52 protein-coding genes (2 of these 52 running past the window's edge) are annotated in these 56945 nt (G+C 64.3%); 33 read left to right on the top strand and 19 right to left on the bottom strand.

Features of this window, described 5'->3' with window-relative positions:
- The 3 genes from fabA to PJ259_RS09210 all read left to right on the top strand — a co-directional run.
- Positions 1-278: the 3' portion of a 3-hydroxyacyl-[acyl-carrier-protein] dehydratase FabA gene (gene fabA, locus PJ259_RS09200; RefSeq protein ID WP_007160484.1), read on the top strand. 238 nt of this gene lie to the left of the window's left edge; 278 of the gene's 516 nt are visible here — the last part of the coding sequence; its start codon lies beyond the left edge, outside the window; its stop codon occupies positions 276-278.
- Positions 279-289: 11 nt separating this feature from the next.
- Positions 290-1507: a beta-ketoacyl-ACP synthase I gene (gene fabB, locus PJ259_RS09205; RefSeq protein ID WP_059315640.1), complete on the top strand. Its 1218-nt coding sequence runs from the start codon at positions 290-292 to the stop codon at positions 1505-1507.
- Between the two features lie 254 nt (positions 1508-1761).
- Complete coding sequence (locus PJ259_RS09210) at positions 1762-2976, top strand: sugar MFS transporter (RefSeq protein WP_271655539.1); 1215 nt, start codon at positions 1762-1764, stop codon at positions 2974-2976.
- Between the two features lie 403 nt (positions 2977-3379).
- Here PJ259_RS09210 and PJ259_RS09215 read toward each other — a convergent pair whose 3' ends face one another.
- Positions 3380-4726, bottom strand: a complete 1347-nt coding sequence (locus PJ259_RS09215) for a dicarboxylate/amino acid:cation symporter (RefSeq protein WP_271655540.1) — start codon at positions 4724-4726, stop codon at positions 3380-3382.
- A 387-nt stretch (positions 4727-5113) separates the two neighbouring features.
- On the opposite strand from PJ259_RS09215, the gene PJ259_RS09220 reads away from it, so the two are divergent.
- The 8 genes from PJ259_RS09220 to PJ259_RS09255 all read left to right on the top strand — a co-directional run bounded on the left by PJ259_RS09220 (position 5114) and on the right by PJ259_RS09255 (position 16892).
- Entirely contained in the window at positions 5114-5854 is a 741-nt protein-coding gene (locus tag PJ259_RS09220; RefSeq protein WP_271655541.1) for a 4'-phosphopantetheinyl transferase family protein, read from the top strand.
- 609 nt (positions 5855-6463) lie between these two features.
- Positions 6464-9379, top strand: a complete 2916-nt coding sequence (locus PJ259_RS09225) for a ribonucleoside-diphosphate reductase subunit alpha (protein WP_271655542.1) — start codon at positions 6464-6466, stop codon at positions 9377-9379.
- Between the two features lie 179 nt (positions 9380-9558).
- Positions 9559-10809: a ribonucleotide-diphosphate reductase subunit beta gene (locus tag PJ259_RS09230; protein ID WP_271655543.1), complete on the top strand. Its 1251-nt coding sequence runs from the start codon at positions 9559-9561 to the stop codon at positions 10807-10809.
- Positions 10810-10903: 94 nt separating this feature from the next.
- A complete protein-coding gene (locus PJ259_RS09235) occupies positions 10904-12850 on the top strand; it encodes an AAA family ATPase (RefSeq protein ID WP_271655544.1) in 1947 nt (648 codons plus the stop codon).
- A 223-nt stretch (positions 12851-13073) separates the two neighbouring features.
- Complete coding sequence (locus PJ259_RS09240; RefSeq protein ID WP_271655545.1) at positions 13074-14120, top strand: hypothetical protein; 1047 nt, start codon at positions 13074-13076, stop codon at positions 14118-14120.
- A 191-nt stretch (positions 14121-14311) separates the two neighbouring features.
- The gene (locus tag PJ259_RS09245) at positions 14312-15445 is read left to right on the top strand and encodes a GGDEF domain-containing protein (protein ID WP_271655546.1); all 1134 of its coding nucleotides are present in this window, start codon (positions 14312-14314) and stop codon (positions 15443-15445) included.
- A gap of 209 nt (positions 15446-15654) precedes the next feature.
- Positions 15655-16098, top strand: coding sequence for a DUF2846 domain-containing protein (locus tag PJ259_RS09250; protein ID WP_271655547.1), 444 nt, complete (start codon positions 15655-15657; stop codon positions 16096-16098).
- A gap of 263 nt (positions 16099-16361) precedes the next feature.
- Positions 16362-16892: an REP-associated tyrosine transposase gene (locus PJ259_RS09255; RefSeq protein ID WP_271655856.1), complete on the top strand. Its 531-nt coding sequence runs from the start codon at positions 16362-16364 to the stop codon at positions 16890-16892.
- A gap of 215 nt (positions 16893-17107) precedes the next feature.
- On the opposite strand, the gene PJ259_RS09260 is transcribed toward PJ259_RS09255, so the two are convergent.
- Entirely contained in the window at positions 17108-17983 is an 876-nt protein-coding gene (locus PJ259_RS09260; protein ID WP_271655548.1) for a LysR family transcriptional regulator, read from the bottom strand.
- 152 nt (positions 17984-18135) lie between these two features.
- On the opposite strand from PJ259_RS09260, the gene PJ259_RS09265 reads away from it, so the two are divergent.
- Positions 18136-18894 carry an SDR family NAD(P)-dependent oxidoreductase gene (locus tag PJ259_RS09265; protein ID WP_271655549.1) on the top strand — a complete coding sequence of 253 codons (759 nt, stop codon included), beginning with the start codon at positions 18136-18138 and terminating at the stop codon, positions 18892-18894.
- Positions 18895-19033: 139 nt separating this feature from the next.
- On the opposite strand, the gene PJ259_RS09270 is transcribed toward PJ259_RS09265, so the two are convergent.
- A complete protein-coding gene (locus PJ259_RS09270) occupies positions 19034-19777 on the bottom strand; it encodes a class I SAM-dependent DNA methyltransferase (protein WP_271655550.1) in 744 nt (247 codons plus the stop codon).
- 98 nt (positions 19778-19875) lie between these two features.
- Here PJ259_RS09270 and PJ259_RS09275 point away from each other — a divergent pair, with 98 nt between their 5' ends.
- A complete protein-coding gene (locus tag PJ259_RS09275; protein WP_059226744.1) occupies positions 19876-20343 on the top strand; it encodes an RNA methyltransferase in 468 nt (155 codons plus the stop codon).
- Here the strand turns inward: PJ259_RS09275 and PJ259_RS09280 are convergent.
- Positions 20340-21170, bottom strand: a complete 831-nt coding sequence (locus PJ259_RS09280; protein WP_271655551.1) for an IclR family transcriptional regulator — start codon at positions 21168-21170, stop codon at positions 20340-20342. The genes PJ259_RS09275 and PJ259_RS09280 overlap by 4 nt on opposite strands.
- A gap of 239 nt (positions 21171-21409) precedes the next feature.
- Between PJ259_RS09280 and PJ259_RS09285 the strand changes: the two genes are divergently transcribed.
- The 8 genes from PJ259_RS09285 (at position 21410) to PJ259_RS09320 (ending at position 28359) form a co-directional block, all read left to right on the top strand.
- A complete protein-coding gene (locus PJ259_RS09285; protein ID WP_271655552.1) occupies positions 21410-22429 on the top strand; it encodes an ABC transporter ATP-binding protein in 1020 nt (339 codons plus the stop codon).
- Positions 22426-23292 (top strand): ABC transporter permease, encoded by an 867-nt coding sequence (locus PJ259_RS09290; protein ID WP_271655553.1) that lies wholly within the window; start codon positions 22426-22428, stop codon positions 23290-23292. Before PJ259_RS09285 ends, PJ259_RS09290 begins: the two co-directional genes overlap by 4 nt.
- Before the next feature lie 4 nt (positions 23293-23296).
- Complete coding sequence (locus PJ259_RS09295) at positions 23297-24091, top strand: ABC transporter permease (protein WP_133863274.1); 795 nt, start codon at positions 23297-23299, stop codon at positions 24089-24091.
- Between the two features lie 17 nt (positions 24092-24108).
- On the top strand, positions 24109-24399 hold the full coding sequence (locus PJ259_RS09300) for a (2Fe-2S)-binding protein (RefSeq protein WP_271655857.1): 291 nt from the start codon (positions 24109-24111) through the stop codon (positions 24397-24399).
- Positions 24396-25757 carry an NAD(P)/FAD-dependent oxidoreductase gene (locus PJ259_RS09305; protein WP_271655554.1) on the top strand — a complete coding sequence of 454 codons (1362 nt, stop codon included), beginning with the start codon at positions 24396-24398 and terminating at the stop codon, positions 25755-25757. Before PJ259_RS09300 ends, PJ259_RS09305 begins: the two co-directional genes overlap by 4 nt.
- On the top strand, positions 25754-26890 hold the full coding sequence (locus PJ259_RS09310; protein WP_271655555.1) for an NAD(P)/FAD-dependent oxidoreductase: 1137 nt from the start codon (positions 25754-25756) through the stop codon (positions 26888-26890). The genes PJ259_RS09305 and PJ259_RS09310 overlap by 4 nt, the downstream gene beginning before the upstream one ends.
- On the top strand, positions 26881-27909 hold the full coding sequence (locus PJ259_RS09315; RefSeq protein ID WP_271655556.1) for an ABC transporter substrate-binding protein: 1029 nt from the start codon (positions 26881-26883) through the stop codon (positions 27907-27909). The genes PJ259_RS09310 and PJ259_RS09315 overlap by 10 nt, the downstream gene beginning before the upstream one ends.
- A gap of 102 nt (positions 27910-28011) precedes the next feature.
- A complete protein-coding gene (locus tag PJ259_RS09320) occupies positions 28012-28359 on the top strand; it encodes a cupin domain-containing protein (RefSeq protein ID WP_271655557.1) in 348 nt (115 codons plus the stop codon).
- Positions 28360-28397: 38 nt separating this feature from the next.
- Here the strand turns inward: PJ259_RS09320 and PJ259_RS09325 are convergent, their stop codons facing one another.
- Genes PJ259_RS09325 through PJ259_RS09335 form a run of 3 tightly spaced genes read right to left on the bottom strand, consistent with a single transcriptional unit; the run spans position 28398 to position 31960 of the window.
- Positions 28398-29417, bottom strand: coding sequence for a histone deacetylase family protein (locus PJ259_RS09325; protein ID WP_271655558.1), 1020 nt, complete (start codon positions 29415-29417; stop codon positions 28398-28400).
- A 1-nt stretch (position 29418) separates the two neighbouring features.
- Positions 29419-30648, bottom strand: a complete 1230-nt coding sequence (locus PJ259_RS09330; RefSeq protein WP_271655559.1) for a Zn-dependent hydrolase — start codon at positions 30646-30648, stop codon at positions 29419-29421.
- Positions 30649-30664: 16 nt separating this feature from the next.
- Positions 30665-31960, bottom strand: a complete 1296-nt coding sequence (locus PJ259_RS09335; protein WP_059315662.1) for an MFS transporter — start codon at positions 31958-31960, stop codon at positions 30665-30667.
- Between the two features lie 253 nt (positions 31961-32213).
- Between PJ259_RS09335 and PJ259_RS09340 the strand changes: the two genes are divergently transcribed.
- Both PJ259_RS09340 and PJ259_RS09345 read left to right on the top strand, forming a co-directional pair.
- Positions 32214-33200, top strand: a complete 987-nt coding sequence (locus PJ259_RS09340) for a LysR family transcriptional regulator (RefSeq protein WP_271655560.1) — start codon at positions 32214-32216, stop codon at positions 33198-33200.
- 72 nt (positions 33201-33272) lie between these two features.
- Entirely contained in the window at positions 33273-34133 is an 861-nt protein-coding gene (locus PJ259_RS09345; RefSeq protein ID WP_059315664.1) for an ion transporter, read from the top strand.
- A gap of 12 nt (positions 34134-34145) precedes the next feature.
- Here the strand turns inward: PJ259_RS09345 and PJ259_RS09350 are convergent, their stop codons facing one another.
- Together PJ259_RS09350 and PJ259_RS09355 are read right to left on the bottom strand one after the other, a co-directional pair.
- A complete protein-coding gene (locus PJ259_RS09350) occupies positions 34146-34769 on the bottom strand; it encodes a glutathione S-transferase family protein (protein WP_271655561.1) in 624 nt (207 codons plus the stop codon).
- Positions 34763-35395, bottom strand: a complete 633-nt coding sequence (locus PJ259_RS09355; RefSeq protein ID WP_271655562.1) for a DJ-1/PfpI family protein — start codon at positions 35393-35395, stop codon at positions 34763-34765. The genes PJ259_RS09350 and PJ259_RS09355 overlap by 7 nt, the downstream gene beginning before the upstream one ends.
- Positions 35396-35647: 252 nt before the next feature.
- On the opposite strand from PJ259_RS09355, the gene PJ259_RS09360 reads away from it, so the two are divergent.
- Positions 35648-36664 (top strand): GGDEF domain-containing protein, encoded by a 1017-nt coding sequence (locus tag PJ259_RS09360; protein WP_271655563.1) that lies wholly within the window; start codon positions 35648-35650, stop codon positions 36662-36664.
- A 6-nt stretch (positions 36665-36670) separates the two neighbouring features.
- On the opposite strand, the gene PJ259_RS09365 is transcribed toward PJ259_RS09360, so the two are convergent.
- The 3 genes from PJ259_RS09365 to PJ259_RS09375 all read right to left on the bottom strand — a co-directional run bounded on the left by PJ259_RS09365 (position 36671) and on the right by PJ259_RS09375 (position 39232).
- A complete protein-coding gene (locus PJ259_RS09365) occupies positions 36671-37069 on the bottom strand; it encodes a septal ring lytic transglycosylase RlpA family protein (protein WP_059315668.1) in 399 nt (132 codons plus the stop codon).
- A gap of 144 nt (positions 37070-37213) precedes the next feature.
- A complete protein-coding gene (gene trhA / locus PJ259_RS09370) occupies positions 37214-37840 on the bottom strand; it encodes a PAQR family membrane homeostasis protein TrhA (protein ID WP_271655564.1) in 627 nt (208 codons plus the stop codon).
- A gap of 36 nt (positions 37841-37876) precedes the next feature.
- Positions 37877-39232 (bottom strand): cation:proton antiporter, encoded by a 1356-nt coding sequence (locus PJ259_RS09375; RefSeq protein ID WP_271655565.1) that lies wholly within the window; start codon positions 39230-39232, stop codon positions 37877-37879.
- Between the two features lie 182 nt (positions 39233-39414).
- Here PJ259_RS09375 and PJ259_RS09380 point away from each other — a divergent pair, with 182 nt between their 5' ends.
- Complete coding sequence (locus tag PJ259_RS09380) at positions 39415-41808, top strand: DEAD/DEAH box helicase (RefSeq protein ID WP_271655566.1); 2394 nt, start codon at positions 39415-39417, stop codon at positions 41806-41808.
- Here the strand turns inward: PJ259_RS09380 and PJ259_RS09385 are convergent.
- A complete protein-coding gene (locus PJ259_RS09385) occupies positions 41805-42263 on the bottom strand; it encodes a DUF4442 domain-containing protein (RefSeq protein WP_271655567.1) in 459 nt (152 codons plus the stop codon). The genes PJ259_RS09380 and PJ259_RS09385 overlap by 4 nt on opposite strands.
- Before the next feature lie 162 nt (positions 42264-42425).
- Positions 42426-43616: a sugar transporter gene (locus PJ259_RS09390; RefSeq protein ID WP_271655568.1), complete on the bottom strand. Its 1191-nt coding sequence runs from the start codon at positions 43614-43616 to the stop codon at positions 42426-42428.
- Positions 43617-44034: 418 nt separating this feature from the next.
- Between PJ259_RS09390 and copM the strand changes: the two genes are divergently transcribed.
- Both copM and PJ259_RS09400 read left to right on the top strand, forming a co-directional pair.
- Positions 44035-44370, top strand: a complete 336-nt coding sequence (gene copM, locus PJ259_RS09395) for a CopM family metallochaperone (RefSeq protein WP_059315674.1) — start codon at positions 44035-44037, stop codon at positions 44368-44370.
- 61 nt (positions 44371-44431) lie between these two features.
- On the top strand, positions 44432-44812 hold the full coding sequence (locus PJ259_RS09400) for a VOC family protein (RefSeq protein ID WP_174523169.1): 381 nt from the start codon (positions 44432-44434) through the stop codon (positions 44810-44812).
- Here the strand turns inward: PJ259_RS09400 and PJ259_RS09405 are convergent.
- Positions 44809-45657, bottom strand: coding sequence for a CAP domain-containing protein (locus tag PJ259_RS09405; protein WP_271655569.1), 849 nt, complete (start codon positions 45655-45657; stop codon positions 44809-44811). The genes PJ259_RS09400 and PJ259_RS09405 overlap by 4 nt on opposite strands.
- Positions 45658-45809: 152 nt before the next feature.
- Between PJ259_RS09405 and PJ259_RS09410 the strand changes: the two genes are divergently transcribed.
- The 5 genes from PJ259_RS09410 (at position 45810) to PJ259_RS09430 (ending at position 51431) form a co-directional block, all read left to right on the top strand.
- A complete protein-coding gene (locus PJ259_RS09410) occupies positions 45810-46091 on the top strand; it encodes a peptidylprolyl isomerase (protein ID WP_059315677.1) in 282 nt (93 codons plus the stop codon).
- A gap of 96 nt (positions 46092-46187) precedes the next feature.
- On the top strand, positions 46188-46604 hold the full coding sequence (locus PJ259_RS09415) for a GFA family protein (RefSeq protein ID WP_271655570.1): 417 nt from the start codon (positions 46188-46190) through the stop codon (positions 46602-46604).
- Between the two features lie 252 nt (positions 46605-46856).
- On the top strand, positions 46857-48884 hold the full coding sequence (locus PJ259_RS09420; RefSeq protein ID WP_271655571.1) for a methyl-accepting chemotaxis protein: 2028 nt from the start codon (positions 46857-46859) through the stop codon (positions 48882-48884).
- A gap of 595 nt (positions 48885-49479) precedes the next feature.
- Positions 49480-51075, top strand: a complete 1596-nt coding sequence (locus PJ259_RS09425) for an isocitrate lyase (RefSeq protein ID WP_271655572.1) — start codon at positions 49480-49482, stop codon at positions 51073-51075.
- A 26-nt stretch (positions 51076-51101) separates the two neighbouring features.
- Positions 51102-51431 (top strand): hypothetical protein, encoded by a 330-nt coding sequence (locus PJ259_RS09430; protein ID WP_271655573.1) that lies wholly within the window; start codon positions 51102-51104, stop codon positions 51429-51431.
- A gap of 111 nt (positions 51432-51542) precedes the next feature.
- Here the strand turns inward: PJ259_RS09430 and prpD are convergent, their stop codons facing one another.
- The 4 genes from prpD to PJ259_RS09450 form a co-directional block, all read right to left on the bottom strand.
- Positions 51543-53027 carry a 2-methylcitrate dehydratase gene (gene prpD, locus PJ259_RS09435; RefSeq protein WP_271655574.1) on the bottom strand — a complete coding sequence of 495 codons (1485 nt, stop codon included), beginning with the start codon at positions 53025-53027 and terminating at the stop codon, positions 51543-51545.
- Positions 53028-53120: 93 nt separating this feature from the next.
- On the bottom strand, positions 53121-54248 hold the full coding sequence (gene prpC / locus PJ259_RS09440) for a bifunctional 2-methylcitrate synthase/citrate synthase (protein ID WP_271655575.1): 1128 nt from the start codon (positions 54246-54248) through the stop codon (positions 53121-53123).
- A gap of 55 nt (positions 54249-54303) precedes the next feature.
- On the bottom strand, positions 54304-55191 hold the full coding sequence (gene prpB / locus PJ259_RS09445; protein WP_271655576.1) for a methylisocitrate lyase: 888 nt from the start codon (positions 55189-55191) through the stop codon (positions 54304-54306).
- Positions 55192-55195: 4 nt separating this feature from the next.
- A complete protein-coding gene (locus tag PJ259_RS09450) occupies positions 55196-55897 on the bottom strand; it encodes a GntR family transcriptional regulator (protein WP_271655577.1) in 702 nt (233 codons plus the stop codon).
- Between the two features lie 154 nt (positions 55898-56051).
- On the opposite strand from PJ259_RS09450, the gene pabB reads away from it, so the two are divergent.
- Positions 56052-56945 carry the 5' portion of an aminodeoxychorismate synthase component I gene (gene pabB, locus PJ259_RS09455; protein WP_271655578.1) on the top strand. It continues 450 nt past the right edge of the window, so only the first 894 of its 1344 coding nucleotides appear in the window; the start codon lies at positions 56052-56054; its stop codon lies beyond the right edge, outside the window.

Consider the following 56945-nt stretch of genomic DNA (forward strand, 5'->3'; position numbering starts at 1 on the left):
GCCTGGGCCTGGATGCCATGTGGCAACTGGTCGGTTTCTACCTTGGCTGGCAGGGTAATCCGGGTCGCGGTCGTGCCCTGGGCTCGGGTGAAGTGAAGTTCTTCGGCCAGGTACTGCCGACCGCCAAGAAGGTCACCTACAATATCCATATCAAACGCACCATCAACAGGTCGCTGATTCTGGCCATCGCCGATGGCACCGTCAGCGTGGACGGGCGCGAGATCTACTCCGCCGAAGGTCTGCGTGTCGGCCTGTTCACTTCCACCGATAGCTTCTAAGGGCTTTTCGCATGCGTCGCGTCGTCATTACCGGTCTGGGTATCGTTTCGTGCCTGGGCAATGATAAAGACACCGTTTCCGCCAACCTGCGCGCAGGCCGTGCCGGCATCCGTCACAATCCGGAATATGCCGAAATGGGTCTGCGCAGTCAGGTTTCCGGTTCCATCGACCTGAACCTCGAAGAACTGATCGACCGCAAGGTCAAGCGCTTCGTCGGCGATGCCGCCGCCTACGCCTACCTGGCCATGGATCAGGCGATCAAGGATTCCGGCCTGTCCGAAGACCAGGTTTCCAACCCCCGCACCGGCCTGATCGCCGGTTCCGGTGGCGCTTCCACCTTCAACCAGATGGAAGCCCTGGACATCCTGCGCGAGAAGGGCGTCAAGCGCGTCGGTCCCTACCGAGTGACCCGGACCATGAGCAGCACGGTCTCCGCCTGCCTGGCCACCCCCTTCAAGATCAAGGGCCTGAACTACTCCGTGGCCTCGGCCTGCGCCACCAGTGCCCACTGCATCGGCCTGGCGATGGAGCAGATCCAGCTCGGCAAGCAGGACGTGGTTTTCGCCGGTGGTGGCGAGGAAGAGCACTGGACCCAGAGCATGCTGTTCGATGCCATGGGCGCGCTCTCCAGCGACTACAACGAGACCCCGGAAAAGGCGTCCCGTGCCTACGACAGCAAGCGTGACGGTTTCGTCATCGCAGGCGGCGGCGGCATGGTAGTGGTCGAGGAACTCGAACACGCCCTGGCCCGTGGCGCCAAGATCTATGCCGAGATCGTCGGCTATGGCGCGACCTCCGACGGCTACGACATGGTCGCCCCGAGCGGCGAAGGCGCGATCCGCTGCATGCAGCAGGCGCTGTCCACCGTCGACGGCGAGATCGACTACCTGAACACCCACGGTACCTCCACTCCGGTGGGCGACGTGGCCGAGATTAAGGGTGTGCGCGCCGTGTTCGGCGACAAGGCACCGGCTATCAGCTCTACCAAGAGCCTGTCCGGTCACTCCCTGGGTGCCGCTGGTGTGCACGAGGCCATCTACTGCATGCTGATGATGGAAGGTAATTTCATCGCCGGCTCGGCCAACATCGACGAACTGGATCCGGAGGTCGCTGACCTGCCGATCCTGCGCGAGACCAAGGAAAACACCAAGCTGGACCTCATCATGAGCAACAGCTTCGGTTTCGGCGGCACCAACGCCACCCTGGTCCTCAAGCGCTGGCAGGGCTGATAGCCCTCGCTTGTGTGATCCAAACGGCGCCTTTGGCGCCGTTTTTCATTTCCGCTCCCTGCCCGGCTGAACCGGTCATGGGCCCCGCGGTCGAAGGCGCCGGCACTTCGCCTGCGAACCTCCAGGAAGAATGGATTCAGCAGCGCGAATAGCTTAATCTCGCGCCGCTTCGCTGTGTCTGCGCAGCCGCCATAGACAGCGCTGTCCGAACATCGCGGGCAGAGACAAGAAACTGTTGTACCCATGGAGCCCCAATGCACAATCAAAACCAGAGCTACCGCGGACCCTTGATCGTCCTCACCATGCTGTTCTTCATGTGGGGTCTGATCACCTCACTGAACGACATCCTCATCCCCCACCTCAAGGCGGTCTTCACCCTCAGCTACCTGCAGGCGTCGCTGATCCAGTTCTGCTTTTTCACCGCCTACTTCATCGTCTCCTTCCCCGCCGGTCGCCTGGTGGAAAGCCTGGGCTACAAGAAGGGCATCATCGTCGGCCTGCTCACCGCTGGCGTTGGTTGCGTGCTGTTCTACCCGGCAGCCGGTGCCCAGTCCTACGGCTTCTTCCTCACCGCCCTCTTCGTCCTGGCAGCCGGCATCACCGTGCTGCAGGTAGCGGCCAACCCCTATGTCACCATCCTCGGCAAGCCGGAAACCGCGGCCTCGCGCCTCAACCTGACCCAGGCCTTCAACTCCCTGGGCACCACCGTCGGCCCGCTGGTGGGCGCCGTGACCATCCTGGCCCTGGTCGGTGAGGACTCCGCCGCTCATTCGGTGCAGCTGCCCTACCTGATCCTGGCCGGCATGCTGGTCGCCCTGGCGGTGATCATCGGCCTCTTCCGCCTGCCGCAAATCAAGGACACCGAGCAGGACAACGCCACCGACGAGAACGCCCTGACTGCCAGCAGCGTCTGGGCCTATCGTCACCTGCTACTCGGCGTGGTCGGCATCTTCATGTACGTGGGCGCGGAAGTGTCCATCGGCAGCTACCTGGTGAGCCTGATGGAAAGCCCGGACGTGGCCGGCCTGAACGCCGCCACCGCCGCCAAGTACCTGTCCCTGTACTGGGGTGGCGCCATGGTCGGTCGCTTCATCGGCGGCGTGATCATGACCAAGGTACGACCGAACCTGGTGCTGACCTTCAACGCCATCGCCATCGGTGTGCTGCTGGCCGTAGCCGTTCTGCAAGGTGGCAAGGTCGCCATGTGGGCCCTGCTGGCCATCGGCTTCTTCAACTCCATCATGTTCCCGACCATCTTCTCCCTGGCACTCAAGGGCTTGGGCAAGTTCACCTCCAAGGGCTCGGGCCTGCTGTGCATGGGTATCGTCGGTGGCGCGCTGGTGCCGGCCATCCAGGGCTTCTTCGCCGATACCATCGGTCTGCTGCCCTCCTTCGTGGTCCCGCTGGTCTGCTACGTGTACATCCTGTTCTACGGCGTCATGGGCTACCGCCCCACCCTGCGTCGCTGATCTACCCGCGAAGCGCTGGCGGCCTGCCAGCGCTTCAACCCCTCCCGCCGATACCCCCGCCTCTCCCTCGCGCCATAACCCTCCCCTGCGACAGGTCTGCGACGACGATGAATAGCGCGCTGCGCTCCACTGTCGCGCGTTATCGACCACCTCTTCCCGCCACCCTATCGTTCACCGAGAAAGAGCCAGAAGGCTCGCTCCTGGCGCCCTGCGCTTGATTCCGCCTACTAGCCGATGCAAGGCCCGGTAGCGCTGTGTGGCAGAGGTGCGAACCCGCATGCGCTTGCCCTGGCATAGCTCCCTGCCCTGGGCGAATCGCACACAAAAGAAAACGCCCGCATCTCTCGATACGGGCGTTTCGGTAGTGCTGGAGGACCGCTCGGGAGCGGCCCTCGCACCAGGGTCAGGCAGTCTGACGAGCTTCCTCGACCTCGACCGCGTTCGGGCCGCGAGCGAGTTCGGTCTGCAGGGTTTTCTCGTCCAGCTGACCGCACCACTTGGCGACCACGATGGAGGCCACACCGTTGCCGACCAGGTTGGTCAGGGCGCGGGCTTCGGACATGAAACGGTCGATACCCAGGATCAGCGCCAGGCCAGCGACCGGTACGTGACCGACGGCGGACAGGGTGGCGGCCAGCACGATGAAGCCGCTACCAGTGACGCCTGCAGCGCCCTTGGAGGAGATCAGCAGCACCAGCAGCAGGGTGATCTGGTGAGTGATGTCCATCTGGGTATTGGTGGCCTGGGCGATGAACACGGCGGCCATGGTCAGGTAGATGGCAGTACCGTCGAGGTTGAAGGAGTAGCCGGTGGGGATCACCAGGCCAACCACCGACTTCTCGGCACCCAGCTTCTGCATCTTGGTCAGCATGCGCGGTAGGGCGGACTCGGAAGACGAGGTACCCAGCACGATCAGCAGTTCTTCGCGGATGTACTTGATGAACTTGAGGATGCTGAAGCCATGCATACGCGCCACGGTGCCCAGGACCAGCAGCACGAACAACACGCAGGTGATGTAGAAGCAGGCCATCAGGTAACCCAGCTGCACCAGGGTGCCGACGCCGTACTTGCCGATGGTGAACGCCATGGCACCGAAGGCACCGATGGGGGCCAGCTTCATGATGACGTTGATGATGTTGAAGAAGACGTGGGAGATACGGTCGATGAAGTTGAACACCAGTTGACCGGTCTCGCCCAGGCGATGCAGGGCGTAGCCGAACAGCACGGCGAAGAACAGGACCTGCAGAATCTCACCAGTGGCGAAGGCGTTGACGACCGTCGACGGAATGATGTTCAGCAGGAAGTCGATGGTGCTCTGCTTCTCGGCGGCAGCGGCGTAGGCAGCGATGCCCTTGGTGTCCAGGGTGCTGACGTCGACGTTCATGCCGGCGCCCGGCTGGACGACGTTGACCACGATCAGGCCGATCAGCAGCGCGATGGTGGAGAAGATCTCGAAATACAGCAGCGCCATACCACCGGTCTTGCCCACGGCCTTCATGTTCTGCATGCCGGCGATACCGGTCACCACGGTGCAGAAGATGATGGGTGCGATCACCATCTTGATCAGCTTGATGAAGCCGTCACCCAGCGGCTTCATGGCGGCGCCGGTCTGGGGATAGAAGTGGCCGAGCAGGATACCCAGGACGATTGCCAGAATCACCTGGAAATAGAGGCTCTTGTAGAGAGGCTGCTTGACGGGTCGCTTGGGCGCGGGAGCGGTAGTAGTTGTTGTGTCGACGGTTGCTGTCATGGCTCTTTCCCTTGTGACCACTACCTGACGTCCTGTCCGAGTGGGCACCTGACTGATGTTGGCTCTCTCATCCTGAGAGCTTTTTGTTGTGGATCTGGCGGCCGCACGACGGTGACACCAGCATCTTGCTAGACATAAGCAATCGCCGTTCCACTTTCCGACGCGCAATCAAAGCGCCAGCTTTCATGCACCTTTCAGTCGAAAGTCTAGTTGTCGCGTAGCGGCGGAACCCCGCCATCCGATGAAAACGGGCGGAAATCCCCCCTCATCCGGGGCGGTTTTCCGCCAGCGCCGGCCGGTAGTCGGCTATCCTTTGTGCGCCTTTTTGTCGGAGCCTGCCGTGAATTTTTCGCTGCCTTCCACCTCTGGCCCAGATAGCCGGCTGTGATGAGCACCTTGCCGCTCGCGCACCTGCCAGGTTGCTGTACGACGCCCGAACCGCTTCCGCCGTTGAGCCCGGAGCTGGCCTCGCTGGAGCTGATCCATTGCCGTTTCGATCCCGCTCTGGTGAGCTTCGAGCGTGACGCCCTGCGCCTGGGCGCCCTGCCCCCGGACAATATCCGGCGCGCCGTGGCCAAGCGTCAGGCCGAATACCTGGCTGGTCGCCTCTGCGCCCGGGAGGCGCTGCGACGCCTGAGCGGCACCGACGCCGTTCCGGGGCATCGCGCCGAGGATCGTGGCCCCGTCTGGCCGGCTGGCCACGTGGGCGCCATCACCCATGGCCATGGCTGGGCCGCGGCCGCGGTGGGAAGCGCCCAGGAGTACCTGGGCGTTGGCCTGGACGTCGAAACCCTGCTCGAACCGGCCAAGGCACTACGCCTGGCCGACCAGATCCTTACCCCGGCCGAACAGGAGCGCCTGCAACCGCTGGATGAAGAACGGCAGGCCTTCGCCATCACTCTGGCGTTTTCCGCCAAGGAGAGTCTGTTCAAGGCGCTCCATCCGCAGGTACGGCAGATGTTTTTCTTCCAGGATGCCGAGATCCTCGCCACGGACAGCCGTGGGACCTTCGTCATCCGGCTGCTGATCGAGTTGTCGTCGCGATGGACGGCGGGTACACAGCTGGAGGGCCGTTTCCGCCTGGACGAAGCGGGCCGCCTGCTGACCCTGCTGGCACCCCGTACCTGAGTGCAGCCTTCTGTATATAAGGAAGCGATGCCGATCACCGGCGGGGTGTCCGGTCCTTCACCGGGGCAGAACGTCGCAGTGGCTATCGAACGTTTTCTTCTGGTGAAGAAAGTACTCATAGCGAACCGGTATATCCCCTGCCGCTTTCGGTACGGTTCGACTGTGAAGTTGTACGTTATTTGACCACCTAGCTCTGATCCCAGCGTCTACGCGGACTAGCCTGTCGCCGCCCCCAGGATACCCCCCAGTCCCGAACAGCTTATCCACGTCTTATCCACAGCCAGAAACGTGACAAACGCGACATCTAGTGGCCCTTGCACCCCCACACCACCATATATAGCAGTTCGTCGGTATGACCCGGGACGGCGAAACACCCCTCTGTCAAGACTGTCTTCCCTAGCGAGGAGGGCTTATCCTGTCGCCCTAATCGCGAATTTCCAGGGTCTGTGGACCCCGCCCGCCGGTTCCTTCGAGAGTCGGCGTCGGTACGGTTTTTCGTTGGAATTCTGGTAAAGCGCGACCCGCTGTCGTCGCGCAAGCGTTAGCCACATCGTCTTTTGGATCGTCGGATTTCCGGCGATCTCCTCTTTCCGATCAAGGGAGTTCCGCATGCACACCGACCTGACCCGCGAGCAAGCCCAGCAGGGCCGCCCGGCGCAAGATGACAGCCAGGACCTGGGCGCCACCGCCCCCGGTCAACTGCGCGTCATCAAGCGCAACGGTACCGTCGTCCCCTACACCGACGACAAGATCACCGTGGCCATCAGCAAGGCTTTCCTCGCCGTGGAAGGCGGTAACGCCGCGGCCTCCTCGCGCATCCACACCACCGTCAAGCAGCTCACCGACCAGGTCAGCAGCACCTTCAAGCGCCGCATGCCCTCCGGTGGCACCATCCACATCGAAGAGATCCAGGACCAGGTCGAACTGGCCCTGATGCGCGCCGGCGAGCAGAAGGTCGCCCGCAGCTACGTGATCTACCGTGAAGCCCGCAGCCAGGAGCGCAAGCAGGGCGCCGTCAGCGACATCGCCGAGCCGCACCCGAGCATTCGCGTCACCAAGGCCGACGGCACCACCCAGCCGCTGGACATGGGCCGCCTGAACACCATCATCACCGAAGCCTGCGAAGGCCTCGAAGAGGTGAACGGCGAGCTGATCCAGAAGGAGACGCTGAAGAACCTGTACGACGGCGTGGCCGAGAAGGACGTCAACACCGCCCTGGTGATGACCTCTCGTACCCTGGTCGAGCGTGAGCCCAACTACTCCTACGTCACCGCCCGTCTGCTGCTGGACAGCCTGCGCGCCGAAGGCCTGAGCTTCCTCGGCGTCGCCGAGTCCGCTACCCACCACGAGATGGCCGAGCTGTACGCCAAGGCCCTGCCCGCCTACGTTGCCAAGGGCGTGGAGCTGGAGCTGCTGGACCCGAAACTGGCCAGCTTCGACCTGGAGCGCCTGGGCGCCGCCATCGATCACGAGCGCGACCAGCAGTTCACCTACCTGGGTCTGCAGACCCTGTACGACCGCTACTTCCTGCACAGCCACGGCACCCGCTTCGAGCTGCCGCAGCTGTTCTTCATGCGCGTGGCCATGGGCCTGGCGCACATGGAGAAAGACAAGGAAGCCCGCGCCATCGAGTTCTACAACCTGCTGGCCAGCTTCGACTACATGGCGTCCACCCCGACGCTGTTCAACGCCGGCACCCTGCGTCCGCAGCTGTCCAGCTGCTACCTGACCACCGTGCCCGACGACCTGTCCGGCATCTATGGCGCCATCCACGATAACGCCATGCTGTCGAAGTTCGCCGGCGGCCTGGGCAACGACTGGACCCCGGTACGCGCCCTGGGCTCCTACATCAAGGGCACCAACGGCAAGAGCCAGGGCGTCGTGCCCTTCCTCAAGGTGGTCAACGACACCGCCGTGGCGGTCAACCAGGGCGGCAAGCGCAAGGGCGCGGTCTGCGCCTACCTGGAAACCTGGCACCTGGACATCGAGGAATTCCTCGAACTGCGCAAGAACACCGGTGATGACCGTCGTCGTACCCACGACATGAACACCGCCAACTGGATCCCCGACCTGTTCATGAAGCGTGTCTTCGAGGACGGCAACTGGACCCTGTTCTCCCCCGCCGACGTACCGGACCTGCACGACCTCTACGGCAAGGCCTTCGAAGAGCGCTACGAGTACTACGAAGCCCTGACCGAGTACGGCAAGCTCAAGCTGCACAAGACCATCAAGGCCAAGGACCTCTGGCGCAAGATGCTGTCCATGCTGTTCGAGACCGGCCACCCGTGGCTGACCTTCAAGGACCCGTGCAACCTGCGCAGCCCGCAGCAGCACGTGGGCGTGGTGCACAGCTCCAACCTTTGCACCGAGATCACCCTGAACACCAACAAGGACGAGATCGCCGTGTGCAACCTGGGTTCGGTGAACCTGGTGAACCACATCGTCGACGGCAAGCTGGACGTGGCCAAGGTCGCCCGTACCGTCAAGACTGCCGTGCGCATGCTCGACAACGTCATCGACATCAACTACTACTCGGTGCCCCAGGCGGAGAACTCCAACCTCAAGCACCGTCCGGTTGGCATGGGCATCATGGGCTTCCAGGATGCGCTGTACCTGCAGCACATCGCCTACGGCTCCGATGCCGCCGTGCAGTTCGCCGACACTTCCATGGAAGTGATCAGCTACTACGCCATCCAGGCCTCCTGTGACCTGGCCGAAGAGCGTGGCAGCTACTCCAGCTTCCAGGGTTCGCTGTGGTCCCAGGGCATCCTGCCGATCGACTCCGAGAAGCGCCTGATCGAAGAGCGCGGCGCCAAGTACATCGAGGTCGACCTGTCCGAGACCCTGGACTGGGCCCCGCTGCGCGAGCGTGCCAAGAAGGGCATCCGCAACTCCAACATCATGGCCATCGCACCGACCGCGACCATCGCCAACATCACCGGCGTGTCCCAGTCGATCGAGCCGACCTACCAGAACCTCTATGTGAAGTCGAACCTCTCGGGCGAATTCACCGTCATCAACCCCTACCTGGTACGCGACCTGAAGGCGCGCGGCCTGTGGGACTCGGTGATGGTCAACGACCTCAAGTACTACGACGGCTCCGTGCAGCAGATCGAGCGCATCCCGCAGGATCTGAAGGACCTCTACGCCACCGCCTTCGAAGTGGAGACCAAGTGGATCGTCGAGGCCGCCAGCCGTCGCCAGAAGTGGATCGACCAGGCCCAGTCGCTGAACCTGTACATCGCCGGCGCCTCGGGCAAGAAGCTCGACGTGACCTACCGCATGGCCTGGTTCCGCGGTCTGAAGACCACCTACTACCTCCGTGCCCTGGCTGCCACCAGCACCGAGAAGTCGACCATCAACACCGGCAAGCTGAACGCCGTGAGCGCCGACCCCATCACCGGCGTCCAGGCCAGCGCGGCCCCCGCCCCGGCGCAGAAGTTCGAAGCGGCGCCCGCCGCGGCACCGGCTCCGGTGCCCAAGGCCTGCAGCCTCGACGATCCCGAGTGCGAAGCCTGCCAGTAACACCCCAAGCCCTCTCCCAGTAGAGGGCTGCTCTTTATCCCCTCTCCCCCGGGAGAGGGCCAGGGTGAGGGCCGAATCCCCCACCCGCGCACCGCTCTTATCCCCTCTCCCTCCGGGAGAGGGCTAGGGTGAGGGCCTGCCGCCCCGCCCCCACCGCACAGCCACCCAGGAGACACCCCATGCTGAACTGGGAAGAATTCGACAAAGACGACGACACCGCCCCCGCCAAGCCCGCGCAGGCCGCTGGCCAGCAGGCGCCCGCCCAGACCGAGCGCCTGGACTCCGAGGGCGACGCCCTGGTCCATGACGCCCGCGCCCTGTCCGCCGACGACTCCGACGCCGTGGCCCGCGCCAAGGCCGCGCTGAACGAGCTGGACATCCAGGAAGGCCTGGACGACCTGGAAGGTTCCTCCGCCCGCGTGCACGTCGGCGACAAGCAGATGATCAACGCCCGCGCCGACCTCAACCAGCTCGTACCCTTCAAGTACGACTGGGCCTGGCAGAAGTATCTGGATGGTTGCGCCAACCACTGGATGCCCCAGGAAGTGAACATGAACGCCGACATCGCGACCTGGAAGAGCGCGGACGGCCTCACCGAGGATGAGCGCCGCATCGTCAAGCGCAACCTCGGCTTCTTCTCCACCGCCGATTCCCTGGTCGCCAACAACCTGGTGCTGGCCGTCTACCGCCTGATCACCAACCCCGAGTGCCGCCAGTACATCCTGCGCCAGGCCTTCGAAGAGGCGATCCACACCCACGCCTACCAGTACTGCATCGAATCGCTGGGCATGGATGAAGGCGAGATCTTCAACATGTACCATGAGATCCCGAGCGTCGCGAAAAAGGCGAGCTGGGGCCTGAAGTACACCCGCTCCATCTCCGACCCCGAGTTCAAGACCGGCACCCCGGAGACCGATCGCCAGTTCCTCAAGAACCTGATCGCCTACTACTGCGTGCTGGAAGGCATCTTCTTCTATTGCGGCTTCACCCAGATCCTCTCCATGGGTCGCCGCAACAAGATGACTGGCACAGCCGAGCAGTTCCAGTACATCCTGCGTGACGAGTCCATGCACCTGAACTTCGGCATCGACATGATCAACCAGATCAAGATCGAGAACCCGCAGCTGTGGGATGCCCAGATGAAGGACGAAGCCACCCAGATGATCCTCCAGGGCACCCAGCTGGAGATCGAATACGCCCGCGACACCATGCCCCGCGGCGTGCTGGGCATGAACGCGGCGATGATGGAGGACTACCTCAAGTTCATCGCCAACCGCCGCCTGACGCAGATCGGCCTCAAGGAAGAATACCCGGGCGCCACCAACCCCTTCCCCTGGATGAGCGAGATCATGGACCTCAAGAAGGAGAAGAACTTCTTCGAGACGCGGGTGATCGAGTATCAAACCGGTGGGGCGTTAAGCTGGGATTGATGTGATGCTCATCACGGAGTAAATTTACCCAACACCTGCCATGGATGTTGGGGTAATAGCTTGAATTAAGCCCCGCCTAGTGCGGGGCTTTTTTATGGAAGAAATTATGATAGCGGGACTTTTTTTACAAAACTACAAAAGCTATAGCAACATAAATTTTATACCTTTTATTCAAAACCCACTAGACCGGTTAAATATATTTATCGGTGCCAATGGCGTTGGAAAATCAGCAATTCTTGAAAGCCTAAACTGCTTAATGAATGGCGTACCCACAAAAGACTGGGAAACTACAGCAGGAAAGAAAAAAGATCGCACAAGTATATGCCCAGTATTCTTAATACCAAAAGCAAAACTTGCTAACAACGACAAGGTTCTAGCAGTTTCGGAATGCTACTGGAATTACGACTTCTCAAAATCAGGAAACAATGAATACACGAGCAAGTTTTTAGCATTCCGAGAAAAGCTCAAAGAGACTGAACTTAGAGAATCTCACTACCTCATAGCCATCGGAAAGGACTACGATGGCAACATCCTTTTAACTACAACTTTTCACAAAACAATCCTAGACCAAACAAGACGAATAGGTACATCAAAGCAGTTTGTACAGGAGCTATATAGGCACATCATAGATCTGTATAGCTACGTATACATACCAGTAGAAAGTAAAGTCAGTGATATATTGAACTTACAAGCAAAAGAAATGCAAAGCTTGATGGATAAAAGCGTTATCGACGAAATACGAGCCTTACTGGATAAGAAAAATTATCAGTTCAATGACGAGAGAAAAGAAAAAAGCCTATTAGATATAGTTAACCACGAACTAGATTCTTATATTCAAGAAATCAATAGGAAACTTCGTGATAGTTATGAGTTCTCGGCAAAAGGGACTTACAAAAAGACAATAAAATCCAGCGACATCATAGATACGATATTCAAAGAGTTCTTCCACATAAGACCTTTAACAAAAGATGGGAAACATATTAAGAGCTTGAGCTCTGGACAACAACGCTTAGCACTTATAGATGTAGCTACCACACTGCTTTCAACTGAAAATAGAAAAAGCAAGACGGTAGTACTCGCAATCGACGAACCAGAAAATTCTTTAGAGCCAGCAAATTGTTTTGAACAGTTCAGCAGATTGACAACCATCTCAACAAGATTCAAGAGACAACTGCTTGTCACCACACATTGGTACGGATTATTACTTCGCCCCACCAATGGTCTTTTAAGTTACATTGAAGAAAACAGCAATAAATCTCCTGAGCATCACATGTTCTCCCTCAGAAGTGTTTACGATCAGCGGAGATCATTTCCAGACTCCGTAGAAATGAAAAGCTATTTTGACCTAATGAGCTCAATGCTTTCTCTTCTGAAGAAAACTAACTACACTTGGATTATATGTGAAGGCACAGAGGACGCTAAGTACATTAGCTCCCACGCTGGAAAATTCAACGACAAACTCATCATCCTCCCATTCAATGGTTCCGGCAATGTAAAAAAACTTTACGAGTTTTTAAAAGTGCCGTTCTCAGACGACAAAGAAAACTCCAATATTAGTGGAAAGGTAATCTGCCTTATAGATACAGATGAAAAATCTGTAATGACGGTCAAAGACTACAGCACCGGGCAAACCAACAAGAAGCTACTGTTTTTCAGATTGAGCCTTGATCGTAGCAGTGACACTTCAAGCGTAATTTCAATAGCAAATCCGAACGGCGTAAATACGGTAATTGAAGACGTAATAGACCCGGAAATCCTATGGGAAGCGCTAACAAATATATCAGAAAACGACGCCACACTTAGAGACCTTCTAAAAAACTACTCATATAATAACGGCATAAAAAATCCTGACATAAGTCGCAATCTTGGTTTTCTAGAAAAAAATACCAAGGAATCTTACGAAATAATGGATCAACTAAAATCATATCTTTTTTCAGAAAAAATGAAAGCTGTCATTTGCCAAGAATATTGCAAACTAAACACAAACCCAATAAATTTAAAATGGCTAGATGAGCTTTTGTCCTACGTATCATCACAATAGAAAACATTTCAACCACACCCATTAATAAATTCGCACAAGTTTAGTAGGTAGTTTGGATGTACGTAGCGCAGCGCGAAGCTTGTCGATGGATTAATTCGATCGTAAGTTTATTCCATCCATAAGCTTTAGCCTCTGCTCTTACGTGGGAAAGACTGCGCCGTTTTCCACCCTTCGAAGGCCTGATGCCTCGCAAAACAGCACCGCTGTACTCAAGGACGACCCCATGCCTCGCTGGACCGACCAACCCGCCACAGACACGGATGCCGTCTTCGACTTCATCCTTGAGTTCTCCGGTACCGCGCTGCGGCGCCATGCCTCGCTACTGGCCAAGGTACTACCGCCGACCTTGGGCTTCGGGATGTTCCTGGCCTATTTCGCCCGTAATCACTTCTATCCCAGCTTCGATCTCTTCCAGTTTTCTTCGCTGTTGCTGGCGGCCGCCTGCCTGGGCTTTCTGACCATAGGCGCCTTCGTTGCCGCGCTCTTTTTGCCAGGTGCTTGGGTCTATTACCGCTTCATCAATACGGCGGCGATCAAGGAAGACATCACCTTCGCCCTGCCCTATCGCGGCGAGGGGCGCTTTCGCAAGATCATGCTGTTGATGACGCTGGTGTTCTTCGTGCCCTATCTGCTGGCGGGGTTTAGCGATGCGGCCATTCTCCTAGTCGATCCTGAGCTGTTCCTCAGCGTTGCCTTGCTTGCACCCATCCCCATCACGCTGCTGGCGGGCATGGCCGTACAGGGGCTATTCGACTTGCGCCGCTTCAGTTTCCTGAAGTTCGTCTGGGAGGCTTACCTGCCGACAATGGTCGTCGGCATGTTCATTGTCTGGATGCTGGCGCAGGCCTATCCGCTGGTGAGCGATTGGCAGCCGCTGCTCAAGTGGGGCGCTCTGGCCATCGCCCCCTTCATCATTGCCTTCGTCACGACCATGACTTCCATGCTGTTTATCGCCGGCTGGAAGGCGGCGATGATGTTTTCGCTGTTCTTCGCCCTCTTTCTGGCTGGCTATAGCGGTGTGCTCACCACCCTACCCGAGACCATGGTCAGGACGCTGGGCCTGGGTAACTACCAGGCCAAGGCGATCGTGCTCGATACCTCCTACTGCGCCAAGGAACAGGCCAGGGTGCTGCCTACCGATGAGCAGTGCGTGCTCAAGGACGTCCAGGTGGTCTGGTCGCTGGGCGAGGCCTTCGTGCTGCGGTTGGCGGATGGCAGCATGGCGCGGTTGCCGGCATCGGCGATTCGGACGCTGGTGAAACCCCAGTAGCGGGCGGGCCACCTGCCCCAGCCAGAGGTCAGGTTTGAACTGGGGTTATCTGCCCGTCATCATGGCGCGCAATCCTCTGCCTCAAGCCCGCGCCTGCCGTGTCGATAAGACTGAGGTGCGGCTCCGCTTTGGCGGGCGCTCCCCCAAGGCAGGGAGCGCCCTTTTCGTATCCAGACAGGTCCGATTCGCCCATGGCACTCGATGCCCCCACCATGCTCACCCTCACCATCGCCCTGGCGGCTGCCGCGGCGGGCTATCTGGCCATCGAGTGGCGGTCGGTGCGCGAGTCGGCGCTGCTGTACTGGAGCACGGGTTTCGCCCTGATTTGCGTGGGTAGCACCCTGGCGCTGTTGCGCAGTCAGGGGCTGCTGCTGGTGGGCATCTGGTTCGCCAATGGGCTGCTGATCTTCGTGCATGGCCTCTTTCTGCTCGGCGTGGCGCGCTTCACCGGGCGCCGCCTGAGTCTGGGCTGGTGGGCCTTCGCTGCGATCTGGCTAGGGATGTTGCTGCTGCCCAATGAGCCCTGGTGGTCCAAGGTACTGCTGGTGGTGCAGTCGCTCATGATCGGCATCCTGGCGATACGGGCGAGCCTGCTGCTGCGCCGGCGCAATGCCGGAGAGCGGCAGCTGCGCGCGGTGCTGCTGATCCATGGACTCTTCTATCTGATCAAGATGATTCCGCCGCTCACCCCCGGTACCCTGATCGATCTGGCGGTCTATCGCGGCGTCATCATCCAGATCTCGCTGGTAGAGGGGGTGATGGCGGTGATGCTGATCGCCCTGTCGATGACCGGCACGGTGCGTTATCGCCGCGAGCAGCATATCGAGCGCCTGGCCGGCAGCGATCCCCTGACCGGTCTGCATAATCGCCGCGCCCTCGAAGCCGAGGCGCCACGACTGTTCAGCCAGGCGACCCCGGCTCGACCCGGCGCCCTGCTGCTGATCGATCTGGACAACTTCAAGCTGGTGAATGACCTCCATGGCCATGCGGCCGGTGACGGCCTGCTGATCGCCCTGAGCGACCTGCTGCGCACCTCCCTGCCCCGCCACGCCCTGGCAGCGCGGTTGGGGGGCGATGAATTCGTGGTGCTGCTGGGTGAGGCGGCAGATGCGGATGTCGTGCGGCTGGGGGAGACCCTGAGACTACGCTTCAACCAGCTGGCGGCGCAGCGCCTGCGGACGCCCGAGCCCGTCACCCTGAGTATCGGCGCCGTACTGTTCGATCAGCCACCGGAAAGCCTAGCGGATCTGTTGGAACGCGGAGACGGTGCGCTCTATGAGGCTAAGCGCGGCGGTAGGGATGGACTGCGGATTAGCGTGGGGTAAGAGGCGTAGTGTCCGGATCAACCCTGTCCTAACGCCAACGAAAGCAATTCTCTGAGTCGCCATCGGCTTACAACGCGCAAAGGGATTTACGCTCCTTCCATCTCGAAATTGGTACCGCTATTCCTGAGAAAGATTGCGACAGTCGCCGCTAGTTGGCTACAAACCGACGGCGCTCAAGCGCTCTTTGTCCACAGCTCAGGAAGAGTTCAATGTTCAAGAAGACGATGCTTTGTGCAGCTGCGGTAACCCTTACGCTGCTGACTGGTTGTGCATCCGTTCCTATGGAATCCGCTGAAAAAGATCAGGCGCTGAAATCCTTCACGGCACCAGCAAGCGACAAGGCTGGCATCTATATCTTTCGCGATTCCTCCCTCGGCCCAGCGCTGAAGAAAACGGTCAAGATAGATGGCGAAACCATCGGTGAGACAGCGACACACACCTATTTTTATCGTTTGGTGAATCCTGGTCGTCATGTGTTGGCAACCGAGTCGGAGTTTGGTGACAACACCCTGGAGCTCGTGACCCAAGGCGGTCATAACTACTACGTGCGCCAATCAATCAAGCTGGGCGTCTTTGTCGGCGGAGCCAAGCTAACGCTGGTTCCCGAAGCTGAGGGCAAGCAAGGCGTGCGTGATTCCAAACTCGCGCAGTAGCCCTTTCCAAAGGAGATTCTGCTCCCTGCAGAATCTCCTACTAACGATCGAGCTCTAGACTCAGCTTCTTGGTTCGTACGGCGAACGCTCCCTTAGCTCTTAGCAATCCACTACTGTCAGTGACCTGTAGGGTGGACAACGCGAAGCTTGTCCACGCGGGAGCTTTGGGGGCCTGCATTGGTGGCGCCGGTGGAAAAGGCTGCGCCGTTTTCCACGCTACGGGTTGAGCTATAGTTTCTGTCTCTGCTCAAGGAAGAGCTGCCATATCTCGATTTCGTCGTGCCCGTGTTCCGGGGGCTTCCTATTTCTTCACCGTTGTCCTGGCGGATCGGCGTAGCGATCTGCTGACGCGGCATGTCGACCTGCTCCGCGAGACGGTGCGTGCAACGCGACTGCGCCATCCCTTTCATATCGATGCCTGGGTCACCCTGCACGATCATCTGCATTGCGTCTGGACACTGCCGGAGGGCGATGCGCATTTCGCCTTGCGCTGGAAGGTGATCAAGTTCGGTTTCTCCAAGCGCCTGCCGGTCGGTGAAGGGCGTACGGCGACGCAAAGGGCCCGGGGTGAACGCGGGATATGGCAGCGGCGTTACTGGGAACATCTGCTAAGGGACGAGCAGGATTACCAGCGTCATGTGGAGTACATCCACTTCAATCCGGTCAAGCATGGCCACGTCGGCGCGGTGAAGGACTGGCCTTATTCGAGTTTTCATCGAGCGGTGCGGGAGGGTCAGTATTCGCCTGACTGGGGTGGAGACTACACGGTAGAGATAGGGCGCTGGGGGGAGTAGCCACGCGGGGTCACGATTTGGCGGCATTAGTGGAAAAGGCTGCGCCGTTTTCCACGCTACGGGTGCACTCCGCCAATAGGAGCTTCACGGTCACCGAATGCCATCTCGTTTGGGGTTGGACCTCCGTCACTGCCGTAGAGTGGACAACGCGAAGCTTGTCCACGCGGGGTCAGGTGTTGGTGACATCAGTGGACAAGGCTGCGCCGTTTTCCACGCTACGGGGTGAACTCCGTCAACAGGAATTCTACGAAGCTTCTCACCGTCACCGAGCGCCATCTCGTCTGGGGATAGAGCGCTGTTAGAGGGCGGGTGAGTTCCTGGCCCTGGAAGAGGCGAACCAGATTGCCGGCGGCGACGTCGTCCTGCAGCAGGAAGGCCGGCTGCAGGATGATGCCGAGGCCCTGCAGGGCGGCCAGGCGCAGGGCGGGGCCGTTGCTGAGGTGCAGGCGACCGGGTGGCAGCGGGCCGAAGGCGGTGCCGGTCTGGGTGCGCCATTGGTGCAGGGCGCGAGGGTCCATGCCGAGGCAGTCGTGGGCTTCCAGATCGGCCAGATGCTTGGGCATGCCGCGCTGGGCGAGATAGCCGGGCGCGGCGCAGCACCACATCACATAGGGCGCCAGGGGTCGCGCCACCAGGGAGGAATCGGCCAGTTCGCCGATGCGGATGGCGATGTCGATGCCCTCCTCCACCAGGTCCTGGACCCGGTCGCTCAGCACCAGATCGAGGGTGACCTGGGGATGCTGCGCCAGATAGTCACCCAGCCGTGGCGTGAGGCCGTAGGTGCCGAAGGACACCGGCGCCGAGACGCGCAGGATGCCGGCGGGTGCCAGGCGTTGGGTTTCGGCCTGGCGGTCGGTGTCGGCGACCAAGGCGAGGATCTCGCGGCAGCGCGCGTAGTAGCCCTCGCCGAAGGCGGTCAGGCGCTGGCGCCGGGTGGTGCGTACCAGCAATTGCAGGCCCAGGCGCTTCTCCAGACCACGCAGGTGATTGCCGGCCATGGTCGGCGAGATGCCCTGGGCCTGGGCCGCAGCGGCCAGGCTGCCGCGCTCCACCACGGCAACGAACACCTGCATGCTGTCGAGCAGATCCATTCAACACTCCTGTTAAGGAATCCTTACACCTAGGTGGCGTTTATCTCATTTGGGTAATGGGTGAGGCTAGTGGTGTGGGTGAGGTCGCGAAGTGTTGGGCTTCGCTGCGCTCAGCCCAACCTACGAAAATCCTCACCCCTGGAGAATCGATCATGGATCTGCAACTGCACGACCGTACTGCCTTGGTTACTGGTGCCAGCATGGGCATAGGCACGGGCATCGCCCGCGTCCTGGCTGCCGAAGGCGTTCGGCTGGCGATCACCGCGCGGCGGCGGGACGCCCTGGAGACTCTGGCCGAGGAGATCGTGGCGGCGGGTCATGCCCGGCCACTGGTGATCGTCGCGGATATCACCGATGCCGAAGACGTCCAGCGCCTGGCGCGGGAAGCGGAGGAAGGGCTGGGCCAGGTGGACATCCTGATCAATAACGCCGGCGGCACACGACCGCTTTCAGTGACGGCGGACGATGCGGCCTGGGACGAAGCCTGGAATCTCAATTTCACCGCCACGCGCCGCCTGACCCAGGCGCTGCTGGGTGGAATGCGCGAAAGACGTTGGGGACGCATCGTCAATTTCAGCGGCAGCATGGAGCCACGGGACGTGAACGGCGCCGGGACGGCCAAGGCGGCGATCCAGTTCTGGTCCAAAGGGCTGGCGAGTCAGCTGGCGGCCGAAGGCATCACGGTCAACACCATCGCGCCAGGGCGGATCAATTCCGAGCAGATCCTGCAGCGGCTGCATCCGACGCCCGAGGCGCGCCAGGCCTTTATCGCCCGGCACATTCCCATCGGCTATTTCGGCGAGCCGGAAGACGTGGGCCAGGTGGTGGCCTTTCTCGCCTCACCGCTGGCGCGCTACCTCACTGGCGATGTGATCGCGGTGGATGGCGGGATGCATGCCCATGCCCACTAAGACTCTGTACAAAGTCTGCTGCGCGTCGGCCAAACTGCGTTGAAAAGGCCTTCGGAATGCTCATTTACCACTCGTAAACTCCGCTTCCTCAGGCATTTTCGCCTTGTTTGGCTCTAGCTCGCGAGACTTTGAACAGACTCTAGCGCCTGACGCAGACAAACAGCGCATTACCCGCCTCGCCGGCCCAGGGCTCGATGCGCTGGTAGTCGTGCTCCAGCACCTGCACCTCGAACTGTGGCTCCAGCAGGGCCAGCAGTTCGGGGAAGTCCACCGCCACCATGGGATGTTCGTCCTGCCAGGTCTGCTGCTCGCCGGCGTGGCGGCGTTCGATGCGCAGGCGGAGCTGCTGGTGTTCGCCCTCGCCTGGGTAGTGCCAGGCGGAGGCGAAGCTGAAGTGGCCATCGGCCCGCGCGACGCTGTGGCCGACGCTGGAGGCATTGTCGATGCGGCGCTTGTCCACGGCGTTGAAGCAGAACAGGCCGCCGGGGGTCAGGGCCGCCTGGACCTGCGCCAGGCAGGCCTGGAGGCGTGCGAGGCTGCCGCTGTAGTGCAGGGAGTAGAGAAAGCAGGTGATCAGATCGACCGGCTGGTCCAGCGTGAAGCTGCACATGTCCTGGCAGGAAAACTCCGCCTCCGGGCAACGCAGCGCGGCCTGGGCCAGCATCGGCGGATTGAGGTCCAGCCCGCTGCTCTGGAAGCCGGCATCGAGGAAATGCCGCACATGGGGGCCGGTGCCGCAGGCGAGATCCAGATGACAGCTGCCGCCGTTGCCGAACAGCCGTTGTAGGCGCAGCACCGCCTGGCTCTGGGCCCGGTAGTCGATGTCGGCGCAAAGCAGGTCGTAGTAGGCCGACAGGTCGGTGTAGAGGGCAGTGGCGGACATCACAGGGGCTCGGGGCTGAAGACGCGGGCGCGCATCTTAGTCGGTTTCTGCAACCTTCGACGCCTTATACTGGCGGTTTTCCCGAGAGTCCTCCTGACGTGAGCAACAAGAGATACGCCTGCATCGGCCTGAGCAACCCCAAGTCGCCATCCAACGTCGGGTCCATCATGAGGGCGGCAGGTTGCTACGGGGTGGCCTCGGTGTTCTATACCGGCACCCGCTACGACCGGGCCAAGGACTTCGTCACCGACACCAAGAAGGTCCACCAGGATATCCCGCTGATCAACATCGACGACCTGCGCCGCATCTTGCCGCTGGGGTGCGTGCCGGTGGCGGTGGAGCTGGTCGACGGCGCCCGGCCGCTGCCCGAGTACACCCATCCCGATCGCGCCCTCTATCTGTTTGGCTCAGAGGACGGGTCCCTGAGCCAGGAACTGCGCGACTGGTGCGAAGACGTGGTGTACATCCCCACCCAAGGCTGCATGAATCTGGCGGCCACGGTCAATGTGGTGCTCTATGACCGACTGGCGAAGGGCAATAACACCCGCTCGGGTCCGTTGTTTTAACCAAACCCCTGGGTCGGCCGGCGCAAGACCGGATCGAAGGGGTTGATACGTGCGGCGATCACCCCAGCTTCGCGCCTGAGCAGTTCGATCACCGTGGGCAGGCGCTGGGGGTTGAGGCGTTCGCTCAGGGTGCCCACGCTCAGAGCCGCCACCGCCCGGCCATTGCGGTCGAGGATGGGGACGGCGAGGCCTGCCATGCCGGCCAGCACTCCGGTGTTGCGCGCGGCATAGCCCTGCTGGCGGACGTTGTCGATCTCGGCGCGCAACAGCACCTCGTCGTAATGATGGGCGTCGCGCAGCCGCGGCAGGTTGTAGCGGATCACCTCTTCGCGCTCTTCCTCGGGCAGGAAGGCCAGGATCGCCAGGGCGCCCTGGCCGCCACCCAGGGGCACACGGCCACCGATGTCGCCGGTGAAGGTGCGGATCGGATAGGGCCCTTCGCTGCGGTCCAGGCACATGGCGTCGAAGCCGCTGCGCGCCAGCAGGAACAGCGAATCCCCCAGGGACGCCGACAGTCGCAGCAGACTCGGTCGCGCCAGGTCGCGCAGGTTGCCGACCTGCCCGGCGCGGGCCGCCAGGGCGAAGAAGTCCAGGCTCAGCCGGTATCTCTTGCTGCGGGCGCACTGTTCCACCATGCCCTCCTCCACCAGGCCGCGCAGCAGCCGGTGAGTGGTGGGCTGCGAAAGCCCCACGCGCTCGGCCAGGCGGGTGACCTTCTCGCCTTCGGGATCGCCCTCACCCAGGGCACGCACCACGGCGAATACCCGGCTAATGGCACCGACGCCTACCTCGCCTGCAGCTGCCTTTCTTTCAATGGAATCTTCCATCTGCACCGCTCCAAAATATTCCACTGAGTGAATAAATCTGAAAAAAGAGTTCATTCAGTGAAAAACCTGCTTGTCCCGCATCCTAGGTCGCCCTTACCTTCAGGTCCATAGGGCGATACTCACAATCACCGGACGCCGCCAATCGAGCGAGCGCCAACGTCCCAGATCCAGGCTGTCTTTCGCCCTGCCACAACCCTGCCCGCCATCCGTGTGGGCGTGACTGGAGGAGCATTGCGGCCATGGCTTTCCTGACTCTCGACAACCTTAGCAAGCGCTACGGCGACAGCTACGCGGTGGCCGGTTCGACCCTGGCCATCGAGCGCGGCGAATTCGTTTCCCTGCTCGGTCCCTCCGGCTGCGGCAAGACCACCACCCTGCAGATGATCGCCGGCTTCGTCGACGTCAGCAGCGGGCGCATCCTTCTTGATGGCCAGGACATCACCCAGGCCAAGCCGGCCAGCCGGGGTCTCGGGGTGGTATTCCAGAGCTATGCGCTGTTTCCGCATATGACGGTGCGCGACAACGTCGCCTTCGGACTGCGCATGCGCAAGGTCGCGGGCGCCGAGCTGGCGCGGCGGGTCGAGGAGGCCCTGGCGCTGGTGCATCTGGGACCGCATGCCGAGCGTTATCCGCGCGAACTCTCCGGCGGTCAGCGCCAGCGGGTGGCCCTGGCGCGGGCGCTGGTGATAGCACCACCGGTGCTCTTGCTCGACGAGCCGCTGTCCAACCTGGACGCCCATCTGCGCGAGGAGATGCAGTTCGAGATCCGCCGCATCCAGCGCGAGGTGGGCATCACCACCCTAATGGTCACCCACGACCAGTCCGAGGCGCTGTCCATCAGCGACCGGGTGGTGGTGATGGAGGCCGGGCGTATCACCCAGGTGGATGCGCCCTATCGCCTCTACGAACACCCGCGCAACAGATTCATCTCCGACTTCGTCGGCAAGGCCAACCTGCTGCCCGGCACCCTGGACGCCCAGGGCCAGCCGCAGATCGCCGCCGGTGGCGCCCTGGCGATCTCACTGCGCCCGGAAAAGATCGAGCTGCGTCCCGCCGGTGAAGGTCGCCTGCAAGGTCGGGTGCTGACCCGCTTCTTTCTCGGCAGCCAGTGGCTGTATCGCCTGGAAACCGTACTCGGTGAGCTGTCGGTATTGCGCAGCAACGATGGGCAACCGCCGCTGGATGAAGGCCAGAACGTTGGCCTGCATTGGGACGACAGGCTGCTGCGCCGGCTGGAAACCGCGGAGGCGGCGGCATGAGCACCCTGCTGCGCGGCACCGGTCGCGCCTATCTGCTCAGTGCCCCGGCCCTGGTGCTGTTCGCCGGGCTGCTGCTGGCGCCCCTGGCGCTGACCCTGGTGCTCTCCTTCAACGTCTTCGACTACGAAACCGGGGTCAAGGAAGGCAGCTACACCCTCGCCCACTACCTCAATCTGCTGGGCGATCCCTATTTCTACGAGATCTTCCTGCGCACCTTCTGGATCAGCGCCCTGGTCACCCTGCTCTGCGTGCTGATCGGAGTGCCCGAGGCCATCGTCCTCAGTCGCATGGGCGCGCCCTGGCGCTCGATCTTCCTGATCCTGGTGCTGACACCGCTCTTGATCTCGGTGGTGGTGCGCGCCTTCGGCTGGAGTCTGCTACTGGGCGCCGACGGACTGGTCAACCAGGCCATTGTGGCCCTGGGCGGGCGTCCGCTGAAGCTGCTCTACACCCCCTTCGCGGTGATCGTCGGCCTGGTCCACGTGATGCTGCCCTTCATGATCATCCCGGTCTGGACCTCGCTGCAGAAGCTCGACCCTGCCGCCGAGCAGGCCGCGCTGTCCCTGGGCGCCAGTCACCTGACGGTGCTGCGGCGCATCGTGCTGCCCCAGGTGATGCCCGGGGTGCTGTCCGGAACGCTGATCGTCTTCGGCCTGGCCGCCAGCTCCTTCGCCATTCCCGGCCTGCTCGGCGGACGCCGCTTGAAGATGGTCGCCACCCTGATCTACGACCAGTACCTGGCGGAACTCAACTGGCCGATGGGCGCCACCCTCGCGGTGGCCCTGCTGCTGCTCAACCTCCTGGTGATGCTGAGCTGGAATCGCCTGGTGGAACGCCGCTACAAACGTGCCCTGGGAGTCTGACCTCATGACCCGCAACGGCCCGCTCGGGCTCGCCTTCCATACCCTGGTGATGGTCTTCATGCTGGCGCCCCTGGTGGTGGTCTGCCTGGTGGCCTTCACCCCGGAAAACACCCTCAGCCTGCCCACCTCCGGCTTCTCGCTGCGCTGGTTCGCCGCCGTGTTCGAGCGGGCGGATTTCCTTACCGCCTTCTACAACAGCCTGCAGCTGGCCGCCCTCTCGGCGACCCTGGCAACGCTGATCGCGGTGCCGGCGGGGCTAGCCATCACCCGCTACCGCTTTCCCGGCCAGGGCTTTCTCAACGGCCTGTTCCTCTCGCCGATCATCATCCCGCACCTGGTGCTGGGCGTGGCCATGCTGCGGCTGTTCGCCCTGCTGGGGGTGAACGGCAGCTTCAGCTGGCTGGTGCTGGCCCACGTGGTGGTGATCACCCCCTATGTGCTGCGCCTGGTGATCGCCGCCGCCATCGGCATCGACCGCAGCGCCGAGCAGGCCGCCGAGAGCCTGGGCGCCAGTCGCACCACGCTGTTCTGCCGCATCACCCTGCCGATGATCCTGCCCGGCGTCGCCGGCGGCTGGCTGCTGGCCTTCATCAACAGCTTCGACGAGGTGACCCTGTCGATCTTCGTCACCTCGCCGGCGACCCAAACCCTGCCGGTGCGGATGTACGTCTACGCCACCGAATCCATCGACCCGATGATGGCGGCGGTGTCGGCCCTGGTGATTGCCCTGACCGCGGCCACCATGATCCTGCTCGACCGCATCTACGGCCTGGATCGCGTACTGGTGGGCAAACAATGAACAGCCGAGACCCCTCCATGGCACTGCTCACGCGGGTGGCCGAAGGCGACCGCCCAACCCTGGCCTTCACCCTCGACGGCCAGCCGGCCGAGGGCCTGGAGGGCGACACCCTGCTGACCGCCATCCTCACCCAGAGCGACCACCTGCGCGGCAGTGACTTCGGCGGCGAACCTCGTGCCGGCTTCTGCCTGATGGGTGCCTGCCAGGATTGCTGGGTGCGCCTGGCCGACGGCCGCCGGGTGCGCGCCTGCGCCACCTTTCTTGAAGCGGGCCAGGCGGTCAGTCGCGACCCGGGGCGGCCGCTGTGAGCGCCGTCGTGGTGGTGGGCGCAGGACCAGCGGGCATACGTGCGGCCCAGACCCTGGTCGCCCATGGCCTGAGACCGGTGCTGATGGATGAGAGCGCCCGTGGCGGCGGCCAGATCTATCGCCAGCAACCGGGCAATTTCCGGCGCCCGCTAAAGGCGCTCTATGGCTTCGAAGCCGGCAAGGCCCAGGCGCTGCACGGTGCTTTGACCGAGGTGCAGACGGCGCTGGACTATCGCCCCGACACCCTGGTGTGGAATGCCGAGCAAAGCGCCCTGGATACCCTGAGCCAGGGCCGCTACGTCGATCGCCTGACGTTCGACCAGGTCATCGTTGCCACCGGTGCCACCGACCGCATCCTGCCGGTGCCGGGTTGGACCCTGCCGGGCGTCTACAGCCTCGGCGCGGCTCAGGTGGCACTCAAGTTCCAGGGCTGCGCCATCGGTAGCCGTCCAGTGCTGGCCGGGACGGGCCCGCTGCTCTACCTGGTGGCCTATCAATACGCCAAGGCCGGGGCCAAGCCGCTGGCCGTGCTGGACAGCGCCCCCTTTCGCGACCAGGCCGCAGCCACCCCGGCGCTGCTCGGCCAGCCGGCCACCTTCGCCAAGGGGCTCTATTACCGCAGCTGGCTGGCGCTGCACGGCGTGCCCGTGCACCAAGGCGCCGAACTCCTTGCCGTCGAAGGCGAACGCCGCGTGGGTGCCGTCCGCTGGCGCGCTGCCGATGGCGAAGCGCATCGGCTGGAATGTGATGCTCTCGGCTTCGGCCAGACACTGCGCAGCGAGACCCAACTGGCCGATCTGCTGGGCTGCGAGTTCGCCTGGGATCCGCTCAATCGCGCCTGGCTGCCGGTGCGGGACAACGGCGGCCGCAGTAGCCAGGCCGGGGTCTACCTGGCCGGCGACGGCGCTGGCATCCAGGGCGCCGATGCCGCCGAACTGGCCGGCGAGCTGGCCGCCTTGAGCCTGCTGGCTGATCGCGGCCTGACGGTGGACGCGACGCGGGTCGACGCCTTGCAAGCACGCCTGACCCGCTTCGAGGTCTTTCGCCAGGGCCTGGAGCGCGCCTTCCCCTTCCCCGCGGATTGGGCCGCCAAGGCGCCGGATGACTTGATGGTGTGCCGCTGCGAGCAGGTCAGCGCCGGCGAGATCCGCGCCGCGGTGGATCAGGGGCACTGGGAGATCAACAGGGTCAAGGCCACCTGCCGGGTCGGCATGGGCCGCTGCCAGGGCCGCCTCTGTGGCGCCGCGGCGGCCGAGCTGATTGCCTGCGCCAGTGGCCGGCCGCTGGACCAGATCGGTCGGTTGCGCGCCCAGGCGCCGATCAAGCCGCTGCCCTTTGGCGTGGAGCTGGCGCCATGAGCCGGCTGGAGCTGGATGTCCTGGTCATCGGTGGCGGCATCGTCGGCAGCAGCGCGGCGCTGTTCCTCGCCCAGGGCGGCCAGCGCGTCGCCCTGCTGGAGCGCAACTTCTGCGGCGCCCAGGCCAGTGGCGTCAACTACGGCGGGGTGCGCCGCCAGGGGCGGCCACTGGTGCAGTTGCCGCTGTCCAGCCGTGCCCATGAGATCTGGGGTGGTCTGCAGGACCTGCTGGGCACCGATGGCGAATACCTGAGGTCCGGCCACCTCAAGCTGGCCCGCAGCGAGACCGACTTCGCCTCCCTGCAGGCCTATGCCCGGGCCAGCCAGGGCTTCGACCTCGATCTGCAACTGCTCGACCGCGGCGAATTGCGTCGCCGCTTTCCCTGGGTCGGCGACATCGCCGTGGGTGCCTCTTTCTGCCCGGAGGATGGCCACGCCAATCCACGGCTGGTCTCGCCGGCCTTTGCGCGGGCGGCTGCCCGCGCGGGCGCCCGAATCCTCGAACGGACCGCCGTGACCGTAGTCGAGCACGACGGCCAGCGCTTCCAGCTCCGCACTGACAGCGGCCTGACCTTGAGCGCGCCCTGGCTGCTGAATTGCGCGGGCGCCTGGGCAGCGGATCTGGCCGCCCGCTTCGGCGAGCCGGTGCCCCTCACCGCGGCCCATCCGGCCATGCTGGTGACCGAACCGCTGCCGCCCTTCATGACTGCCAGCACCGGCGTGGAAGGCGGCGGCATCTATGCCCGCCAGGTGGCCCGGGGCAATTGCGTGCTGGGCGGTGGGCGTGGCTTCGCCCTCGACGCCGACCGCGCCCGCCCCGGCCAGTTGGCCATCCTCGACATCCTGAGAAACGCCGCCGAACTCTATCCGGCGCTCACTGGCGCCCAGGCCATCCGCACCTGGAGCGGCGTCGAGGGTTATCTGCCCGATCACCAGCCGGTGCTCGGCCCCAGTCTTACCACCCCCGGCCTGCTGCACGGCTTCGGCTTTGCCGGCGCGGGCTTCCAGATCGGGCCGGCGGCTGGCGAAGCCCTGGCCGAGTGCATCCTGCACGGCGCGCCCCGGCACAGCCTGCAGGCCTTTTCCATCGCCCGTTTCCCTTCCCAGCCCAGGAGTTCCCAATCATGCGCCTGACCCCTGCCCTGCTCGTGGCCCTCGCCGGCCTGCCCCTGGCCGCAGTGGCCGAACCGACGCTCTACCTCGGCATGAACGGCGGCACCATGGAGCGCCTCTATGCCGACAGCGTGCTGCCCGCCTTCGAGAAGGCGCACAACGTCAAGGTGGTGATCGTGCCCGGTACCTCGGCGGACATCCTCGCCAAGGTCCAGGCCAGTCCGCAGAAGCCGCCGATCCATGTGATGTTTCTCGACGACGGCATCATGTACCGCGCCATCGGCATGAATCTGTGCAGTCCGCTCAAGCCCAGCGCGAGCCTGGCGCAGATCCCCGACAAGGCCAGGATCAAGGACCAGGCGGCCGCCGTCAGCCTGGGCGTGACAGGGCTTGCTTACAACAGCCGGCTGTTCAAGGAAAAGGGCTGGGCGGCGCCGACCTCCTGGGCGGACCTCGCCGATCCCAAGTACAAGGGCAAGGTAGTGTTCCAGTCGCTGTCGTCATCCACCTTCGGCCTGCACGGCTTCCTGATGTTCAACCGCCTCAAGGGTGGCACCGAGCAGGACGTCGATCCCGGCTTCAAGGCCTGGCCCACCACCGTCGGCCCCAATGTGCTGGAGTACATCCCCAGCTCGGCCAAGCTCTCGGAGATGGTGCAGACCGACGAGGCGGCGCTGTTCCCGCTGACGCCCACCCAGGTCACCGCGCTCAAGCTCAAGGGTATCCCGGTGGAATACGCGCCGCCCAAGGAAGGCGCCGTGGTACTCAACGTCGCCGAATGCGTGACCGCCAACAACGACCAGCCGGAGCTGGCCCAGCAATTGGCGGAATACCTGCTGACCCCAGAAGCCCAGGCGCCGGCGCTGGAACTGGGTGACCAGATCCCGTCCAACCCCAATACCCCCACCACCGACAAGACCCGCGGCCAGGTGGATGCCATGCAGAACTACCTGAAGACCGCCGTGACCATCGACTGGGACGAGGTCAACAAGGTACGGCCGCAGTGGAACGCCCGCTGGAACCGGCAGGTGGAGCGCTAGTCAGTCGGATAGCGCAAACGCACCGCTAGAGGTCGACCCTGGACAACTCCGGTCCGGGGCGACCCCTCACCCTTGGCGGCTTCCATCACCAGGAGAGCCGCCATGGCCAACCCGCCCATCACCGTTCTGCGCGACACCCAACCCATGCCCGTGGTCGATGCCTGCAAATGGGAGCGCATCGAAGGCGATCCCCATACCGTCAACCTCAATGCCTACACCTCCGATGACGGCAGCAAGATCATGGGCACCTGGATCTGCACCCCCGGCAAGTGGCGCGTCGACTACGTGAAGTGGGAGTACTGCCACTTCCAGGAGGGCTACTGCATCATCACCCCCGATGGCCAGGAACCCATCCACCTGAAAGCCGGCGACATCTTCGTCGTCGAGCCCGGCATGAAGGGCACCTGGGAAGTGGTCGAGACGGTACGCAAGTACTTCGTCTTCGCCTGATCCTGCCAGCCCCCGGCGCCGCTGCCGGGGGCCAGGCTTCAGCGACCGTCGAAGCCGCGGAAGAAGCGCTCGGCGTTGTCGCTCAGGGTTTCCAGGTCGTAACCACCCTCCTGCACGATCACCGTGGGCAGCCCCAGGGCCTTGATCCTTTCCCCCAGCCGGCCGAAGCCTGCCTGACTCACCGCCACCTTGGATTGCGGGTCCTTCTCGTAGATGTCGAAACCCAGGGACAGCACCAGCACGTCCGGCGCCCACCGACGCAGCGCCGCCTCGGCCTCATCCAGCCGGGCGAAGAAGTCGGCCTCGGAGGCGCCATGAGGCATCGGCAGATTGAGGTTGCAGCCTTCGCCCTGCCCACTGCCATGCTCGTCGGCGAAGCCGGCCACCACCGGATAGAAGTTAGTCGGATCGCCGTGGATCGACAGATAGAAGACGTCGTCGCGCTCGTAGAAGATTTCCTGAATGCCCTGACCGTGGTGCATGTCGGTATCCAGGATGGCGACCCGGGCAAAGCGCGTCCGTAGCTCCTGGGCGGCGATGGCCGCTCCGTTCAGGTAGCAGAAACCACCGGCCGCCTCGGCCCGGGCATGGTGGCCTGGCGGGCGACACAGTGCATAGGCGGCCGGCTCGCCGTCACGCACGCAGCGCGCCGCCGCCACCGCGCTCTGGGCGGAGCCATAGACGGCAGCCCAGGTCTGGGCGCCGATCGGACAACTGCCATCGGCCAGGTAGCGGGCAGTCTGGCCGAGGATGCCGCGCAACGGATTGCCTTCGCGAATGTAGATGTTCGACATCACCTCGTCACCCCAGTCCTCGGGCACCTGATGCCAGTCGTGGTAGGCGTTTTCCAGGTAGGTCACATAGGCTTCGCCGTGCACCGCATGCAGCGGCTCGCGCCCATGATCCACCGGCTGTTCGAGGGGATAGCCCAGGCGCTCCACCGCCGCGAGCAGGGCATCGAGGCGGGCCGGCACCTCCTGGGGCGTGCGCATCTGGCCGCGGGACAAGTAGCTGCGTGGGTGATGCAGACGCTGGTCGGGATGGAAGAAGGTCTTCACGTCATCTCTCCTGGTGGCCGGCGCGAGCCAGCACCGCATTGAACAGGACGTCGGCGCCACGGCGGACGTCCTCGAAGGTGGCCGACTCGGCCTCGTTGTGACTCAGACCGCCGGCGCAGGGGATGAAAATCATCGCGGTGGGGCAGTGCCTGGCCAGGTGGATGGCGTCGTGACCGGCGCCGCTGATGATGTCGCGATAGGGATAGCCCAATGCCTGGACTGCATTGCGCACAGCGGCGACGCAATCGGCGGCGAAGGGGGTAGCAGGACTCAGCCAATGCCGCTGGACGTCCAGCGACAAGCCGCGCTCGTCGGCCACGACGGCCAGGCATTCGCGCGCGGCCGCTTCCATGGCCGCCAGCGTCTGGTCCTGGGGATGCCGCAGGTCCAGGGTGAAATGCACGTCGCCGGCAATGGTGTTGCGCGAGGAGCGCGCGACCTCCAGCTGCCCCACGGTGACCAGTCCGTCGCCGAAGCGAGAAGCGAGATCCTCCAGCGCAGCCAGCATCCGGCCGACACCGAACAGGGCATCCCGGCGCCTGGCCATTGGCGTGGTGCCGGCATGAGCGGCGGTCCCCTGAACACGGATGTCGAGCCAGCAGATCGCCTGGCCGCCGGTCACCACACCGACAGGGACACCCGCGTCCTCCAGCACCGGGCCCTGCTCGATGTGCGCCTCGAAGTAGGCGTCGAAAGGCCGACCCAGGGGCAAGTCACCGGCATAACCGATGCGCTCCAGGCTGGCGGCCACGGAGATGCCGTCGCGGTCGCAGGTCGCCAGGGCCTCGGCCAGGGGCAGTTGCCCGGTGAAGACCGCGGACCCCAGCATGGCGGGGGTGAAGCGAGCACCCTCCTCGTTGGTCCAGACGGCGAGTTCCAGTGGCCGGTCGGTCTGGATATCCGCATCGTTCAGGCTGCGCATCACCTCGAGCCCGGCGAGCACGCCATAGACGCCATCGAAGCGGCCGCCCTTGGGCTGGGTGTCCAGATGGCTGCCCATGACCACCGGTGCGGCCTGGGCATCGCGACCCGGCCGGCGGGCGAACAGGTTGCCGATGCGATCCACCGCCAGGCTCAGGCCGGCAGCCTCGCACCATTGGCCGAACAGGGCCCGTCCCTGGCGATCCTCCTCGCTCAGCGCCAAGCGGCTGCTGCCACCGGCCTCACCGGGGCCTACCTCGGCCATGGCGGCCAGGCTCTGCCAGAGGCGTTCACCGTCGATTCGATACATGCTGTGTTCCTCGTGATCAGGCGGGAGTGACATGGGCGGTAGCCTCCCGGCGGCGGGCCAGGGCCGCCACACACAGGAACGAGAGGCCCGCCAGCAGGGAGTAGAAGACCGCCAGCGGCCACCACTCGCCCGTGAAGCGGTGCGCCAGCAGGGTGCCGACCATGGGGGTCAGGCCACCGGCGATGGCGCCACAGATCTGGTAGGCCAGGGAAATCGCCGTATAGCGCACCCGGGTGGCGAAGACGCCGCTGACGAAGCCGGCGATCACCGCATAGAAAGACGCCATGCAGGCCGCCGCCAGGGCGATCCCCAGCACGATCAGCGGCGCCGAGCCGGTCTTGACCAGCACGAACATCGGATAGGGCGAGGCCATGGCCAGGGCGGAGATCAGCAGCAGGAAACGCGCGCTGCCCAGGCGCTCGGCGAGCAGCGCGGCCAGCGGCTGGACCAGGAACTGGATGAGCGCGACGAACAGCAGGCAGTCGAGGATCAGCGAGCGCGACAGCTCCAGCACCTGGGTGGTGTAGCTGAGCATGAAGGTGTTGGTGAAATAGACCCCGGCGATGCCCAGGGTATTGGCGCCGATGCACAGCAGCAGCGGCCGCCAGGCGGTGCGCAACACCTCTGCCGCCGGTGCCTTGACCGTCTCCTGGCGCCCCTTCATCTCCGCGAACTCGGGGGACTCGTCCACGCCCAGGCGAATGGCCAGGCCGACCACCAGGAGCAGCGCGCTGGCCAGGAACGGCAGGCGCCAGCCCCAACTGAGCAGGTCCTCTTCCGGCAGGCTAGTGACACTGCGAAAGGCCAGGATCGACAGGATCAACCCAGCCGGGCTGCCCCACTGGGCGAAGGACGCGAAGAAGGTGCGCCGCCCCTTGGGTGCGTGTTCGCCGGCCATCAGGACGGCACCACCCCATTCGCCGCCCACGGCGATGCCCTGCACCACCCGCAGCAGGATCAGCAGGATCGGCGCCCAGACCCCGGCCTGGCTGTAGGTCGGCAGCACCCCGATGAGTATCGTCACCACGCCCATCATCAGCAGGGTGACGATGAGGGATTTCTTGCGGCCGATGCGGTCGCCGATGTGGCCGAAGACCAGGCCACCCAGAGGCCGGGCGAAGAAACCGACGGCAAAGGTACCGAAGGCGGCCAGGGTGCTCAGCAGGCGATCATCGGAAGGAAAGAACAGCTGGCCGAAGACCAGCGCGGCGGCGGTGGCGAAGATGTAGTAGTCGTACCACTCGATGGTGGTACCGACGAAGGCTGCCGCGGCAGCGCGCCGGGGTTGGCGACGAGGCGAAGTGGACGGCATGCAGGGGTGCTCCTATCGACTACCGAAAAGAGGGGCGCCGAGGGGCGCGGACGAAGCGGACTGGACGGTCGAACGCCCAGAGGGCGATGGGCCGGAGCGGTCAGGGAGACATGGACGCAGCACTCCTGGGATGTCGTTCTTGTTGGGCAGGAGGGGAAAAGGGATGCAGGAGCGTTCTGGGACGCCTTGACGTCGTTATCCCTTGGCGGGCTAAGATTAGTCAATTTTCTAATTCTTATACTTATCTATAAGCATGGCTAATAATCAGGACAGGCCGCTCTCCCCCGCGCCTACGCAGGAGGGTCGGCGCTTTCTCAACGATCGGCTGGACTGGAATCTCCTGCGCACCTATCTGGTAATCGTCCAGGAAGGCAGCGTGAGTCGTGCCGCCGCGCGGCTGCACCTGACCCAGCCGGCGGTGAGCCAGGCGCTCAAGCGGCTGGAGGAGCAACTCGACCGCGCGCTGATTATCCGTCGCGGACCGCGCTTCGCCCTCACCGAGGCCGGGGAAGAGGTAGCCCGGATCGCCAGCGATCTCTATGGCAACGTCTCCCGTCTTGGCGCCGCCCTGGAGCAATCCACGGAAACCGTGGTGGGCAAGGTGCGGATGCTCACCATCAGCCGCATCCAGTCACGCTGCTACGACGACTTCCTCGCTGACTTCCATCGGCGCTTTCCGCGGGTGGAGCTGGAGATCGACGTGATGCGCAGTTCGGACATCATCAGCTCCCTGTTGCAGAAGACCGCGACCCTGGGCCTCGCCCTGTGCCGGCTGCCCCAACCCAAGCTGGAACAGCGGGTGCTGTTGCAGCAGCGCTATGCCTTCTTCTGCGGACGGCGCCATCCCCTGTTCGGCCGTAACGGGCTGTCGCTGGCCGATCTGCAGGGCGAGAACTTCGTCAGCTTCACCAGCGACCAGATCGGCGGCAGCCTCTCACCGCTCACCATCTTTCGCGACCAGCAGGGCTTCACCGGCCGCATCGTGGCCTCCTCGCCCAGTCTCGAAGAGATCCGCCGCCTGGTCGGGGCCGGCTACGGCATCGGCTGCCTGCCCCAGCACGTGGTGGCCGACGACGTGGCCGCTGGCGAACTCTGGCGCCTGCCGCCCAGCGAGGGGGTGGCCGACGTGGACGTGCATCTGCTCTGGCACCGCGAGCAGCGCATGACCCAGGCGGAAACGGCGTTGCTGGAAGGCTTCCAGCATCTGCTGGCGACCACCGAGGTGGCGGCGCGGCTCTAACGCGCATTCCACCCGCCAGCGAGGGGCGCCTTGCTATCCTTGTGCACCGGACACCCTCGCCAAGGAGCTTCCATGGATCCCTACCCTCGCCCAGGTACCTGGCGCGAGCGCCTGTACATCATCATCTTCCATACCTATACCCCGGCTGGAAAACTCTTCGACACCCTGCTGCTGGCGGTCATCATGGCCAGCCTTGGCGTGGTGATGCTCGACAGTATCCAGTCCATCCATTTGCGCTACGGCAGCTGGCTCTATGGGCTGGAATGGATCTTCACCGGCCTCTTCGCGATCGAGTACCTGCTGCGGGTGATCTGCGCGCCTCGGCCGCGGCAGTACGTCACCAGCTTCTATGGCCTCATCGACCTGCTGGCCGTGCTTCCCGCCTTCATCGCGCTGGTGACGCCCGACGCCCAGTACTTCCTGGTCATCCGGGTGCTGCGGATGATGCGGGTGTTCCGGGTGCTCAAGCTCACGCCCTACCTGAGCCAGGCGGATTTTCTCATGGTGGCGCTGAGCAGCAGTCGCCAGAAGATCACCGTCTTCCTGCTGGCCATCTGCACCCTGGTGACCATGTTCGGTACCTTCATGTACGTCATCGAAGGACCGGCCAATGGCTTCACCAGTATCCCGCGCAGCATCTACTGGGCGGTGGTGACCCTCACCACCGTGGGCTTCGGCGACATGGTGCCCAAGACGGCCCTGGGCCAGACCCTGGCGAGCATGATCATGATCACCGGTTATTCGATCATCGCCGTGCCCACCGGGATCTTTACCGCGGAGCTGGCCAATGCCATGCGCAGCGCCACCCTGCAGCGCGACTGCCCGCACTGCCAGAAGCCCACCCACGAGCCCGACTCCTCCTTTTGCAACCGTTGCGGCAGCCCGCTGTTTCCCCGCCCCGAGGCGGGTCAGCAGGATAGGTCGGCGTCCTAGAGCGGAAGTCGCCTAAGGCGTGGCGTCGCTGGCATGGCATGCCCAGGCGGGCCGGGTGGCCAGGCGGCCGAGATAGGCTTCGATCGCCGGCGCCGCGATCCGCTTGATCGGAGTGCGCCGCCAGCGATGCAGCGACAGGCCCAGGACGATGTCGGCCAGGCTGAAGTGCTCGCCGGCCACATAGGGGCCGTGTTGCGCCAGGTGCACCTCCAGGATGGCGACGCGTCCATTCCAGGCGGCGATGCCTTCCTGCAGACGCTGCGGATCTGGCACTGGCGGCTGGTGCTTGACCAGTGCCAGATAGGGATAGCTCCAGGCCGGGTTGAGCTCGCTGGCCTGCCAGTCCAGCCACTGATCGACCTGTGCCCTGTCCCGTGGCGCCAACGGATAGAGCGCCTCGCCACCATGGGCATTGGCCAGATAGCGCAGGATGCTGTTGGACTCCCAGAGCACGAAATCGCCATCCAGCAGTACCGGAATCTGGCCATTGGGATTCCACTGCAGGTACTCGGCGGACTGCGCCGAGCGAAAGCCGGCGCCCCAGTCCTCGCGCTCGTAGCCCAGGCCCAGTTCATCCAGGCACCAGAGCACCTTGCGCACATTGATCGAGGAGATGCGACCAAGGATCTTCAACATGCTGAAGCGACCTCCAGAGGTTGACGGCTGAGATAGGGCTCGATGTTGCCGAGCGCCCGCTCGACATAGTCCTCCTTCTCGCCCACCGGTGCGACATAGTGCAGCGCCTCGACCGCCGCCTCGCGGCCCAGCAGCCGGGCGATGGCCCAGGCGGCCAGGTAACTGGACGCCAGGCAGCCTCCGGCCGTGGCCAGGTTGCCACGGGCGAAGAACGGCTGTTCCAGTACCTTGATGCCAGCGTCCTGCACCCAGGGCTTGGTGGTGAGATCGGTGCAGCCGGGCACGCCGTCCAGCAGGCCAAGTCGCGCCAGCAGCAGGGTGCCGGAACACTGGGCACCGATCAGCTGGCGAGCGGGATCGAGCACGGCCAGCTGCTCCAGCAGCGCCGCATCGCGGGCAAGTTCGCGGGTGCGGATGCCACTGCCCACCAGCACGGCGGCGCAGCCGGCCAGCTCCTCGAAGCCCGCCTGCCGCTCCAGGCGGACGCCATTCATGGAGGTCACCCAGGGCGAGGGCGCCATCAGCGAGACGCGCCAGTCCGGGCGCTTGATGCGATTGAGAATCCCCAGGGCGATCAGGGAGTCCAGCTCGTTGAAACCGTCGAAGGTGAGGATGGCGAGGTGCATGGGGCTACCGGATGAATGGGAGAAGTCCGGATTCTCGTCCCGTTTCGGGCCGACCGGCCAGATACAGTGCCGCGCCAAGCCATGCATACAGCCAGGCCGTGGCCCTTAACGGTTCTGGGTCGACGCATTGATCCGTCACCGCTCAGCGGATAGTGGCCCCTGGCCATTAAAGTAGTCAGCCTGTCGGCCGATAGGCTGACGCCACCCGACCTCCCACTTGCAGCCCTCCTCAGCACCCCCTCCGAGAACCAGATGGACGATGAAAACCGTTACGAGCTGCACGTCAGGCGAGTGCTGCGCACGCCTCTGCTGGTGCTGCAGCCGTTGATGCTGGTGATGTGGCCGCTGAGCCTGTTGAGCAATCCCCTGATCGGCAGCCCATACAAGCCACGCTATTTCGCGGTGATGTTGCTGCTACTGGGCGTCAGCGCCCTGCTCAGCGTGGTGCGCAGCGCTCGGTTGATGAGTCTGGCCTTCACCGGCAACATCTGGGTGCTCGCCTTCGCCTTTCGGATCCAGATCAACGATGCGGGTGACGCGGGTCTCTACTGGAATCTGCCCGTCGCCCTGGTCTTCGGCCTGGGTACCTGTGGCCTGACCTATCGCCTCTCCCACTACCTGCTCACCCTGCTGGGCACGCTATTCATCCTCTTCGTCGGCCAGGACCAACTGGTGCCAGCCGCCATGCCCGGTCCTCTGGTCGGGTTGCTGCTGGCGGTGGCCCTGGCCATCGGCATTGCCTACAACCATGCCAGCAGCCAGGGAATGCGCCGGACCTTCAGCCTCAAGGAGCGCTATCGCCTGCTGGCGGAAACGGACGAGCTGACCAGGATCGCCAATCGGCGCAAGCTCCTGCAGGAGGTGGATGCCGCCCTTGCCGCGAGCCAAGACGCACCCGGCCATTTCGTCATGCTGGACATCGACAATTTCAAAGAGATCAACGACAGATACGGCCACCAGATCGGGGATGAGGTCCTGGTGACCATGGCGCGCGCGATAGAGCGACTCGACCCAGCCGTACAGGGCGGGCGCCTGGGCGGCGAGGAATTCGGCCTCCTGATCACTGGGCTGGATGACGATCAGGTGCAAGGCCTGCTGGACGATCTGCGAATCCAGCTGGCCGAGGCCAAGCCCCAGGGCATCACCTTCAGCGCCGGGGTAATGAGCCTGCAGCCGACCACGTCGCTAGGCGATCTGTTGCGCCAGGCGGACGAAGGCCTCTATCGGGCCAAGCGACAGGGCAAGGATCAGGCAGTCTGGGCTGCCTGAGGCGCCCTACTCCAGCTTTTCCACCTTCACCGCCGTGGTGCCATCCTCGACCATATCCACTCGCCGGGCAGCGGCACGCGAGAGGTCGATGATGCGTCCACGGATATAGGGCCCACGGTCGTTGATGCGTACGACGACGGCGCGATCGTTTTCCAGGTTGGTCACCTTGACCCGGGTGCCAAGCGGCAGGGTCTTGTGGGCGGCAACCAGTTCGTTGTTGTTGAAGGTCTCGCCACTGGCGGTTTCCTTGCCATGGAATTTGCGCGCATAGAAGGAGGCCTTGCCGCGCTGTTCGAAGCTGGCTTCCTTCTTGATCGGCGCGGCGACGGTCTTGGCATCCTTTTCCTGGCAGGCCGTGCAGGCGAGCAACAGGAGCAATACAAGAAATCTGGGACGGCTGAACACGTTTCACCTTCCTCTTCTTCTTCGTTTTGGGGAAAGCAACGCACTGGGAATGGGTTCAGCTATCTGAGAACCAAACAGCCACCCAAGGGTTCGCCACCGATGGCCATAGGCCGCCATATCTGTGACGAGCCCCTCAAGACTAGGCTAGGGCGTCGGTAGCACGTACCTGAGGATGGCGACGAAGTGCAGCGCGCTGCCGGCCATGACGAAGCCATGCCAGATGCCGTGCCAGTGACGAAAGCGATCATCGAAGACGAAGAACAGGATGCCGACGGTATAGAGCACGCCGCCGGCTGCCAGCCAGGCGAAGCCTTCGCCGCCCAGGCGATCCAGCAGCGGCCCCACTGCCACCAGCACGATCCAGCCCATGACGGCGTAGATCACCAGCGACAGGATGCGCGCTTCCGAGCGGGGCTTGAGCTCCTGCGCCATCCCGAACAGGGCCAGGCCCCAGACGATGCCGAACAGCGTCCAGCCCCAGGGCCCGCGCAAGGTCACCAGGCAGAACGGCGTGTAGCTGCCGGCGATGAGCAGGTAGATCGACAGGTGATCGAGCTTTTGCAACAGGCGTTTCGCCCGCCCCTTCACGCTGTGGTAGAGGGTCGAAATGCTGTAGAGGATCACCAGCGCGACCCCATAGATGGCCACGCTGACGATGCGCCAGGGATCGCCTTGCAGGCTGGCCAGCACCACCAGGGTAATGGCCCCGACCAGCGCCAGCAGCGCACCGACCAGGTGGGTCCAGGCATTGAGACGTTCGCCGTGATACATGCGTCCTCCAGGTCAGGGTCGCACCGTGACTCAGGCTCAGCCTGAGCCCTCGCGACGGGCGGTGAGGCGCTCATAACGGTCGAGCAGTGGCTGGATGGAAACCCCATGTACCGCGATGCTCAGGGCTACCACCGACAGCGTCAGGTCGACGATGGTCCCGGCCCAGTCGGCCGTGACATGATGCGTGAGCGCGTAGCACAGATAATACAGGCTACCGATTCCACGAATGCCGAACCAGCCGATCAGCGCCCCCTGATGCCGCTCGATGCGGGTAAAGGGCAGCATGGTCGCTACCCCCAGCGGCCGGATCACGGCGAACAGCAAGACACCCAGCAGCAGGGCGCGGCTGTCCCAGTGGGTGATGAGCACCACGCCGAGCAGGGTGACCAGCAGCACTTCGAAGGAGCGCTCCACCAGGCTGCCAAAGGCGAGCATGTCGCCCATCATCACGCCGGCCGCCATCTTGGGCTCTTCGAGATCGTCCGCCTTGGCCACCGTGGCGTGCTCCGGTGCGCCGGTGAGATGCCCGATCACCGGCTGCGCCAGTTGTTCGGAAGGGATTTCCGCATTGCCGGAGGTCTGCACCTCGGCCTGGCGCAGGCCCAGCCCGGCGGCGAACACCGCGAGAAAACCGTAGCCGCCGATCTCGTCGGCCAGCACATAGGACAGGGCGATCAGCGCCAGGGCGAGGAAGTCGTTGGGCGAAATGGTGCTGTCACCGTGCCGGGTACGCAGGTAGATCATCAACCGGCCCACGCCCTTGCCCATGGTGTAGCCCAGCAACAGGCCCGCCGGTACCGCCCAGAGCACGCTTTTCAGGAACCACTCCAGGGTCCAGCCCCACTGGGGCTCGCCATGTTGCAACAGCAGCAGACCGAGCAGCACGAAGGGAAAGGCCGTGCCGTCGTTGAGGCCGGCCTCACCGGAAAGGCCGAAGCGCACCCGGTCGAAATCCTGGGCGTGGTTGACCTGTACCAGGCCGGCCAGCACCGGATCGGTAGGCGCGAGGATGGCACCGATCAGCAGGGCCACGCCCCAGGGCAGGCCGAGCAGATAGTGAGCGACCAGGCAGACCCCGGCGATGCTGAGGACCATCACCGGCCCGGCCAGGAGGTAGGCACCGTGCCAGGAGGAGCGACGGAACGACAGCCGCAGCTTGAGGCCGCTGACGAACAGCGAGAAGAGCACCGCCACCTCGGTGAGGTGGCCGATCCAGTTCGCCGACTGCTGGAAGTCGACCTCGGCCAGGCCCAGGCCGATGGGACTGATGAGCATGCCAAAGGCCAGGCAGACCACCGAAGTGGTCACCGGCAGCCAACGGAGATAAGCGGAGGTCAGGGCCAGGATCATCAATAGCGATCCCAATACCCCAACCCAGACGAGAAAAGTCATGTGGGTAGCGTGATCCAGAACAGGAGAGGAAGAGCCAGTGGCGGGCGCCACCTTCCTGATGGAGACTGCGCCAAGGCCGTCACAGTGCCGCCTATCTGCCGAATGGCGTGCCCTGCAGTGACCCCAAGGCCCTGACCGGGGTCCCATGCCTTACAGTCCCTCCACGGAAAGCCTCTTCCCGCATGAGCGATCACCGCCTCCGCAAGCAACGCCGTCTCGACCGCCTGCAGCTATTCCTCGACTGGGCCAGCCGCACCCACGCGACCTTCACTGCCAAGCAGCAGCACCAGGAACTCTGGTTCAAGCCGTATGCGGGCTATCCCCTGCCGCACCTGGGACGCATCGCCAAGGCCTTCTGGCTGGGTCTGGACGAAGCTGCCGCGGTAGCGGCCGGCAGCACGCCCGATCCCGATACCTTGCTGGGCCAGGCCCTGCTCAGTGCCGGCAAGACCTTTGGCTATCCGGTGGATGTCTTCGGCAGCGAAAAACTCTTCACGGGCGGCGCGGCGAGCGAGTTGCTCGAACCTCACTGGGCGCTGCAGTTGGTGGAAAGCGATTCCGCGACCACCTTCGAGGCCGCGGTACGGCAACGCCTGGGTGCGAGCGTGCGCGAGCGGCTTGGCGTGATGGCAGCGCCCTTCGCCGAGATGGCCGAGGAAGATCGCCAGCGTGTGCTGGAGCGGGTGCCCCAGGCCCTGATCCGCCTGGACGACTTCCTGCCGCGCGCGGTGGAGGTGCTCAACGAGACGCGCCACGAACTGAGGTTCAACGTGGTGCTGACCCACGAGGACATCCGTCTGGAGATCCCCCGGCGCCTGGCGGCCAATCAGGGGCGCCTGCTCGGCGACGCCGATGTCGCCGCGCTCAAGGCGGAGGCCGAGCGGGAACTGCGCGAGCGCTTCGCCGTGCTGGTGAGCGAAGCCGATGCCCTGGACTTCGATCTGCACCAGCTCGGCACGCCGCGCCTGCAGGAACTGATGCGCCTGGAGGCCGACAAGTTGCGTCGGGCCCTGCGCCATGCCGTGGCGCAGCAGCGCGAGAAGATGGCCTTCGCCGTACTGCTGGAAAACAACCCGCGCTTCGGCCAGTACCACCAGAACTATCCGGCCCGGCGCCTGACCCGTACCTGGACCGCCCTGCTCGGCCCCACCAACAGCGGTAAGACCCACAGGTCCATCGAGGCCATGGCGGCGGTGACCCACGCCATCTACCTGTCACCCCTGCGGCTGATGGCCCTGGAGAACCAGGAGCGCCTGGAATCCCTCGGCGTGCCCTGCTCCCTGGTGACTGGTGAGGAAGAGATCATTCGTCCGGGCGCCACCCACTTCTGCTGCACCGTCGAGGAATTCGCCCGCTTCCGGCGCCAGCAATGGGAGGTGGTGGTGGTCGACGAGGTGCAGATGCTGGCCGATCCGCAACGCGGCTGGGCCTGGGTCGATGCCCTGGTCAGTGCCCATACCAAGCGCCTGCTGATGACCGGTCCGGCGCTGATCGAACCTTCGCTGCGCACCCTCTGCGAGCTGTGCGAGGACCGCCTGGAGATCAAGCCCACCAAGCGCCTGTCGCCGGTCACGGTGGCGCGCCATGCCACCGCCCTGGAGCGCCTGGAACCCGGGTCGCTGCTGGTGGCCTTCAGCCGGCGGGCGGTGCTGGAACTCAAGGGCCTGCTGGAGATGGCCGGCCGCCGGGTCTCGGTGGTCTATGGCGCCCTCTCCCCGGAGGTGCGCCGCGAACAGGCGCGGCGCTTCCGCGAAGGCGAGACCGAGATCATGGTCGCCACCGATGCGGTGGGCATGGGCCTCAACCTACCCGCCCATACCCTGTGCTTCTACACCGACGAGAAATTCGACGGGGTGCAGAATCGCCCGCTGCGGGTGCAGGAGGTCAAGCAGATCGGCGGTCGCGCCGGACGTTTTGGCCATCATGCCGAGGGCGAGATCACCGCGCTGGAACCCCATGTGCTGCGCAACATCAAGCGGCTGTTCCACAGCCCGGACGATCCGGTGGACCTGCATCAGTTCCAGGTGCGGCCGAGCCTGGAGCACCTGCGCGCCCTGTCCGACTTCATGGAGGAGCCCAGCCTGCTGCGCACCTGGCTGACCTTCAACCGCAACATCAACTACGGCGATGCCTTCGTCTCGGTGCTACCCGATGAGCTGGCCGAGTGGATCAAGCTGATCGACCTGCCCGGCATCGATTTCCAGCTACGCTGGATCTTCGCCTGCACACCGATCCGCGGCGGTCTGGAGGGCCCGGCCAGTGGCCAGGCCCAGCGCTGGCTGCGCATGGTCGCCCGCGGCGAGCCGGTGGATTTGCCGCGCATTCCCATGGGTACCGATCTCGCCGGACTGGAAAGCGCCCTGCACGTGGTGGAGACCTATCTGCACCTGGCGCGCAGCCTGCCTGAACTGTTTCCCGCACTGGAACGCGGCCAGGATCATCGCGACCTGCTCAACGACGCCATCACCCGCGAGCTGTCGCGCCGCCGCCGGCCGCGTGGCCAGGAGAAAGGCCAGGGCAAGGGTGGCAGGCGCCAGGGGCGTGGCGAACGCCGAGGTGGACGCTTCGGGCGCTAGGCCGCCGGCGTCCGCGCCTTGAAGCTCCAGGTAAAGAAGAACTCGGCCACCTGCTCGCCGCTTTCATCGGTGCCGACGCTACGCAACTGGACGGCCTGCGGCTCGCCTGTCTCCCGTGCCTGGGCCAGGGCCGCGGCGATGACCGCACCCTGGTCGCAGCGAAAAACGATGGTGCCCACCGCCTTCTTGGTGAAGCTGGCGCTCATCGCCACCACCAGCATGGCGAAGCCCTGGCCAGAGCGGCGGATATGCAGGTCGGCGAGCAAGCCGGTGGAAAATTCCGCGGCCATGCCTTCCACCGCCCAGAACATGCTCTTGAAGGGATTCTGGTTCAGCCAGCCATGGGTGACCTGCATCTGGCAGCCGGTGGCGTCCAGCTGACGCAGGCGCAAGCCGGCGATCTTGGCGATGGGTATCTTGGTCCAGGCGAAGAGATTGAACAGCAGTCGATTCATGGCAGGCGCATCCGGCAGCCTGGCTGAAGCGCCAGGTGCCCCGCAGCTTAGCGCGTCACCTCGGGTCGCTCCATCGCGGGCGGGCACGGCCCGGCAGACAGTTCGCGACTCGCTAGTCGCGCGGTCCGGGGCGCCTCGAAACAGCCGAGGCGCCCTGGCCCATCACAGCGGATTGGCGTTGAGCTGCTCGGCATAGCGACGGGTCATGAACACCGCGAACAGCAGGCCAGCCACCGCCAGGCTGCCGCCCACCAGGCCGATATAGGGCATGCCGACCTGCGAACCCACCACGCTACCCAGCAGGGCGCCCCCGCCGATACCGACGTTGTAGATGCCGGAGAACAGCGCCATGGCCACGTCGGTGGCGTCCTTGGCCAGGGCCAGTACCTTGGATTGCAGCGCCAGGCCGAAACTCATGATGGCGACACCCCAGATCACGCTCAGCCCCTCCAGCATGAAGTCCTTCCAGGCGAAGGGCAGCAGCAACAGCAGCGACAGGGCGATACCGCCGATGGCGATGATCAGGAAACCATTGGGGAATCTCAGGCTGTAGCGACTGAACAGCAGCGAGCCAATCACCCCGGAGCCACCAAACAGCAGCAGCAAGGCGGTGATCTGCATGCCGCCCATCCCCGCCACTTCCACGGCAAAGGGCTCGATGTAGCTGTAGCCGGTGAAGTGGGCGGTCACCACCAGCACCGTGAGCAGGTAGATGCACAGCAGCGCCGGCCGCTTGAACAACACCGGCAGGCTGGCCAGGGAGCCGGAGTTCTCGCTGGGCAGCAACGGCAGGTTGCGCGCCAGCCAGAGCACCGTGCCCACCGCTAGGGCGGCGATGGCGACGAAGGTGTAGCGCCAACCCAGCAGCTCACCCAACACCCGGCCCAGCGGGATGCCCAGCACCATGGCCAGACAGGTGCCGGTGGCCAGCAGGCCGAGGGCCTGGGTCTGCTTGCCGGCCGGTGCGATGCGCACGGCGAGCGAGGCGGTGATCGACCAGAACACCGCATGGGCGAAGGCAATGCCGATGCGACTGGCCACCAGCACCTCGAAGCTCCAGGCCACACCGGAGAGGCCATGGCAGAGGATGAACACCGCGAAGACGAACATCAGCAGACGCCGGCGCTCGATGGCGCGGGTGGCGAGCATCATCGGCAGCGACATCAGAGCGACCACCCAAGCATAGATGGTCAGCATCAGCCCGACCTGAGACGGGCGCATGTCGAAGCTGCGACCGATGTCGCTGAGCAGCGCCACCGGCACGAATTCCGTGGTGTTGAAGATGAAGGCGGCCAGGGCCAGGGCGATGACACCGGACCAGCTGGATTTCCGGGCTTCGGCGGTAGCATCCATGGAAGGTCTTCTACTCCAGAGCGAAAGGGTGGACCGTGACTCCCGGTCAGGGAGCCGACGACAGAAACCCACAAGCAAAGGCATTGCCCGCCAGCGACGATGGGGTCGCGAGCGAGAAGTCTGCTGTAGGGAAGATTGGAATTGGATGTAGTAAAAATTCTACGCTGTCGTTTCGGACCACCACAACCGTCCGCAGTTGCGCGCAGGTCAGGCCGTAGCGCCAGGCAGCGGCTTCAACTCCCTGAGCGGCGGCGTTTTTGCTGCCGTGGCGCCGCACGCAACCGACCTGGCGGTGCGACAAAACATCGCGAAACCTTTTCCTGCGACGGGGCTCCCAGCGAGACAGGTCCGGCGATTGACCTTGCCCCAGGGGCAAGCTCTAGCCTCGGCAACGTCAGCCAGTTCAGGAGCCCTCCCCATGCGTATTGCCCTTCCCACCACCCTGCTCGCCCTCACCCTCCTGGCCAGTGGTTTCGCCAGTGCCGCCCAGGACGACCACCAGGCCCACCAGGACATGCAGAAGAGCATGGAAGCCATGCATCAGGGCATGGAAGAAGGCCTCAAGGCCAAGGATCCGGACCTGGCCTTCGCCAAGGGCATGCTGGCCCACCACGAAGGCGCCGTCGACATGGCCCGCTACCAGCTCCAGCATGGCAAGGACCCGGAGATGCGCACGCTGGCCGAAAACATCATTCAGGCCCAGCAAACGGAAATTGATCAGCTCAATCGCTGGATCAAGGCCCACGGCAAGTAATGGTGCACCGCGTGCGGGACTGGCACAGTGAAAGGCCAGTCCTGTCGCGGAGACTCCCATGCTGATCGATCACCTGGATCATCTAGTCCTGACCACGGTGGACCTCGCCGCCTGCGAGGATTTCTATACCCGGGTGCTGGGCATGCGCCTGGAGGTATTCGGTACGGGGCGCAAGGCCCTGCGCTATGGCAACCAGAAGATCAATCTGCACGAGCGGGGCCATGAATTCGAACCCAAGGCGCACCTGCCGGTGCCGGGTGCGCTCGACCTCTGCTTTATCGCCCGCCAGCCGCTGGACGCCGTGATCGCCCACCTCCAGCGCGAAGGCTGGCCGATCCTGGAAGGCCCGGTAGCACGAACCGGCGCGACCGGACCGATCCGCTCGGTCTATGTGCGCGATCCCGATCTCAACCTCATCGAGATCGCCGAATACCAGACCTAGCGCGGCCGGCCGAACACCTGGGTCCAGTAGAGGCTGTGGGTGCTGCGCGGATTCAGGGCGTAGGCCGCGCCCATCTCAGTGAACTCCGGATTCATCAGATTGGCGCAGTGCCCCGGGCTGGCCAACCAGCCCTGCATGGCCTGGGTGACCGAACCCGCGCCAGCGGCGATGTTCTCGCCGATACGGGTCCAGCCATAGCCCTGCTTGGCCACCCGCTCGGCCACGGTGCCGCCGCCGGGCGCCGTGTGGGAAAAGTAGTCGCGGCCGGCCATGTCCTGGCTGTGGGCCAGGGCAGCGTTGGCCAAGGCCGGATTCCAGCGTAGCGGCGTGGTGGCGGCGAAGCGCCGGGTGCCGCAGGTGCGGGCCTGGGCACGGGCGCGATTGACCTCGGCCAGGACGGCCTTGCCAGCTGCCTGCCAGTCGCCCAATCCGGCGCTCACCACCGGACGCGCCAGCACCAGCTGCCAGCGTGGCCCCTGCTGACTGACACCGATCTGGGCATAGTCGCTGCTGGCGAGCGGCCGGCAATACTGCTGGCGCAGCCCGGCCATGGCCGCCTGAGCCGTGGGCGCGCCCGCCAGCATGATCACCTGCACCGCGGACGCCTGGTAACCCGCGGCGCGCAGATCGCTCTGCAGGCGATCCCGTCCGGTCAGCCGTACGGCGGCCAGGCGATTGTCGGCGGCAAGGGGCGCGGCCGCGCGCATGCCAGCGCAGCCCTGGGGCGCAGCGCGATAGGCGTTGATCAGGCTGACCAGCCGTGCCTCCTCGGGCGTCGCCGCCAGCGCGGCATCGGTCAGCAGGCTCGTGGTCAGCAGCAGGGAAAAGGCAAGAAAGCGAGGCATGCGCGGGCCGATCCGAAAAGAGGGAAGCGCTATTTACCCGCCCTGAACCCGAGGCGCAACCCAAACGGCCCGTCAGCCGAGGAACGGATGGCAGTTTGCTTGCAAAGGTGATTGGAGTAGGCTCGCCCGCTCATTCAACAGGAGTCTCTCCCATGGCCAAAGCCTCTGCCCGCCACATCCTGGTTTCCAGCGAAGACAAGTGCAACGAACTCAAAGCCGCCATCGAAGGGGGCGCCGACTTCGCCCAGGTGGCCAAGGACAACTCCAGCTGCCCCTCCAGCCGTCAGGGCGGCGACCTGGGCACCTTCCGCCCGGGCCAGATGGTCAAGGAATTCGACACCGTGGTGTTCAGCGCGCCGCTGAACCAGGTCCAGGGTCCGGTAAAGACCCAGTTCGGCTATCACCTGGTGGAAGTCACCAGCCGCGAGGATTGATCTCGCCAGCGCTCTCGTTCGTAGCGAGAGCGCCATCCCTGCGTTTCCTGCCTGACCGACTATCCTGCAGAGCTACCATCTCGCGAGGATAGCCCCATGCCCCTTTCGCTCTCCCGTCATGGCCAGTGCCTGTGTGGCGCGGTCCAGTTCGACTGCCGTATCGCTACCCCCGAGGTCTCGGCCTGCCATTGCCGTACCTGTCGCCGTTGGGGCGGCGGTCCGCTGCTGGCGGTGGAATGCGCCGAGCCGCCCCTGATCAGCGGTGGCGACGCCCTGGCCGTCCATGCCTCGTCCGACTGGGCAGAGCGCGGCTTTTGCCGCCACTGTGGCACCCACCTGTTCTACCGCCTCAAGGCCGAGCCACACTACGCCATTCCGGTGGGCCTGCTCGACGGCGAGGACTGGTTGCTGGACAGCGAGATCTTCATCGAGGAACAGCCGGCCTGGTACTGCTTCGCCCATTCGCGCCGCCGGCTGACCGGCGCCGAGGCCCTCGCCGAGCACGATCGGTAGCGCAAGCCTAGCGCTACCGCCACCTGGCGGCGTCAACTGCGACCACTGGTCGCCTCGACCGGGGCTCCTTGAAGGCGCCCGGCACGTCCCTTAGCGCGCCAAGGCTTGTGCCAGAGCCTCGGCTTCGTCGCCACCTCCGCCGCAGCGCAGCCGCACGCCTGCGGCCTGGGCGCACACCCCTATCAAGCCACCGCCAAAGGCGCCGATGCCTCTGTGAGCTCCTTTCCCAGTCTGCCCACAAGAGGAACAATCATGGGGTTTCTACAACGCTTAGGCGCCCGCACGAGCAGCAGCGGCGTGTTCAGCCTGACCTGCGCCGCACGTGAACTGAGCGACCGCCTTGGCGGCGTCGCCCTCAAGCCCACCTTCATCACCGGCTTCGTCTCGCCGCACCTGGACCTGGACGCCATCGCCCGGCAGCTGGTGGCCCGCTATCCCGAAGCCTCCATCAGCCTGTGTACCACCTCCGGCGAACTCTGCGGCAGCGAACAGCGGCTGTACTGCGCCGCCGATGGCGCCTGGGACCGGCTGGTGCTGCAATTCTTCGACGCCTCGGTGATCGCCTCGGCCGAGGTCGTGCACGTTCCGCTGGACAGCGAGGACATCCGCCGTGGCGGACCGCGGCGCAGCATGAAGGAGCGCCTCGCCCGCCTGACCGAATCGCTCAAGCGCCTGCAGGTACGCACGCCCATCGATCACCGCGATACCCTGGCCTTCGTGCTGTTCGACGGCCTGTCCGCCTCGGAATCCTTTTTCATGGAGGCGCTGTACGAGTCCGGCCGTTTCCCCTGCCTGTTCGTCGGCGGCTCCGCCGGCGGCAAGGGCGATTTTCGCCAGACGCTGTTGCACGACGGTCGCAAGGCCTATGAAAACCACGCCCAGCTGGTCTTTCTGAAAATGGCCAAGAACGCCCGCTTCGGGGTGTTCAAGAGCCAGAATTTCAGCGCCACCCCGCTCAGCCTCAACGTTCTCACCGCGTCCCTGGAAGAGCGCTACATCAGCCAGGTGATCGACAGTCGCGGCCAGATCAAGAGCATGGTGGCCGCCCTCTGCGAGGCCCTGAGCTGCCGCGCGGACCAGCTGGAGCAGCGCCTGGCGGACTACTCCTTCGCCATCCGCGTCGGCGAGGAGCTGTTCGTCCGCTCCATCGCCCGCATCGACTACGAGCGCGAACGCATCCACCTGTTCTGCGACGTGGCGCCCGGTGAAGAGCTGGTGATGGTCAAGCGCACCTCCCTGGTGGACACCACCCGCCAGGACTTCGCGCGCTTCCTGCAGGGCAAGAGCGGCACCCCGCTGGTGGGGGTACTCAACGATTGCATCCTGCGCCGCGCCAACAATGGCGCCGAGTTGCCGCGCATGGGCGAGGTGTTCGGCCAGACGCCGGTGGTGGGCTTTTCCACCTTTGGCGAGATCCTCGGCCTGAACCTCAACCAGACCCTCACCGCGGTGTTCTTTTTCCGCACGCCCGAAGGCGCGCCCTTCCGCGACGACTACGTCGACAACTTCGCCGCCCACTATGGCGAATTCAAGGCCTTCTTCCTGCGTCGACAGATCAAGAAGCTGGCGGGCCTGAGCCAGGTGGTGGTCAACCAGATCGACGAATTCAAGCGGCAGAACTTCACCGGTATCGTGGATGCCCAAGGCCTCGACGACTCCATTCAGGCCGTATTCGGCGGCCTCGCCGATCTGGGCCAGGTCCTGCGCCAGGCGCACCAGAGCCGCCAGGAGATCGGCGAACAGTTGCGGCACTACTCCGGCGAGCTGCACAGCAGCATGGACGACCTGACGGGCAACATCCTGCAGCAGGGCGAAGTTACCCGGCAGGCCGACAGCACCGTGCAGAACCTCACCGACCAGGCCGAGGACGTGGTCCGCAGCGCCAACGAGCTGAGCCAGTCGAGCCTGCGCATCCAGTCCATCGTCCAGGTGATCCAGCAGATCGCCGGCCAGACCAACCTGCTGGCGCTCAACGCGGCCATCGAGGCGGCGCGCGCCGGCGAGAGCGGCCGGGGCTTCGCGGTGGTGGCCGACGAGGTGCGCAACCTCGCGGCCATCACCCACAAGAACGCGGCCGAGATCGGAGCCGACATCGACCAGCTGTCCCGCGCCATCAGCGAGGTCGGCGCCCATATCGCCGGCCAGGCCAAGGACGTGGGCTCGCTGCAGGATCTGCTCGCCGCCCTGCGCGAGTCCGGCCGCCTCACCGCACAGACCTCCCACCGCACCAAGGACATCGCCGACACCCTGACCGGCCTCACCGCCGCCACGGCACCTTGAGCCCAAGGGACTTACCGTTCGTCGGTACTGACCGGTAAGTCCCGCCGCCTTTGCCTGCCTCTGCCTCTCGCCAGAGGCAGATACCGGAACCCCCCGGATCACCTTCCGAGTGACCGCAAGGTCACGGCCAGTGCCGTGGCTTGCGGCCCTGTTTTGCTCAATCCGGCGACCAATGGGTCAGCAATAGACGCCCCAAACCCGCTCCTGGCCGCCTCTACGACTTTTGTAGTGCTTATACGAAAGCACTACAAAACACGGTTGACGACGTGCCTATCTCCTGCAAATCTCTAGCTGCACCGGACGCGAACCCCCTATCCATGCGGGTCGCGCCTGGGCTCCGGGTGACCCTCGGGCCGTCTTGCGTAGTGATGCTCAAGAGGCACTACAAGAGAAGACGACTGAAATGCCGCGCTGCTCGAGGCAGCGTCGCCAGAGGTGACGTCCGGATCCATGCAGGTACGTACGGCGACATGACTCGACAGCTGGGCTGACCTTTCGCCTTCGCGACTGGCATCCGGGTGGCAACCGCCACCCCGCTGCCAGACGTTGGGAAAAGACTGGTACCCAAGCCAACCTCATCGAGAAGGATCGACTCATGTCCGCTTACGAGAACGACGTTCAGGCCATCGCCGCCCTCAAGACCACTGCCGGCAAACACTGGAGCGCCATCAATCCGGAATATGCCGCGCGGATGCGTCTGCAGAATCGCTTCAAGACCGGTCTCGACATCGCCCGCCACTGCGCGGCCATCATGCGCCGGGACATGGCCGCCTACGACGCCGACAGCAGCGCCTACACCCAGTCGCTGGGGTGCTGGCACGGCTTCATCGGGCAGCAGAAGCTGATCGCCATCAAGAAGCACCTGGGCAGCACCCAGGGTCGTTACCTCTACCTGTCCGGCTGGATGATCGCCGCGCTGCGCTCGGAATTCGGCCCGCTGCCCGATCAGTCCATGCACGAGAAGACCAGCGTCCCGGCGCTGATCGAAGAGCTCTACACCTTCCTGCGCCAGGCCGACGCCCGCGAGCTGGCCATGCTGTTCCGCGAGCTGGATGCCGCCCGCGGCGCCGACGAGAACGCCAAGGCCGCCGCCATCCAGGCCAAGATCGACAACTACGAGACCCACGTGGTACCGATCATCGCCGACATCGACGCCGGCTTTGGCAACGCCGAGGCCACCTACCTGCTGGCCAAGAAGATGATCGAAGCCGGTGCCTGCTGCATCCAGCTGGAAAACCAGGTCTCCGACGAGAAGCAGTGCGGCCACCAGGACGGCAAGGTCACGGTGCCCCACGAGGACTTCCTAGCCAAGATCAACGCGGTGCGCTACGCCTTCCTCGAACTGGGCGTGGACGAGGGCGTCATCGTCGCCCGCACCGACTCCCTGGGCGCCGGCCTGACCAAGCAGATCGCCGTGAGCAAGCAGCCGGGCGACCTGGGTGACCAGTACAACAGCTTTCTCGACTGCGACGAGGTGGACGCCAGCCAGCTGGGCAACGGCGAGGTGCTGATCAGCCGCGACGGCAAGCTGCTGCGGCCCAAGCGCCTGGCCAGTGGCCTGTTCCAGTTCCGCGCCGGCAGCGGCGTGGACCGGGTGGTGCTGGACTGCATCACCTCGCTGCAGAACGGTGCCGACCTGCTGTGGATCGAGACCGAGAAGCCCCACGTGGGCCAGATCAAGGTCATGGTCGATCGTATCCGCGAGGTCGTGCCCAACGCCAAGCTGGTCTACAACAACAGCCCGTCGTTCAACTGGACGCTGAGCTTCCGCCAGCAGGTGTTCGACGCCCTGCAGGCCGAGGGCAAGGACGTCTCCGCCTACGACCGCGCCAAGCTGATGAGCGTGGACTACGACGACACCGAGCTGGGTCGCCTGGCCGATGCACGTATCCAGAGCTTCCAGCGCGATGCGGCTCGAGAGGCGGGCATCTTCCACCACCTGATCACCCTGCCCACCTACCACACCGCGGCCCTGTCCACCGACAACCTGGCCAAGGGCTACTTCGCCGAGGAGGGCATGCTGGCCTACGTCAAGGGCGTGCAGCGCCAGGAGATCCGCCAGGGCATCGCCTGCGTCAAGCACCAGAACATGGCCGGCTCGGACATGGGCGACGATCACAAGGAATACTTTGCCGGAGAGGCTGCGCTCAAGGCGGCGGGCAAGGACAACACCATGAACCAGTTCCATTGATCATGGCCACTGTGGAGGACACGCTCATGAACCTGAACGACAACCCCAGCCTGGACGATCTCAAGCAACTCTTCGCCGGGCTCAAGGACAAGAACCACAACCACATCCTCTGGGTCTGCGAGAGCGGCGCGGTGCATGTCGACCGCCTGCCCGGCGGCGAGACGCCCGACCAGTTCGAGCAGCGCCATCCCAGCCTGCGCATCCGCTTCAAGACCTACAACAGAGGCGGCGGCTACGTCGGCAAGTCGGCGGCAGCGGACGAGCACTTCATCAGGAGCGTCCACGCTGCCCTGCAGGAACACTGGCGCCTGGCCGGTCGGCAGCAACGCCCGGCCTATGTGGACCGTTACTACTAAAAGAAAAGGGCGCGACGGGTAGTTGACCACCCGCCACGCCCTGCCCCACCCATGAGGCGACTCGCCTGATCCTGCATGGCCCTGCAGGCTCGGTCGAGTCGCCTCCTTTATTTAAAGAACGAACAGATCCACGAAGCGATGCACCGGAGTCGCTTCCAGCCCTGCCTGGTCCTTGCACAGGTCGAAGATCTGGGCGCAGCGACCGGCCGGGAAGCGCGTCGCCAGGTTGTTCTGGAATTTGCGCTCCAGCAGCGGAATGCCCTCTTCACGACGACGGCGATGACCTACCGGGTACTCGATGGCGATCTTCTCGGTGCTGCTGCCATCGGTGAAGAACACCTGCAGGGCGTTGGCGATGGAACGCTTGTCGGCTTCCAGGTATTCGCTGCTGTAGCGCTCGTCCTCGACGATCTCCATCTTCTCGCGCAACTGGTCGATGCGCGGATGGGCCTGGTGGAAGGCATCCTCGTAGTGTTCGGCGACCAGATCGCCAAACAGCAGCGGCACGGCGATCATGTACTGCAGGCAGTGGTCACGGTCGGCGGCGTTGGCCATGGGGCCCTGCTTGGAGATGATGCGGATGGCCGATTCGTGGGTGGTCACCACGATCTTCTCGATCTGGTCCACCCGGTCGCAGACCTGGGGATGCAGGATCACCGCGGCCTCGGCGGCGGTCTGGGCGTGGAATTCCGCCGGGAAGCTGATCTTGAACAGCACGTGCTCCATCACGTAGCTGCCGAAGCCCTGGGGGAAGCGGAACTGGCGCTGGTCGACGGGCTTGGTGGCCAAGTCCTTGTTGGTGTGGCTGAACAGCACGTCGTAGAAGCCCCACTGGGGCGCGCTGAGTACGCCAGGGATGCCCATCTCGCCACGCAGGGCGATGTCGGCCAGGCGCACGCCGCGGCTGGAGGCGTCGCCGGCGGCCCAGGACTTGCGGCTGCCGGCATTGGGCGCATGGCGATAGGTGCGCAGCGCCTGGCCATCGACGAACGCATGGGACAGGGCTGACAGCAGTTGCTCGCGGTTGGCGCCCATCAGCTTGGCGCTGACCGCGGTGGACGCCAGCTTGACCAGGAAGACGTGGTCCAGGCCGACGCGGTTGAAGGAGTTCTCCAGGGCGAACACCCCCTGGATCTCGTGGGCCATGATCATGGCCTCCAGCACCTGGCGCATGGTCAGGGGTGCTTCGCCCTGGGCGACGCGGCGCTGGGAGAGGTGGTCGGCCACCGCCAGGATGGCGCCGAGGTTATCGGAAGGATGGCCCCATTCGGCCGCCAGCCAGGTGTCGTTGTAGTCCAGCCAGCGAATGATGCAGCCGATGTCCCAGGCCGCCTTGACCGGATCCAGGCGATAGCTGGTGCCGGGCACCCGCGCGCCCTGGGGCACCACGGTGCCTTCCACCTGGGGGCCGAGCAGCTTGGTGCACTCAGGGAAGCGCAGGGACAGCAGGCCGCAGCCGAGGGTGTCCATCAGGCAATTGCGGGCGGTGTCCAGGGCTTCCTGGGATTCCACCTGGTAGTTCAGCACGTAGTCGGCCAGGTCCTGGATGACCTGGTCGTAGTCGGGCCGGTTGTTGAGATCGACGTTGGCGCTCATGGGTTTTGGTTCCTTATCGCGGCCTTGGGCCGCTCCTACAAGTTTGGTCATGAATCGCTCCCGTAGGAGCGGCCCATGGCCGCGATCAAACGATCAACGGTTAGCAATCGGCGTGAAGGGTCGCTGCTCGACACCGATGTAATCGGCGCTGGGGCGGATGATGCGGTTGTCGGCGCGCTGCTCGAAGACGTGGGCACACCAGCCAGCCGTGCGCGAGCAGACGAAGATCGGGGTGAACAGCGGCGTCGGGATGCCGAGGAAGTGGTAGGCCGAGGCGTGATAGAAGTCGGCGTTGGGAAACAGCCCCTTCTCTTCCTTCATGGTGCGGTCGACGGCCTCCGACACCGGGAACAGCACCCTGTCGCCCACCTCTGCCGCCAGCTGCCGGGCATAGTCCTTGATCACCTCGTTGCGCGGATCGCTGTCGCGGTAGATGGCGTGGCCGAAGCCCATCACCTTTTCCTTGCGTTCGAGCATCTGCTTGAGGCCAGTGACCGCTTCCTCGGGCGAGGCGAAGCGCTCGATCAGCGCCATGGCTGCTTCGTTGGCCCCACCGTGCAGCGGCCCGCGCAGGGAGCCGATGGCACCGGTGACGCAGGAATAGAGGTCGGACAGCGTCGAGGCGCAGACCCGGGCGGTAAAGGTGGAAGCGTTGAATTCGTGCTCGGCATAGAGGATCAGCGAGACGTTCATGACCCGCGCGTGCAACTCGCTGGGAACCTTGCCATGCAGCAGGGTGAGGAAGTGGCTGGCGATATCCGGGGCGTCACTGCTGCAGTCGATACGGGTGCCGCTCTGGCTGAAGTGATGCCAGTAGAGCAGGATCGCCGGGAAGGCGCCGAGCAAGCGATCGGCGACCTGCTGCTGGTCGGCGAAGCTGTGCTCCGGCTCCAGGGTGCCCAGCAAGGATGCGCCGGTGCGCATCACGTCCATGGGGTGGGCACTGGCGGGAATGCGCTCCAGGCCTTCCTTGAGTGGCTGCGGCAGGTCGCGCAGAGCAGCCAGGCGCTGGCGATAGGCGTCCAGTTGCGCCTGGGTGGGTAGCTCGCCATAGAGCAACAGGTGGGCCACCTCCTCGAAGTCGGCCCCGGCGGCCAGTTCGCGGATGTCGTAGCCCCGGTAGGTGAGCCCGGCGCCGGTCTTGCCGACGGTGCATAGCGCGGTGCGGCCGGCGACCTGGCCACGCAGGCCGGCGCCGCCGAGGGTTTTGCTGTCTGCCATCGTCTCGCTCCTCTTGGAGTTGTTGTGCGAAAAAGCGGGCGTTCAGGGTGGAGCGTCAGGATTTGCCTTGCTGGAACAGGCGATCCAGCTGGTCCTCATAACGGTGGTAATCGATGCGGTCGTAGAGTTCGGCGCGGGTCTGCATGGTGTCGACCACCGCCTGCTGGCTGCCGTCGCGACGGATCGCGGTGTAGACGTTTTCGGCGGCGCGATTGGCGGCACGGAAGGCCGACAGCGGATAGAGCACCAGGCCGACGTCGGCGCCGGCCAGCTCCTCGGTGGTGAACAGCGGCGTGGCGCCGAACTCGGTGATGTTGGCCAGGATCGGCACCCCTACCGCCTGGGCGAACTGGCGGTACATGGGCAGTTCGGTCATGGCCTCGGGAAAGATCATGTCGGCGCCGGCCTCGACACAGGCGCAGGCGCGGTCGATGGCAGCCTGCAGGCCTTCCACGGCCAGGGCATCGGTGCGCGCCATGATGACGAAGTCCGCGTCGGTGCGGGCATCCACCGCCGCCTTGATGCGGTCGACCATCTCCTGCTGGCTGACGATCTCCTTGCCCGGCCGATGACCGCAGCGCTTGGCGCCGACCTGGTCCTCGATGTGCATGGCCGCCGCGCCCGCCTTGATCAGGGCGCGGGTGGTACGGGCCACGTTGAAGGCCGAGGCGCCGAAGCCGGTGTCGACATCGACCAGCAACGGCAGATCGCAGACATCGGTGATGCGACGGACGTCGATGAGCACATCTTCCAGACCGCTGATGCCCAGGTCCGGCAGCCCCAGAGAGCCAGCTGCGACGCCGCCGCCGGACAGGTAGATGGCCTGGAAGCCGGCGCGCTTGGCCAGCAGCGCATGATTGGCATTGAGGGTGCCGACCACCTGCAGCGGGCGTTCGGCGGCGACGGCGGCGCGGAATTTCTGGCCAGAGCTGACAGCGGGCATGGCGTTACCTCGTGGAGTCGGTGACTAGGGGATGGTGCTGCAGATTGCGCTTGGAGGCGGCGATGTGGCGGCGCATCAGCAGCTCGGCCAGTTCGCCATCGCCCTCGGCCAGGGCATCGAGGATGCGATGGTGCTCGGCGAAGGCCTGGCGCGGACGATTTGGGGTGGCGGAGACCTTGAGCCGGTACATGCGCACCAGGTGATAGAGCTCGCCGCACAGCAGCCGCACCAGCATGCCGTTGCCGCTGGCCTGAATGATGCGGTAATGGAAGTCGTGGTCGCCTTCCTGCAGGTAGTAGCCGGTGCCGGCCTGGAATGCCGGGTCCCGCTCGTGGGTATCCAGCAGTTGGCGCAGTTCGCTGATGCCCTGCGGCGTGAGGCGTGCGGCCGCCAGGCGACAGGCCATGCCTTCGAGGGATTCGCGGATCTCGTAGAGTTCGACCAGCTCGGCCAGGCTCAGGGCGACGACCCGGGCACCGGCATGGGGTACCCGCACCACCAGGCGCTGGCCCTCCAAACGGTGGATGGCCTCCCGCAGCGGGCCCCGACTGATGCCATAGGTGCGAGCCAGCTCCGGCTCGGAAATCTTGCTGCCCGGCGCCACGTCGCCACGAACAATGGCCTCGCGGATCCGGCGGAACACCTGCTCGGAGAGGGTCCCGCTGTCGGTCTCGGGTACTTCGACCTGGAAGGGGCTATCGATCATTGTCGACACCTTTTGTGTTTATGGGCTGAATAACTACGCCTGAACGTCTTATCAGTCAACATTTGTCGACAATCCAGCTGTGACAGCCTGTATCTCGCCCAGCCCTGCAACGGTTCGCTACACTAGCGCGCCGCCCACCCCAGCCGACCGCGCCATGCCTCTCTGCCAGTTGCATCCCCTGCCCTACCACGCCGATCCCACGGTGCGTTTCGCCCTGCTGCACGGCGAGCCAGGTGCGGTATTGCTCGACTCGGGGCGGCCGGTGGCCGAACGGGGTCGCTACGACCTGATGGCGGCCTGGCCACTGCAGGTGCTGCAACCCGACTCCGGCGAGACGGGGCGTGCCTTTTTCACCCGGACGCGTACCGCACTGGCCAGCCTGGGCCACGCGGACCTGCCGGAGGGTGCCGAATTGCCCTTCGCCGGCGGTCTGCTGGGTTTTCTCGGCTATGACTTCGGTCGCCGCCTGGAGCGCCTACCGGACGGCGCCCGCGCTGACCTGCAGCTGCCCGATGCCCGCCTGGGCCTCTATGCCTGGGCGCTGATCAGCGATCATCAGGCGCGGACCAGCCAACTGGTCTTTCATCCCAGGCTGGACGAGACGGAAAGGCAACGCCTGATCGCGTTGTTCGCTGCCGATGCACGCCCCGAGGCCGACGGCTTCCACCTGACCGCGCCCTTCGCCGCCGACATCGACCGCGCCACCTATCGTCAGCGCATCGAGGCCATCCAGGCCTATATCGCCGCCGGCGACTGCTACCAGGTCAACTTCGCCCAGCGCTTTCGCGCGCCCTTCCAGGGTTCGCCCTGGATCGCCTACCAGGCCCTGCGCACGGCTTGCCCGACGCCCTTCTCCGGCTATCTGGCACTGGACCGTGGCGCCCTGCTCAGCCATTCGCCGGAGCGTTTCCTGCGGGTGAGCCGCGGGCAGGTGGAAACCCGCCCGATCAAGGGCACCCGGCCACGCCAGGCAGATGCTGAGGCTGACGCCGCCGAAGCCCGCGCCCTGCTGGCCAGCCCCAAGGACCGCGCCGAGAACCTGATGATC

It is taken from the genome of Pseudomonas sp. JBR1 (assembly GCF_028198185.1).
In the GTDB taxonomy this organism is placed as follows: Bacteria; Pseudomonadota; Gammaproteobacteria; order Pseudomonadales; family Pseudomonadaceae; genus Chryseomonas; species Chryseomonas oryzihabitans_E.

Coding starts and splice junctions, on each gene's coding strand:
- PJ259_RS09355 (WP_271655562.1), bottom strand. CDS start 35,395: ATGCACCTCGCCATCCTCACCTTCGACGGTTTCAACGAGCTGGACTCC.
- prpC (WP_271655575.1), bottom strand. CDS start 54,248: ATGGCAGACAGCAAAACCCTCGGCGGCGCCGGCCTGCGTGGCCAGGTC.
- PJ259_RS09220 (WP_271655541.1), top strand. CDS start 5,114: ATGAGCACCTTGCCGCTCGCGCACCTGCCAGGTTGCTGTACGACGCCC.
- PJ259_RS09235 (WP_271655544.1), top strand. CDS start 10,904: ATGGAAGAAATTATGATAGCGGGACTTTTTTTACAAAACTACAAAAGC.
- PJ259_RS09450 (WP_271655577.1), bottom strand. CDS start 55,897: ATGATCGATAGCCCCTTCCAGGTCGAAGTACCCGAGACCGACAGCGGG.
- PJ259_RS09265 (WP_271655549.1), top strand. CDS start 18,136: ATGGATCTGCAACTGCACGACCGTACTGCCTTGGTTACTGGTGCCAGC.
- prpB (WP_271655576.1), bottom strand. CDS start 55,191: ATGCCCGCTGTCAGCTCTGGCCAGAAATTCCGCGCCGCCGTCGCCGCC.
- PJ259_RS09300 (WP_271655857.1), top strand. CDS start 24,109: ATGGCACTGCTCACGCGGGTGGCCGAAGGCGACCGCCCAACCCTGGCC.
- PJ259_RS09280 (WP_271655551.1), bottom strand. CDS start 21,170: ATGGAAGATTCCATTGAAAGAAAGGCAGCTGCAGGCGAGGTAGGCGTC.
- PJ259_RS09430 (WP_271655573.1), top strand. CDS start 51,102: ATGAACCTGAACGACAACCCCAGCCTGGACGATCTCAAGCAACTCTTC.
- copM (WP_059315674.1), top strand. CDS start 44,035: ATGCGTATTGCCCTTCCCACCACCCTGCTCGCCCTCACCCTCCTGGCC.
- PJ259_RS09420 (WP_271655571.1), top strand. CDS start 46,857: ATGGGGTTTCTACAACGCTTAGGCGCCCGCACGAGCAGCAGCGGCGTG.
- PJ259_RS09215 (WP_271655540.1), bottom strand. CDS start 4,726: ATGACAGCAACCGTCGACACAACAACTACTACCGCTCCCGCGCCCAAG.
- prpD (WP_271655574.1), bottom strand. CDS start 53,027: ATGAGCGCCAACGTCGATCTCAACAACCGGCCCGACTACGACCAGGTC.
- PJ259_RS09260 (WP_271655548.1), bottom strand. CDS start 17,983: ATGGATCTGCTCGACAGCATGCAGGTGTTCGTTGCCGTGGTGGAGCGC.
- PJ259_RS09240 (WP_271655545.1), top strand. CDS start 13,074: ATGCCTCGCTGGACCGACCAACCCGCCACAGACACGGATGCCGTCTTC.
- PJ259_RS09225 (WP_271655542.1), top strand. CDS start 6,464: ATGCACACCGACCTGACCCGCGAGCAAGCCCAGCAGGGCCGCCCGGCG.
- PJ259_RS09350 (WP_271655561.1), bottom strand. CDS start 34,769: ATGTTGAAGATCCTTGGTCGCATCTCCTCGATCAATGTGCGCAAGGTG.
- PJ259_RS09330 (WP_271655559.1), bottom strand. CDS start 30,648: ATGTATCGAATCGACGGTGAACGCCTCTGGCAGAGCCTGGCCGCCATG.
- PJ259_RS09315 (WP_271655556.1), top strand. CDS start 26,881: ATGCGCCTGACCCCTGCCCTGCTCGTGGCCCTCGCCGGCCTGCCCCTG.
- PJ259_RS09390 (WP_271655568.1), bottom strand. CDS start 43,616: ATGGATGCTACCGCCGAAGCCCGGAAATCCAGCTGGTCCGGTGTCATC.
- PJ259_RS09385 (WP_271655567.1), bottom strand. CDS start 42,263: ATGAATCGACTGCTGTTCAATCTCTTCGCCTGGACCAAGATACCCATC.
- PJ259_RS09210 (WP_271655539.1), top strand. CDS start 1,762: ATGCACAATCAAAACCAGAGCTACCGCGGACCCTTGATCGTCCTCACC.
- PJ259_RS09415 (WP_271655570.1), top strand. CDS start 46,188: ATGCCCCTTTCGCTCTCCCGTCATGGCCAGTGCCTGTGTGGCGCGGTC.
- PJ259_RS09410 (WP_059315677.1), top strand. CDS start 45,810: ATGGCCAAAGCCTCTGCCCGCCACATCCTGGTTTCCAGCGAAGACAAG.
- PJ259_RS09405 (WP_271655569.1), bottom strand. CDS start 45,657: ATGCCTCGCTTTCTTGCCTTTTCCCTGCTGCTGACCACGAGCCTGCTG.
- PJ259_RS09340 (WP_271655560.1), top strand. CDS start 32,214: ATGGCTAATAATCAGGACAGGCCGCTCTCCCCCGCGCCTACGCAGGAG.
- PJ259_RS09335 (WP_059315662.1), bottom strand. CDS start 31,960: ATGCCGTCCACTTCGCCTCGTCGCCAACCCCGGCGCGCTGCCGCGGCA.
- PJ259_RS09360 (WP_271655563.1), top strand. CDS start 35,648: ATGGACGATGAAAACCGTTACGAGCTGCACGTCAGGCGAGTGCTGCGC.
- PJ259_RS09310 (WP_271655555.1), top strand. CDS start 25,754: ATGAGCCGGCTGGAGCTGGATGTCCTGGTCATCGGTGGCGGCATCGTC.
- PJ259_RS09245 (WP_271655546.1), top strand. CDS start 14,312: ATGGCACTCGATGCCCCCACCATGCTCACCCTCACCATCGCCCTGGCG.
- PJ259_RS09345 (WP_059315664.1), top strand. CDS start 33,273: ATGGATCCCTACCCTCGCCCAGGTACCTGGCGCGAGCGCCTGTACATC.
- PJ259_RS09290 (WP_271655553.1), top strand. CDS start 22,426: ATGAGCACCCTGCTGCGCGGCACCGGTCGCGCCTATCTGCTCAGTGCC.
- fabB (WP_059315640.1), top strand. CDS start 290: ATGCGTCGCGTCGTCATTACCGGTCTGGGTATCGTTTCGTGCCTGGGC.
- PJ259_RS09375 (WP_271655565.1), bottom strand. CDS start 39,232: ATGACTTTTCTCGTCTGGGTTGGGGTATTGGGATCGCTATTGATGATC.
- PJ259_RS09320 (WP_271655557.1), top strand. CDS start 28,012: ATGGCCAACCCGCCCATCACCGTTCTGCGCGACACCCAACCCATGCCC.
- PJ259_RS09250 (WP_271655547.1), top strand. CDS start 15,655: ATGTTCAAGAAGACGATGCTTTGTGCAGCTGCGGTAACCCTTACGCTG.
- PJ259_RS09270 (WP_271655550.1), bottom strand. CDS start 19,777: ATGTCCGCCACTGCCCTCTACACCGACCTGTCGGCCTACTACGACCTG.
- PJ259_RS09230 (WP_271655543.1), top strand. CDS start 9,559: ATGCTGAACTGGGAAGAATTCGACAAAGACGACGACACCGCCCCCGCC.
- trhA (WP_271655564.1), bottom strand. CDS start 37,840: ATGTATCACGGCGAACGTCTCAATGCCTGGACCCACCTGGTCGGTGCG.
- PJ259_RS09285 (WP_271655552.1), top strand. CDS start 21,410: ATGGCTTTCCTGACTCTCGACAACCTTAGCAAGCGCTACGGCGACAGC.
- PJ259_RS09380 (WP_271655566.1), top strand. CDS start 39,415: ATGAGCGATCACCGCCTCCGCAAGCAACGCCGTCTCGACCGCCTGCAG.
- PJ259_RS09295 (WP_133863274.1), top strand. CDS start 23,297: ATGACCCGCAACGGCCCGCTCGGGCTCGCCTTCCATACCCTGGTGATG.
- PJ259_RS09425 (WP_271655572.1), top strand. CDS start 49,480: ATGTCCGCTTACGAGAACGACGTTCAGGCCATCGCCGCCCTCAAGACC.